Raw genomic sequence first — 40,917 nt, forward strand, 5'->3', positions numbered from 1 at the left:
TATGTGGGACTTCTGGTCGCTTTCGCCGGAAAGCCTGCATCAGGTAACGATCCTGATGTCGGATCGCGGCTTGCCGACGGATGTGCGCCACATCAATGGCTATGGATCGCATACCTATTCGTTCTGGAACGATGCAGGCGAGCGTTATTGGGTCAAGTTCCACTTCAAGACCTTGCAAGGCCACAAGCACTGGACCAATGACGAAGCTGAGCGTGTGATCGGCCGTACGCGCGAATCCACGCAGGAAGATCTGTTTACCTCCATCGACAAGGGCGAGTTCCCGAAGTGGAAGGTTCAGGTGCAGATCATGCCGGAACTGGATGCCGATAAGACGCCTTATAACCCGTTCGATCTCACCAAGGTGTGGCCACATGCTGACTATCCGCCAATTGATATTGGCGTGATGGAACTCAATCGCAATGCGGAAAACTACTTCACCGAGATCGAAAACGCTGCATTCTCGCCATCAAACATCGTACCCGGCGTCAGCTATTCGCCTGACAAGATGCTACAGGCACGGTTGTTCTCTTATGCCGATGCACACCGCCATCGCCTTGGTACACATTATGAGACCCTGCCGGTCAACCAGCCAAAATGCCCTGTGCATCACTACCATCGCGATGGTCAGATGAATGTTTTCGGCGGCATCGCAACCGGTAATCCGGACGCGTATTACGAGCCGAATTCATTCAATGGCCCCGTAGAGCAGCCATCAACCAAAGAACCGCCACTGCGTATTACTGGCGAGGCTGATCGTTATAATCACCGTATTGGGAATGATGATTACTCGCAGCCGCGTGCTCTGTTCAATCTGTTCGACGATGGTGAGAAGCAGCGCCTGTTCTCGAATATTGCGGCAGCAATGGGTGGCGTTCCGGGCTTTATCGTTGAACGCCAGTTGGGCCATTTCAAGCTGATCCATCCTGATTATGAAGCAGGTGTACGTGCGGCTTTGAAAAACGCGCATGGCTATGAAGCCAATACGATTGCTACGGAAGAAGAAGCAACCGCTGCGGCTGAGTAAACCTGCAGTTTTGTGCTCAATCGAAAGCCGGAGGGGAACCTTCGGCTTTTTGTTTTGAATTGTCGATTGCCTTTTCCCACCAAGGAAGGCTATGCCCGACACTTAAGATGTGAAGGAGCGATAATGCGGCTTGGCGGACGCCTTCAGGCGGCGATAGAGGTTTTGAACGATATTGAAGCGGGCAAGCGCCCGGCTTCCGATGCGCTTAAGGACTGGGGTGCATCGCACCGCTTTGCTGGTGCGGGCGATCGGGCCATTATCGGCAATATTGTTTATGATGCGCTTCGCCGTAAACTATCCATCGCCTGGCGCATGGATGCGGATGATGCACGTGCATTGGCTCATGGCGCGCTGGTCTCTGAAGGCGGTATGGATTTCGCTGCGATTGATGCTGCGCTTGAAGGTGATAAGTTTGCCCCCGAGCCTCTGGAGGCACCGCGTCGCGAGGCCTGGTCCAGTCGTGATCTTTCTGCGGCTCCTGCCTTTGTAAAAGCCGATGTGCCCGAATGGTGCGTTCCTTCGTTTGAAGCGCTGTTTGGCGAGCGCTGGGTTGAAGAGGCCGCGGCTCTTGCCACACGTCCACCAGTTGATCTCAGAGTCAATCTGCTGAAAGCCACGCCGCAGGCAACTTTGGCGGCACTGGAAAAAGCAGGCGTTGCCAAGGCTCCGCTCCTCGATCAGGCTTTGCGTATGCCGCCGATTGAAGCACTTGGCCGTCATCCCAATGTGCAGAACGATCAGGCGTTTCTTGATGGCTGGTTCGAGGTGCAGGATCTGGGATCACAGCTTGCAGCCCTGTATGCAGGTGCGAAACCAGGCGAACAAGTGCTGGATTATTGCGCCGGTGCAGGTGGCAAGACGCTGGCTCTCGCTGCAGCAATGAAGAATAGCGGACAGGTTCATGCCTATGATGCTGAACGTGCGCGTCTTTCGCCAATGCATGACAGATTGCAGAGAGCGGGCGTCCGCAACACACAGATTCATGGCAATCTCGATGCACTCGCTCCGCTTATCAAGCGTATGGACCTTGTGCTGACCGATGCACCGTGCACGGGCTCAGGCACATGGCGGCGCAGGCCGGACGCAAAATGGCGTCTCAATGATCAGCAGCTCGAACGTCGGGTGCAGGACCAGCAGGAAGTGTTGGAAGCTGCCAAACATTATGTGAAGCCGGGCGGTCGATTGGTTTATGTAACCTGTTCGCTTTTTGATGAAGAGAACACGCAGCAGGTTGAGCGTTTTCTTGCTCAGAACGGCGATTATTCGGAAGTCGCCCCGGCGGAACTCTGGAATAAGGCTGTTCCAGAAGCGGGGATGATTGCACCAGTGTATCCGGCTCGCGGTAGCGTATTTTCCCCATTGTCAACGGGTACAGATGGGTTTTATGTGAGTGTTTTACAAAAGCACAGCTGAGCTCGGGGAATTTTATGCCAGCGCACAGAGTAGCCGAGCCAGATTTTAAGGAACGCGTCGAGGAGAGTTTTGGCCGTCAGGCCGCTATGAAGTTGATCGGAGCCGAGCTCACGCGCTGTGAGCCAGGCATCGTTGAAGTTGAGATGCCGTTTCGCGATGAGTTGACGCAGCAGCACGGTATTCTTCATGCAGGTATAATTTCCGCGGCATTGGACTCTGCCTGCGGGTATGCAGCCCTCAGTCTTATGCCGACTGATGCTGCAGTGCTTACAATTGAGTTCAAGGTCAATCTGCTAGCCCCCGGTAGAGGTGACCGTTTTCTGTTCCGTGGTGAAGTTACCAAGCCCGGACGGACGATTATGGTCAGTGATGGACAAGCTTTCGCTGTGACGGACACGGAAGTGCGTCTTATTGCGACCATGACAGGCACAATGATGGTTGTTCAGGATCGTAAGGGGCTACAGGGATGATCAAAACCATTGCAGGAAAACGTCTTCTTTATGTCATGGCGACAGAAGCGGAATATGGTCCGTATCTGAGTTCGCTTTTTTTGCCGCTAATGATTGGCGTTGGTCCGGTCGAGGCTGCAATCAATCTGACGCGGGTTCTCACCGTCTTTGAACAGCAGGGCGAGTTGCCCGACCTGATCGTCTCGCTCGGTTCTGCCGGATCAGCGTCACTTCCACAAACTGACATCTATCAGGTTTCATCAGTCGCTTATCGCGATATGGATGCTTCACCGCTGGGTTTTGAAAAAGGCCGCACGCCATTTCTGGACTTGCCGAAGACTGTCGACTTGCCTTGTCTCGTGCCGGGTCTTCCGAGAGCGACCCTTTCAACGGGTGCGAATATCGTTTCCGGCACGGCCTATCAATCAATTGAAACCGACATGGTGGATATGGAGACATTCGCGTGTTTGCGTGCGTGTCAGGCATATGGCATCGCCCTGATTGGTCTGCGTGGCATTTCCGATGGGGTGCGTGAATTGCAGCATGTGGGCGACTGGACCGAGTATCTTCACGTGATCGACGAGAAGCTCGCAACTGCGGCCGAAGAGCTGGAAGCAGCTATTTTTGATGGCGCACTGACACTTCCTGACAATGATATGTCAGTATAGGCCAAGTTTCTCTGTTTCATTGTTGAAACGTGGCACTTCGTCCATTGCATTTTGGCTGCTTTTTATCTAGATGCTCCGCATGAGCACCACGGCACATCCTGACACTATCCTTATCGTCGACTTTGGCAGCCAAGTCACGCAGCTGATTGCACGCCGCGTACGCGAAGCCGGAGTTTATTCCGAAATCGTTCCGTTCCAGTCTGCGGAAGATGCCTATAAGCGCATCAACCCGAAGGCTGTGATCCTGTCGGGTAGTCCACACTCGACAACGGACATCGGCAGCCCGCGCGCGCCGCAGGCAATTTTCGAGGCGGGCATCCCTGTTCTCGGCATTTGCTATGGCGAGCAGACCATGTGCGCCCAGCTGGGCGGCAAGGTCGAAAGCGGTCACGACCGCGAGTTCGGTCGCGCCTTCCTTGAAGTTCAGGAAGACAGCGCGCTGTTTGCTGGCATATGGGCGAAGGGTACGCGTCATCAGGTCTGGATGAGCCATGGCGACCGCGTTACAGCGCTTCCAGAAGGCTTCAAGGTTATTGGCACATCGCCAAATGCACCTTATGCAGCGATTTCCGATGAAAAGCGCAAGTACTTCGCAGTGCAGTTCCACCCGGAAGTGGTGCACACGCCAGATGGCGCAAAGCTGCTTCAGAATTTCGTTCATAATATCGTCGGTATCAAGCCTGACTGGACCATGTCTGCCTATCGCGAACAGGCTGTCGATGCCATTCGCAAGCAGGTTGGTAAGGGCAAAGTCATCTGCGCGCTCTCGGGTGGCGTTGACTCTTCCGTTGCAGCGCTTCTGATCCATGAAGCAGTTGGCGATCAGCTTACCTGTATTCTCGTTGACCATGGTTTGATGCGCAAGAACGAGGCTGCCGATGTGGTGGCCATGTTCAAGGAACATTATAATCTGCCGCTGATCCTCGTGAACGCGCAGGACCGTTTCATTGGCGCTCTCGAAGGCGAAAGTGATCCGGAAAAGAAGCGTAAGACCATTGGCCGTTTGTTCATCGAAGTGTTCGAAGAAGAAGCCGCTAAACTTGGTGGTGCAGACTTCCTTGCACAGGGCACTTTGTATCCGGATGTTATCGAAAGCGTTTCGTTTACGGGCGGTCCTTCGGTCACGATCAAGTCGCACCACAATGTCGGTGGGTTGCCAGAGCGCATGAACATGCAGCTGGTCGAGCCGCTGCGTGAGCTCTTCAAGGATGAAGTGCGTGTGCTGGGCAAGGAGCTTGGTCTTCCTGACAGCTTTATTGGGCGTCATCCGTTCCCTGGTCCGGGTCTTGCGATCCGCTGCCCGGGCGGTATCACGCGTGAAAAGCTTGAAATCCTGCGTGAAGCCGATGCGGTCTATCTCGATGAGATCCGTAAGGCTGGTCTTTACGACGCTATCTGGCAGGCTTTTGCCGTTCTGCTTCCGGTTCAGACCGTTGGCGTTATGGGCGATGGTCGTACCTACGAATTCGTTTGTGCGCTGCGTGCAGTGACTTCGGTCGATGGTATGACGGCTGACTTCTATCATTACGACATGAACTTCCTTGGCAATGCTGCTACTCGCATCATTAATGAAGTGCGCGGCATCAACCGCGTGGTTTATGATGTGACCTCGAAGCCTCCGGGCACGATCGAGTGGGAATGATCGAAATCAATCGGTGGGCATAAATCGTGGTTACGGTCACGGCTGACGATTCTTGCCGATACTGATCTTCGCTGTTTCGGAAAATACCGTCATGAGAAAGAGACTCATGACGGTATTTTTTTGACCTCAAGTTTTTGAGAATGTGCGCCTTGGGTCGCTGCAGCAATATTCCATTTGCCGTAGGGCTTCGGCGCGAAAGCATGTAAGAACTTATTGCCGTGTCGTTGCTCATGGTTGCGCACAGTCTGCTGTCCTGCCTGCTGGTCATCCGTGTTCAACCGGATCGGATAGTGCCCTTTCAATTAAAGGAAGCGCAACCTCAGCGCATTGAAGTTATCGAAGCAGTTCATTGTCATCTGGTGCCTCGGTGAGCATCAATCGCAGCTTTAACACGAGCAACCCCTACAGAAATATTGCTGCTTGGTATGGAAGAATAACCCATGCGAAAGAAGCGACACGGCGCTTCATTCCGCGGGAAGAAGGGCGAGCCGGATTCGATGAGCACCCCTTCTTGCCGCAACTCTCGCACCAGACGATCCGCGTCCAGTCCATCGGGTCCTTCCATCCAGAACGAAGTTCCGCCGAATGATGACGATCCTGCCACGACAAGGCCTTGCTTCTTCAGGTTCTCGGCCATTAACACATGCCGTTTGTGATACTCGGTGCGCATACGATGCAGCACGGCGTCGTAATGGCCAAGGGCAAGGAAGTAGGCAGCAGTACGTTGGAGATGACCCGGAGGATGACGCAGCATCAGCGAGCGGAGCGCTCGCGCCTGACGAATGAAGGGTGCAGGTGCAACGAGGTAGCCAAGACGCAAGCCGGGAAACAGTGATTTAGAGAAACTGCCTATATAGAGCACCCGGCCTGCCGTATCGAAGGATTTGAGTGCCGGGGAAGGTGGTGCAAGAAAGCTGATCTCGAATTCGTAGTCGTCTTCAACGATAACGAAATCCTTTTCGGTAGCAGCGTGAAGTAGCTTCATACGGCGGTCGATCGGCATTGTTGCGCCTGTCGGCGAATGATGACTGGGTGTAACGAAAACAGCGTCTGTTCCAGTTGGCAGACTATCGGGCGGCAGGCCCTCGACATCGACATCAATGGTCGTAACGTTTGCACCGCTTAATAAAAGTGACGCACTGATGTCGGGATGACATGGATTTTCGCAGACTGCAGTGGTGCCGTTTCCAAGGATCAGCCGCGTGACAATCCAAAGTGCATTCTGTGCACCGACGGTCACGAGGATCTCATCCGGGTTGGCATGGATACCGCGTCGGGGCAGGGTGCGTGAGCAGATATAGTTGACAAGCTGCACATCGTCGGCGGCCGCGAAATCGCTTGCCATCGAAATAAAGTCCTCGCGCGCCAACGCGCGCCGATTGCAATCGCGCCAGGCGTTAAGATCGAAGAGTGTCGGATCCATCTGGCCATAAAGAAACGGATATGGATAGCGTCTCCAGTCCAGCGGTTTTTCCACCTGACGTACGACGCTGAAATCCAGTGCAATCTTTCGGGACCAGTCTACTTCCGAAGTTCCAGAGGGTGCTTGATCTGTTGCAAGTGCTCGGCCTGGTGGGTTGCTTGCGATGCGATAAGAGCTGCGGTCAACCGCTTCCATATATCCTTGAGAAACCAGTTCCTGATAGGCAAGTGTGACCGTTATGCGGGAAATGTTCAGATAGACAGCAAGACGACGTGTGGAGGGTAGTTGGGCACCGGGTTGAATGCGGCCCGCGAGTACAGCCGAGACAACTGTTTCCCGCAGCTGGGCCTGAAGACCCAAACCACTTTCGTGGTCAATGAAGAAGATCGTTTCAGAGACATGGGTTTGCACGGGCCATCCTTGGAGCTGTTCCGGTTAAGATTGAATCGTTGGAACCGCTCTATCTGTTTGTCTTACGCATTACCCGGCGCAAAACCATTTCGCGCTTTTGCTGGACATGCATCCATCTGGATCTATTCAACTTCCAAACTGGATATAACGCAAGTGGGGATACACAGCTTATCTCTATAGGCACAAGACCGGCAAAGCCGGCGGGGAACATCAAATGGAGGTGAATATGCTTTACAGGACCATCAGGAGTCTGGCGGCCACGGCGAGTATCGTCGCGGGCGTTTTAGCATCGAGTGCAGCATATGCTGAAACTCGATTGGTTGTCGGCTATCAACAGATTGTAGGCCCATTCGTTGCCGCAATTGCCGACGGTCGCTTCGACGCAGCAGCTAAAGAAGCGGGCTACGCCATAGATTGGCGTCAGTTCAGTTCTGCTGGCGACATTACAACAGCACTTGCATCCGGCGATGTTCCGATCGGTGTGATCGGTTCTACCGGCACAGCATCGGCGGCAACGCGCGGTGTCGAATTGCAGCTTTTCTGGGTTCTGGACAATATCGGGAAATCTGAAGCACTGGTTGCCCGCGATGGGTCAGGTATTGAGTCACCAGCTGATCTCAAAGGGAAAAAAGTGGCAGTGCCATTTGTTTCCACTTCGCATTTCCATCTTCTTGTGGGTTTGAATCAGGTGTGGAAGGTCGATCCGAAAGAAGTCGAAATTCTGAACTTGAAGCCACCACAGATTGTTGCCGCCTGGCAGCGCGGCGATATCGACGCGGCCTATGTCTGGCCACCAGCGCTTTCAGTGATCCAGAAGACGGGTAAAACAATCTCCGACTCCGAAATCATTGGCGCGGCGAGCGTACCTACCTTCGATGGTCTCGTGGTTGATAAGAAATGGGCCGAGCAGAATACCAAGTTCATGGAGGCCTTCACTAAAGTGCTCGCCCAGTCTTATGCCGATTACAATGCCAACAAAGCGGCTTGGACCGCGGACTCTGCACCTGTGCAGAGCATTGTAAAACTCATTGGCGGTGATGGAGCGAGTACTGTTGAGGCACTGGGTCTGCTTTCCTTCCCCAATGCTGATGAACAGGCGTCCGACACCTGGCTTGGTGGCGGAGCAGTGCGTGCGCTGAATGAAAGTGCAAAGTTCCTTGCAGAACAGAAGCAGATAAGCAAAGCGCTCGACGATTATACGCCCTTTGTGAATGCTGATTTTGCTAAAGCGGCCGCTAAATAGCGCTTCCGCTAATCTCGCACCGGCCGCCAGATCGGCCGGTGTCATCTTCATCCGCCTAGAGCAATTCAAGTGAGCATGTATGAATGCTTGCGTTAGGAATTGCGTGAAACTCTATACTGCCCGTGACAGCGGTGCAGGGAGGCATGTCGTATGGAAACACTTAGTGTCAGGAATATCAGTCTGACCTATCCGGGGCTTTACACGGATCAGGCGATTATAGCCCTCAAGGGGGTCGATCTTACGATTAACAGCGGCGACTTTGTCGTGGCGCTTGGAGCATCGGGTTGCGGAAAGACAACGCTTCTCAATCTCATGGCGGGCTTCATGGCGCCTTCCGAAGGGGACATTTCGCTCGGCAACCATCGTGTCAATGGACCGGGGGCTGAACGCGGGGTCGTGTTTCAGAAGCATGCGCTTCTGCCCTGGCTCAATGTTATGGAGAATACGGAATTCGGCCTGAAGCTGCGCGGTGTCGATAAGGCCACGCGTCGGGAAGTGGCCACCAAAAACCTCGCTCTCGTAGGATTGGAGGATTTCCATCGCCATATGATCTATCATCTTTCGGGTGGAATGCAGCAGCGCGTTGGTATCGCAAGGGCGCTTACCTGCGACCCCGCTATGCTATTGATGGATGAGCCGATGGCAGCGCTCGACGCGCTGACGCGCGAAACTATTCAGGAGCTGTTGCTCAAAGTTTGGCAGCTCACCAATAAGATGTTCTTCTTTATCACCCACAGTGTGGAGGAAGCGCTTTTCCTTGGCTCTCGACTGATCGTCATGTCACCGCGCCCGGGCCGTATTACGCACACATATGAACTCGACTTCAATCGTCGGTTTCTGGAGGAAGGCAACGCCCGCGCTATCAAGTCCAGCCCAGATTTTATCCGTATGCGAGAAGAGGTTTTGGGCATCATTTATGGTGACGAGCGAGCGTCCGCTGAACGGGAGGTGGCGCATGCTTGACCGTGTAACGCGCTCCCCAACCACAAAGCCCGTAAAGGCAGGTAAGATTTTCGGCGCGCCCGGTGATGGTGCCAGTGGCTTGATCAGTCTTGCGACCGCCAGCTTCCTTATCGCGCTCTGGTTCCTCGTTACCGAAACTGGCTGGATCAAGCCGCTCTTCCTGCCTTCGCCCGTTGCTGTATGGGAAAAGTTCATTCTGGCGATGACAGAAGGGGTCTCGAACTCGACGCTTTGGCAGCATACGCTGGCGAGTATAGGCCGCGTGTTTGGCGCCTTTGCTTTAGCGCTTGTCCTGGCAGTGCCGATCGGTGTTCTGATGGGCGTCAATCGGGTCGTCCGTGGTCTGTTTGATCCGATAATCGAGTTTTACCGCCCATTGCCGCCGCTTGCATATCTGCCACTTGTCATCATCTGGCTCGGCATTGGAGAGTTTCCCAAGGTATTCCTGATCTTTCTGGCGATCTTCGCCCCCATGGCAATTGCTGCAAGAGCCGGTGTGCGCTCGGTCTCGATAGAGCAGATACATGCGGCTTACGCGATGGGTGCCACCCGTTGGCAGGTCATCAGTCAGGTGATCATGAAAGCGGCTCTGCCGGAAATTTTCACCGGCATGCGCATCGGTATCGGTGTTGGCTGGACCACTCTGGTCGCGGCCGAAATGGTTGCAGCGAACCGCGGTCTTGGCTTCATGGTTCTTAATGCGGCTGAAAATCTCGAAAGCGATACCGTGATCATGGGTATCTTCATTATCGGCATCTTCGCTTTCGCCTTCGACCTTTTGATCCGCTACCTCGAAAAGGTGCTGATCCCCTGGAAGGGGCGTATCTAAGCCCCCCACTTCTTTCGATCTCGGCCATGGTGGCCTTTGCAGGATGGTTTTTACCGTCCCCGGCGGAGCCATGCCTTCTGACATGCCAAAGGACAGAACGATGACACTTACCGCAAACGATCTCAAAGCCTTGTTTGATGCATTCAATCGGCACGACATTGACGGGGTCATGCATTTTTTCGCCGAGGATTGCATCTTCAATGCCGTCGGGGGGCCGGAAATCTACGGTACTCGTTTCACGGGACTTCAAGCGATTTCAGATGCGTTCAGTGGTGTCTGGAAGGCGATGCCGGATGCTGAATGGGGCAATCACAGTCACTTCACTGATGGGGATCGCGGCGTTTCAGAATGGACATTCTCAGGCACTACAGCTGACGGCAGCCGTATTGAGGCGGAGGGCTGCGACCTATTCACATTCCAGGGCGGCAAGATCGTACGAAAGCAGGCCTTTCGCAAGAACCGCCCGGTTCTACAGCCTCGTCAATAATACCGGAACAAAGCCATGCAACAGCACGCCACTTTCATAAAGGCCGAGCGACAGCCCTTCGATCCGGCCTACGATCCTAACCACTCGCCCAGCCCTGGCATTGGTAAAGACTATGCGCCTACCTACTGGATCGGCACCGCAGGGCCGGCACCAGAGGACGATGGTCCAGTCACACACGATCTGGATGTCGATGTTGTTATCATTGGCTCGGGTTATACTGGTCTTTCCTGCGCCATACATCTGGCGCGAGAGCACGGTATCAAGGCCACGGTTCTGGAGGCAAACGGCGTCGCCTGGGGCTGTAGCACTCGCAATGGTGGTCAGGCGCAGATTTCCGCCGGACGTCTGAAGCGCTCGCAATGGATTGCCCGCTGGGGTGTCGATGTTGCGCGCAAGATGCATGCAGAGGTTGCCGAAGGCTTCGATCTCTTCCGGGCATTGATCCGGGAGCCGGAGATTGATTGTGAGCCGCAGGATGGCGGTCATCTTTACATTGCTCATCGTGACAAGATGCTGCCGTCGCTTGAAAGTGAAGTCCACCTGCTGAACAAGACGTTCGGCTATCGGGCTCGCATGGTGTCGCGTAACGAAATCCACAGCGATTTTGTTCGGGACGAAGAAGCACGCGGCGCATTGTATGAGCCAGACGGTATGGGCATCCATGCCGCGAAGCTGGCTTTCGGATATCTTCGCCTCGCACGACGGCTCGGGGCTAAAGTACATACTTCCAGTCCAGTGCTCGATTGCACGACCAAAGGGGGGATGCACTATCTTACAACCCCCGGCGGCACGGTTCGTGCACGCGCTGTTTGTATTGCAACTGCCGGTTATACATCGCCAGGAATGAATGCGCTGACCCGCCATCGGTTGATGCCGATACTGTCAAACTCAATTGTCACCCGCCCCTTGACGGACAGCGAACGGGAACTGCTCAACTTCAAGACACGCATTCCCCTTACGGACACGCGCACGCTACGCCATTACTTTCGGATGCTTCCGGATAACCGGGTGCAGATCGGCAGTCGCAGCGCCATCACAGGGCGCGACGCAACCAATCCGAAGCATCTCGATTTGCTGTTGAATGGCCTCTATCGCAAGTTTCCGACCCTTCGCGGTATCAAGGTCGACTACTCCTGGTGGGGCTGGGTGGATGTCAGCCACGATATGATGCCTCGAATCTTCCAGCCGGACCCTTCGCAGAAGCTGTTTTACGCCATGGGTTATGGTGGCAACGGCGTCATGTATTCAGCTCAGGCTGGCCGTCGAATGGCTCAGCTGGTCGCGGGCAAAGGGAGCAATCTACAGCTTCCGATTTTTACCTCTCCTCTGCCAAGCCATGGTCTGCTGACGCCGTTTCGACGGATAGGGCAATGGGGAATGTACCGCTGGTACGCGCTGCGCGACGAAATCCTCTAATCAATTGAAACCAATCCTTTCAGAAAGGAACTCTCCATGAAAATGACCACCGAGGAAGCCTTCGTCAAAGTTCTTCAGATGCATGGTTTAGAACATGCTTTTGGCATCATCGGCTCGGCTATGATGCCGGTATCAGATCTTTTTCCAAAGGCTGGCATTAAATTCTGGGACTGCGCTCACGAAACCAATGCCGGCATGATGGCAGATGGCTTCAGCCGCGCAACAGGCACGATGTCAATCGCCATTGGCCAGAATGGCCCTGGTGTTACTGGCTTTATTACTGCCATCAAGACGGCTTACTGGAACCATACCCCGCTCTTGATGGTGACACCACAGGCAGCCAACAAGACGATTGGACAGGGCGGTTTCCAGGAAGTTGATCAGATGGCCATGTTCAAAGAGATGGTCTGTTATCAGGAAGAGGTGCGTGATCCCTCGCGTATCCCTGAAGTGCTGAACCGGGTGATTGAAAAGGCCTTGCGGGGTTGCGCCCCGGCACAGATCAATATTCCTCGCGATTACTGGACACAGGTGATCGATGTAGACTTACCGGCAATCGTCCGTTTTGAACGTCCGATCGGTGGTCCGCAGGCCATCGAGGAAGCAGCAAAGCTGTTGTCGGAAGCAAAGTTTCCAGTCATCCTCAACGGTGCTGGTGTTGTTATTGGTGGTGCTATCGGGGAGTCAATGAAACTCGCCGAACAGCTCGACGCACCGGTCTGCTGCGGCTATCAGCACAACGATGCTTTTCCCGGTAGTCATCGTCTTGCGGTCGGACCACTCGGTTACAACGGCTCGAAAGCGGCGATGGAGCTGATCTCAAAGGCTGACGTAGTGTTGGCGCTTGGTACCCGCCTCAATCCCTTCTCGACCTTGCCGGGCTACGGCATAGATTATTGGCCGAAGAACGCTGCGATCATTCAGGTTGATATCAACGCTGATCGTATTGGGCTGACCAAAAAAGTATCGGTTGGCATCTGCGGTGATGCCAAACAGGTCGCGCGGCAGATTCTTGAGCAACTTGCTCCCTCGGCTGGCGATGCGGGCCGTGAAGAACGTAAAGCGACGATCCATCAAACCCGATCTGCGTGGCAGCAACAGCTCTCCTCAATGGACCACGAGGACGATGATGTCGGAACTGAATGGAACGAAGGTGCACGTAAACGCGAACCTGATCGCATGTCACCCCGTCAGGCCTGGCGCGCTATTCAGGCTGCTCTGCCAAAGGATGCAATCATATCGACCGACATTGGCAATAATTGTGCAATCGGCAACGCCTATCCAACTTTCGAAGTTGGCAGAAAGTATCTTGCGCCGGGCATGTTTGGTCCTTGCGGATACGGGTTTCCGTCGATTGTCGGCGCCAAGATCGGTTGCCCGGATGTTCCGGTAGTAGGCTTTGCGGGTGACGGTGCCTTCGGCATTTCGATGAATGAAATGGGCTCAATTGGCCGGGAAGGATGGCCTGCAATTACTATGGTGATCTTCCGCAACTACCAATGGGGTGCGGAAAAGCGCAATACGACACTATGGTATTCGAACAACTTCGTTGGCACCGAACTTAATCCCAATCTCAGCTATGCGAAAATCGCCGAGGGTTGTGGTCTGAAGGGAGTTGCCGTCTATACGACTACGGCACTCACCGAAGCGCTTTCCACTGCGATCTCAGAGCAGGAAAAGGGTGTGACGACGTTCATAGAAGTCATCCTCAATCAGGAGCTCGGTGAACCCTTCCGGCGTGACGCGATGAAAAAGCCCGTGCCGGTTGCTGGAATTGACCGTGCGGACATGCGCGTCCAAAAGCGAGCGTAATCCAGGCTGATTACCAAGCGCCTGCCCGGGCTACCCCGGGCGGGAGCGGCGGGGTGATCAGAATGACCTCGTGACCTTCGCTACCGTGGCATTACCGCATCTTTATCCTTGTCAGCATTCACTATCTGGGGCTCGCCTGATGAAACCGCTTGATCGTATCATCGAAACTGCCAAAGCATCGCCGCGCCGGATAGTGCTTGCCGAGGGAGAGGACCCGCGCATTATTGAGGGGGCGATCCGCGCCACGCGGGAGGGGGTTGCTGAGATCATTCTTGTTGGGAATCGCTCGACTATCGAGGTAAGCCTTGCTGCGGCAGGGGCGATACCCGAAGACTTCCAGATTGAGGACCCTATCTCGTCCGGATTAGCCCCGGGATTAGCTAAGGCCTATCATGTCCTTCGCGCGGGTAAGGGTGTTGATGAAGAAGCAGCCACTTTGGCACTGCGTTCCCCGCTTGTTTTTGCGGCCATGATGGTCCGCGAGGGAGAAGCAGACGGGACTGTGGGCGGAGCGGTGGCGACAACTGCAGACACAGTACGCGCCGCCCTGCAAACCATTGGTCGAGCGCCCGGCACGGGCCTTGTATCGAGCTTCTTCCTGATGATGTTGTGCGCGCCACACCATGCCAAGAAAGGCATCTTCGTCTTTGCCGATTGTGGCCTTGTGGTTGAACCCGATGCGAACAACCTTGCTGATATTGCCGTAAGCTCAGCGCGTTCTTTTGAAGCTCTCGCAGGCACGCCTCCGAAAGTAGCGATGCTCTCGTTTTCAACAGCCGGCAGCGCTGTGCATGAACGGGTATCCAAAGTGGTGGAGGCAACCCGGCTTGCCCATGCTGCGATGCCCGAACTAATCATCGATGGCGAATTGCAGTTCGATAGCGCGTTCGTTGAAGCTATCAGTGACGCCAAAGCACCTCAATCGGTGTTGCACGGCGGGGCCAACGTGTTTGTATTTCCCAATCTCGATGCAGCAAATATTGGCTACAAGATCGCCCAGCGCATCGGCGGCGCCACTGCTATAGGGCCTGTTTTGCAGGGACTTGCCAAACCTGCCAATGACCTTTCCCGTGGATGCAGTGCTGACGATGTATTTCACATGATTGCCATCACCGTGGTTCAGGCTGGTTTTATCAATTAGAAGTTTTTCAAGTTGAGCACCAGCCTTCACCTCTGGCGGAATGTGACGTCGAGAGCCAATCGAGTGCGGTATACGGTCGGATGAATGCATCCATGATCAATCAGATGATGTCACTTCAGCCACATATGTGCCTGAGCCATGTCGACGGATAACGATTCCAGCGAATACCAGCATACCTATTGCCTCACGTAAGGTACCCCTACTCACTTCAAAGGTTTCGCAAAGCTGGATCTCATTTGGAAGTTTTTGTCCGGACTCCCAGTAACCTCTTTGCACAGCTATGCGAATTTTCTCCGCTATTTGAATTGACAGAGGCTGCCGGTTGATTGGGCAAAGCCAAGGGGAAATGTCCGTATCTGAAAATGATGTTACAACAGCCATCATTGCAGATTTTCTGCTGTTGGCTTTTCGTAAACTTCACCACGGGCATATTTGCGAGCAAGGATAGCGCCGACCAATATTTGAATCTGATTATAAAGCATGATGGGCAGCACGATCATGCCAAAGCCCGGGTTGCCGGCAAATAAGACCTGGGCCAATGGCAATCCCGAAGCCAAGCTCTTTTTGGATCCACAAAACACCGCAGCAATTTCATCGCCCCGGGTGAATCCCAGCCGCCGGGAACAGATGATGGTGAATGTGAAGATGAGCAGCAGAAGAACTGTACACAGGATTACCGTTAGCACTAGTGAACGTGCAGGCATGATTTTCCACAGGCCAGCCGTAACTGACTGGGAAAAAGCACCGTAGATTATAACCACAATTACGGATTGATCATATTTCTCAAGCCAGTCTTTACGCCGGGCAATAAAGCGGCCCAACAAAGGATGTATGGCTTGTCCCAGCCCAAACGGAACAAGCAACTGAAGCACGACGTCTTTGATAGTGTGTGTAAGATCGGCTGCTCCCACTGCCGATGATTTAAGAAAGAACGTCATCAGCAATGGCGTCAGCAGGAGTCCGAAAACATTGGAGCCTGCCGAATTACAAACAGCTGCTGGGACACTTCCTTTAGCGATTGCCGTATAAGCGATTGAAGACGAAACGGCCGAAGGCAACACCGCCAGATAGAGGAAGCCGAGTTGAAGGTCTTCGGGAACAAGACTTGTCGGAAGAAAACTTATCGGCTGCACCGCGATCGGAAAGACCACAAATGTTGTGGCGAATATGAATAGGTGCAGCTGCCACTGCTTCAGGCCCGAAAGTACTGCCTGACGCGACAGCGCCGCACCATGAGCAAAGAACAGGAATGAAACGCCGATCAGGCCTAGCCTGTCCACGATTTCAGCGGCATGGCCGGTTGCAGGAAAAAATGTTGCGATAACCACCGCAGTGATCATCAAAAGAAGGAAAGGATCCAGTTTCATAAGGGGTGCCGTTTCGACGTTGGTTGCTCTCTGACTGTCAAACACGTACAAAGCCAATAATTGGTCCGGAAATTGGTCTGCTTTGGTGCTGTTATGAAATCTGAGGAAGCCACCTTATGCCTGCTTGATTATCTGCATGGCGCGCAGCTCAAACAACAGGATCGCCTGAAGCCGGAACGCGAACTTGCGGCCATCATCGGGTGCAGTCGTGAAACATTGCGGCATGCGCTTGATGCGCTCGAACGCGATGGAAAGATATGGCGGCATCAGGGCAAAGGCACTTTTTTCGGGCATCCGGGCGCAGAGGAACCCCGTTCGATGGACCGCATTATCGCGGCAGCATCACCAGAAGAGCTACTAAAAGCCCGTTTGGTGCTGGAACCTGCGCTAGCCGCTCAGGCCGCACTCTCCGCAACGCCCAGTGATATTGAATGGTTGACGAAACTGGCCGCTGCAACCGCCGCCGCAAACGATTGGCAACAATATGAGAAAGCCGACCGCGAGTTTCACATCGCTATCGCCCGCGCAACGCACAATTCCCTTTTGATAGGGCTTTTTCTCACGCTTTCAGCGGTTCGGGGTCGGGCGCGCTGGCAAAGACAACATGTCGATGTTTTTCGGAAAGGCAATAAAACCCGCTATGCGGTGACGCAGGGGAAAATGCACAGCGATATAGTGATGAATATTGAACGACGAGACGGAGAAGCCGCTCGTCTGGCAATGAAAAAACATCTGAAATCAATCTATGACTTGCTGGAATGACGCCCAACGGGCTGCATCACGTTGATCGTGCACCCTCCAGAAGGCTAGTCAATATCCAGACACGCACTGACAAAATCAAAGCCTGTGGCGACTATACAGATGAATTCTATCATGCCGGGTGCAGACATTCCGCGCGCTGCTATAAATGGCCAACCGCGAGGTCAAAGTTTGATACCCGTCACACGCGGGTCATTCCTGATCGGGGTAATCTCCCGTGCTTTGCTAAGAAGTCGAGCAACGCGCGGACCCGCGAAGGGAGCCATCCGCCCTGGCCGACATAGACCGCATGAAACACTTCCGTCTCGCCCGTATCCAGATGACAAAGCACCGGTATCAAACGTCCGGCAGCTATATCCTTTTGTACGGTGAAAGCAGCCATGCGGGCCATTCCAACACCAGCCAGAGCGAGACGACGCAGGCCTTCGCCGTCGCTCGTCTGCACACGGCCTGTATTGGGAACCATGATGGTTTCGCCTTTCTCACGGAGCGGCCAGCCATCTGTCGCTCTTGTGTAGCCAAAGCCGAGGCGATTGTGCCCTTCCAGATCGGCTATAGTGCGCGGTTCACCATATTTTTCCAGATAGGACGGCGCGGCGACGATGGTCAGTGCTGTTTCGCCCAGTTTGCGAGCGACTAGGCTTGAGTTCTTGAGCGGCCCTGCGCGGACTGCAACGTCAGTGCGCTCGGCCAGAAGATCGACCACGTCATCCGTTTGCACGATGTCGAGTGTGACGCCCGGATGGAGCGCCAGAAACTCCGGCAGCACCGGCGCGAGGATATGAGTGGCATAGGAGGCGCTCGTATTAATGCGCACACGGCCGACCGGCTGTTCGCCTATGCTTGCCGCACGCTCGGCGTCTTCCAGATCAGCGAGGATGCGGGACGCCCGTTCGTAGAAAGCGCAGCCTTCCGGCGTGATCTGAAGTTGCCGTGTCGAGCGATTGAGAAGCCGCGACCCTAACCGTGCTTCCAGACGTGAAATGAGCTTGCTGACTGCCGAAGGCGTCAGGCCGACGGCACGCGCTGCATGTGAGAAGCCACCGAGTTCGACCACACGCACGAACACTTCCATCTCACCGGATCGATTGATCTCTAGTCTCGTCATGATGAATTCAATTCACAACTGATGTTCTTATGAGCATTCTATTTCATCTGTTTTCCAACGTCTATCTTCGGGGAGAAGAAAGAACTTTGGGATTAAGATCATGCGTCCAGTGCTCTGCGACCGGACGACCAGTGCCGTTGACATTACCGAATTGTCTCGCGGCACACCTCATATTGAGGGTCTCAATCCGGCATTTTATTCATAGGGCCATCTCCATCTTGGAGATGAGGGCAATCGGACAATGGCCAATGCCATCGATCTCAATGCGCTTCCTGGTCGCCGATCCATCCTCAGACAACACAAGGAATATTCTCATGGAAATTCGCTATCTCGGCAAATCCGGCCTCAAAGTTCCGGTCCTCAGTTTTGGCGCGGGCACCTTCGGTGGTTCCGGCCCATTGTTCAGCAACTGGGGCAGTTCGGATGCTACAGAGGCGCGTCGCCTCGTCGACATATGTCTGGAAGCTGGCGTCAATCTGTTTGACACGGCGGGTGTCTATTCCGATGGCGCGTCGGAAGAGGTGCTGGGCGAAGCCATCAAGGGACGGCGCGATAGGGTGCTGATCTCGACCAAGGCCAGCCTGCCTGTGGGAGAGGGGCCGAATGATGCCGGTTCATCCCGTTTCCGGCTAATTCGAGCAGTTGACGACGCGCTGCGCCGGCTTCAGACCGATTATATCGACATGTTTCAGCTTCACGCGTTCGATGCTTTCACGCCCGTCGAGGAGGTGCTGTCGACCCTCGATGCGCTCGTGCGAGCGGGCAAAATCCGCTATGTTGGCGTCTCAAATTTCTCAGGCTGGCAGGTGATGAAATCCCTGGCCGTGGCTGATCGATATGGCTGGCCGCGCTACGTCGTTAATCAGGTGTATTATTCACTGGTCGGGCGTGATTACGAGTGGGATCTGATGCCGCTCGGAGCTGATCAAGGTCTTGGCGCGATGATATGGAGCCCACTCGGCTGGGGGCGGCTGACGGGCAGGATCCGTAGAGGCACGACGCTCCCGGAAGGTAGCCGCCTGCACAAGACTGCGGACTTTGGCCCTTCGGTGGAGGATGAACATCTCTATCGTGTGGTTGATGCGCTTGACGCGATAGCCGAGGAAACCGGTAAAACTGTTCCTCAAATTGCGTTGAACTGGCTATTGCAGCGGCCTACGGTTTCCTCAGTTATTATAGGTGCACGTAACGAGGAACAGCTTCGCCAGAATTTAGGCGCCGTCGGGTGGAACCTCACACCGGAGCATATTGCGAGACTGGATGTGGCTAGTGCTGTTGTTGCGCCTTATCCCCACGCTCCTTATCGTCGGCAGGAAGGCTTCGCACGGTTGAATCCCCCAATCGCGGGTTGAATGCAGGCGGCGCGATCAGTTGGTATCGTCATTTTGATTCAGGTGAAATCGGGATCGGGCCGAAAATGAATGAGCGCGAGCGTTACAAGTGCAACCAGCGGCGGCAAGATGAAGAGCTGAAGTCCGAACGCCATGTATAGCAAGGCCGACATCAGGCATCCAAGAATAAAGGCACCAACACTGGGCGCCATCTTCGTCAAGCGGCCGTAAATCTCGGCACGTTTTTCGGGAGCCGCGCCAGAGAGAAGATCGGCGACGTCGAGCATGATCTGTGTCGACGTGCCGGTCATCAAGGTCGTTGGTGGGGCTTTGGCGAGATGGACCCGGTGAATAGCGTTCTGTATCGCCATGGCCGCAACGAGCGTCATGCCAGCCACAATCGCTCTCCAGCTATCTGCATCTGCAAACGGACCCCAAACAATCATAAGTGAGGCGCCTAAGATAAGCACTACGACTTTGACGCCAACCATGGTTTTCAGAATAGGTAGCCCGAGGCGCGGCAATCGCAAGGATACAATGCGTGTGATGATTACGACCACACAGAAGACCGGTAACGCCAGCAGTTTGGCGAACGCGCCTGATGTGCCATGGGCTAGCGCAGCCCCGAAGGTCACGAAATTGCCGGTAACGTGAGCTGTAAAAAGCCCCTGCAGAGCCAGGAAGCCAGCCGTATCGACATAGCCGGCATTGAAGCTCAGAAGCGATGGAACCGTTCGTTTCACCTCATATCCCTTTCCATTCTCATTGTTAAAGGACCTCACGCCGATGCATTTTCAGGTTCAGCCAGTAGTGTCATTGGTGATCGGCGCGCCGCTGTCGTCGTAGCTTACGATCTGACTTATTCCATCGGCTGTGACCGTTGCGCCGATCCTTCGCTGTCCGTTGGCGTCGTTCAATACTAAGCCTGACGTGCTGCCATTGTTCAGGAAAAGATAGGCGGATGCAGCATCCGCTCCGTCAAGCTTCACATGTGCGCCTTTCCCATCAATCTCGAACCTGGCCGTTGGTCCAGTCGGGTCAGGATTGGCGAGTACAACGCTCGGAAGACCTTGGGAATCGAGTTGCAGGCGCATGCCGACATCGCCTTGCGTGTTCATAAATGCCACCGTCGGCAAGCCATCCTTTACGGACAGCAGGAGGCGCGGATGCCCATCGGCATCGACAATCCGCAACTCTGTTGTTGTGATGGGTTCGGAAGGTTGCATCTTCTGTAACTCACATGAGACGATGAAAATACGAGCGATCAGTATGCTTGACTAAAGTGCTCAGACCACGGTGTCGGGAAGCGGAATGAACTCCTTTTCATCGCCGGGAGGGAGATGGAATCGACCGTGTTCCCAGTCACCTTGTCTCCAGGCTTCTTTGGCGGCTTCAATTTTTTCGGGTGAGGAGGCAACGAAATTCCATGAGATATATCGTGGCCCGTTCAAGGTTTCCCCTCCCAGCGCCATGAGACGTGCACCCGTTTCGCCCGCAACAAGCGTGATGCGATCTCCGGGTCGGAAGACCATCATACGTCCGGCTTCGAAAATCTCTCCTGCGATAGAGATGCTGCCTTCAACGACATAAACGCCGCGATCTTCGTGGTTGTCCGGCAATGGCAGCTTCGCGCCGGCTGTCAAAACAACATCGGCGTAAAACATGTCGGTAAAGGTTTTGACCGGGGCTCGTTCTCCCCACGCATTGCCAAGAATGAGCCGTACCTGCGAACCCCCATCTTCAAAGAATGGCAGCGCTTCCTTCCCGTGGTGTTCGAAGACCGCGTCCTGTTCTTCGTTCTTTTCGGGCAGAGCCACCCAGGTCTGGACCCCGAACAGCGAACCGGGAGTTTGGCGCATGGCCTCGCTTGTACGCTCCGAATGAGTAACCCCGCCGCCGGCAATCATCCAGTTTACTTCGCCGGGATACACCATCTGATCTGCGCCGGTGCTGTCGCGATGGTGGAACTCCCCCTTATAAAGATAAGTTACGGTCGCCAAGCCAATATGAGGGTGTGGGCGAACGTCGATGCCGCCGCCGCTCAGGAATTCGGCTGGTCCCATCTGATCGAAGAAGATAAACGGGCCAACCATTTGGCGTGCTGGCGCAGGCAGTGCACGACGCACTTCAAAGCCGCCGAGATCCCGTGTCCTTGGAATGATAAGCGTTTCAATGGCGTCCAGACTGCCATGATCTTCAGGGCAGTCAGGCGATTGTGTTGGGTTCCAGCTCATGATTTTTGTCCTCGATCAATTTCGGGATTTCAATGTCTGATCGCGTGTCATGCTCGTAATTATTCTTTGCGTGCCATCGCATCGACGCTGACCGGTCCAGCGCCTGCGGACGACAAGTAAAGAAATATGAAGCAGAACAGGATCGCGGCTACACCGCCATTTTGCGTTGGATATAAGCCTTGCGGGGCGTGGCGCAGGAAATAGGCGAAAGCCATCAGACCCGACAGAATGAAGGCGGATATCCGTGTCTGAAAGCCGATCAGAACAGTAAAGCCAAGAATAAGCTCGAACACTCCTGCGATCCAGGGAAGCGATCCCACGGGCGGCCCGTCGCTTGCAGGGAAACCCAGTATCTTCTGGGTCCCGTAGCTAAAGAGAACCAGCGCCGAAACAGCTCTCAGCAAGCTGAGAAGATAGGGCTGATACGAGAGGAGAGAAAAGTTCATCGGACACCTTTCTGAGACGGAACTGGCTTCAGGAAATGCCTGACTACAGGTCCCTCATCTCCGACATGGAATGCGTGCAGCGTTTTCTGATCGATCTGGTCGGTATGCGTTACTCGCTTATGCTGACGCTGATGCTCCAGCCAGCTTTCGACGATAAACGCCTCGACGACTTTGCCCGGATCAGCGACATCTTCCCAGACGTCCCAACGGATCGCGCCATCGCGTTGCCTGACCGAGCTGAAGTGGCGCAGAGCGGCAATGAAATCAGCCTGACGGACGGGGTCGACGCGATATTCAATCTCGATCAGCACCGGACCCTGATCGCCTTTGGGTGGGGTAGCGAGAACCGGCTCGGTCCAATGGTTTGAGGGGGCAAGGTCAACAGCCGTATCCTTCGGCAATTGCCAGATTCGGGCGAGTAAAACTGTCGATGCCAGTCCGACGGCAGCTATGGACAATGCTGTGGCAACGTTGGCATTCGTGGCCAGAGTGCCCCACAGAATACTGCCTCCGGTCATAGCACCTTGGAAAACAAGCAAATAGACAGCGAGTGCACGTGCCTTGACCCAACCAGGTGCGGCCATCTGCGCGGCAACGTTCAGCGAGGTCAGCATTCCGATCCAGGCGAGACCTGCAACAAACATCACTGCCCCGGCAAACCAGGCATTGGGTACAAGCGCCAGCATCAGCGTGGCGAGAGCGAACAGGCATGTCGCCCAGATTGAGATTGTATTGGCGTCAATTGTTTTGCGCAGTCGCTTCAACAATACGGCACCGAGAACTGCGCCAACGCCCATCGCTCCGAGAAGCGCGCCGTAGCCAGCTGCATCCAGCCCCAGGCCACGTCGTCCAACCAGAGGCAGCATGGCCCAAAGCGCGCTGCCGAACAGAAAGAAGCTGAAGGCCCGGATCAGGACCAGCCGCATGGCAGGAGAGTGCCTGGCATAGCGGTATCCAGCTTTCAACGCGCCGAAAAAATGCTCAGGTGGCAGGCTGTTGACGTTGGGCTGGCGTTTCCAGACGAACAATACAGCGAGAACCGCAATGACAGACACTGCGTTCAATGCGTAAACGGCCGGCGTTCCGGCAATCGCGACGATCACCCCGCCGAGAGCCGGGCCGATTGCACGCGAAATATTGATGCCGAGGCTGTTCAATGCAATCGCATCAGGCAGAGCAGGACTATCCACCAGCTCCGGTACGATAGCTTGGAAAACGGGGGCACTCAGTGCAGCCGAGATACCCAGCACGAATGTTCCGGCAAGCAGAACCCAGGGTGTCGTCAAATCACTGAAGGTCAGTAAGGCAAGGGTGGCTGCAGCCGCCAAACCGAGAAGCTGCGAGGCCAGCAACATACGCCGACGATCGACAATATCTGCCAATGCTCCCGCGGGCAGCGCCAGAAGAAACATGGGAAGCGTCGTTGCCGCTTGAACCAGGGCAACAAGCAGCGGGCTCGGAGACAACGAAGTCATCAGCCATGCAGAGCCGACGTCGTTCATCCACGTGCCGATATTGGAGATGATGGTGGCAATCCACAGGGCCCGGAAAACCGGGTAGGTCAATGGGCTTTTTGTTGGCTGCGTTGCTGTCTCAGATGTCGTCATTTTGGCTCCTTACCAATGGAACATACGGTCCGGCTTTTGGTGCTGAACCTTGGAGCGGGTGCGATCGTCTCGCACCCGCTCAATATTAAGAAGGGTGGGCGTCAACTCAGACTGCCCAACAACCGCAACCCAATGCACCCCAGAACGTTCTGGCGTCGGATGCGGGAACATCTGCTCCCAGAGAAGCCGCATGATCATGGCCATGCACCGAGCAATTATTGGTGCAGCCGCAATTTATTGACAGCTTCTGGCGCGCTTCCTTTGTCTTGTAGTAACCGCCGAAGGTGGCAACAGGTGACCAGTTGGGCATCGGCGCGGGCAGTTCAGGTGCAAGCGGGGTGTACTCGCCATCGCCATGCACAATCCTACCACCGAGTACCGTCAGGACCGAGCGCAGATGCACGATATCGCTTTGCGGAACAGAGAAATAGTCGTCTGAAAGGACGGCAAGGTCGGCTAGCTGCCCCACCTTGATCTGTCCCTTTTTGCCTTGCTCGTTGGAGAACCACGTATTGGCCTCTGTCCACAGACGCAGCGCCGTTTCACGGTCGAGACGATTGGCTGCCGGATAAAGCGTAAGGCCGCCCACGGTCTTCGACGTTACCAGCCATGAAAGCGAAACCCATGGATTATAGCTGGCTACGCGTGTTGCATCCGTGCCGCCGCCGACAGGAATACCGGCAGCGAGCATTTTCTGGATTGGCGGTGTGCGTTCCGCAGCCTTAGCACCGTAGCGTTCGACAAAATATTCGCCCTGAAAGGCCATGCGATGCTGAACGGCGATACCGCCGCCAAGTGCTGCTATACGATCGATATTGCGGTCGCTGATCGTTTCTGCATGATCGAAAAACCAGTTGATGCCGGATATCGGCACGTCACGGTTGACCTTCTCAAAAACATCAAGGGCACGGCTGATCGTCTGGTCATAAGTGGCATGCAGACGCCATGGCCATTTGTTTTCGGCCAGCAAACGGACAACCGGCTCGAGATCCGTTTCCATATTGGCTGGCATTTCCGGGCGCTCGACACGGAAGTCCTCGAAGTCGGCGGCGGAATAAACAAGCATTTCGCCAGCACCATTATGACGATATTTATCGTCGCCCTGCCCGGGTGAAACTTGTTTCACCCAAGAGGAGAAATCTGCAAGCTCTTCTTTTGGCTTCTGCGTGAAGAGGTTGTAGCTGATGCGGACAGTAAGCTGATCTTCGGCATGCAGTTTTTCGACGATTTCGTAATCGTCGGGATAGTTCTGGAAGCCACCGCCTGCGTCGATCACGCTTGTGACGCCGAGCGCATTGATTTCTCGCATGAAATGACGCGTGGAATTGACCTGATATTCAGGTGGCAGTTTCGGTCCCTGAGCCAAGGTCGAGTAAAGGATTGTGGCATTGGGCTGGGCGAGCAGAAGACCGGTCGGGTTGCCTGCTGCATCGTGCACGATCTCACCTCCGGGAGGGTTCGGCGTATCTTTCGTATAGCCTACCACACGCAGTGCCGCGGCGTTGAGAAGTGCGCGGTCATACAGATGCAGGATGAAGACAGGCGTATCTGGTGCGATTGCGTTCAGCTCTTCAAGCGTAGGCAAACGCTTTTCGGCAAATTGATGCTCGGTGAAGCCACCAACGACACGCACCCATTGCGGGGCTGGCGTGCGATCCACTTGCTGCTTGAGCATTGTGAGTGCATCGGCAAGGCTGGGAACACCATCCCAGCGCAGTTCCATATTGTAGTTCAGGCCACCGCGAATGACATGTGTATGGCTGTCGATCAGGCCGGGGATGATACGCCGACCTTTGACGTCAACAATCGTTGCGTCGGGGGCTGCAGCGCGAACCTCGGCTTCGGTTCCCACTGTGAGAAACTTGCCGTCCCGAATAGCCACCGCTTCGGCGGAAGGGTTCTGGCGGTCCAGTGTCGTTACTTTTGCGTTGACAATGATAAGGTCTTTTTCCCGCATGGTAGCCTCCTGCGCAAAGCTGCGTGTTGAAGACAGAAGCGTTGAAGCCGCTAAACCGGCAAGCGCCTGACGACGGTTTGGACGGAACATCCCGAACTCCTCTCTATTGTTTCAGACCAACACTGCTGGTCGGCCTTTTCTGTAAATTAAACGCCTTTAGTCGTGTCTGTTCGGCTGGTCAGATCCAGCCACGCAACGAGGAGAAAGCCCCCCGCCAGCCCGAGATGCTCGAAGAAGGAATTGGCGGCCATAAATCGGTCCTGGCCTACGGGCATTTCCCAAAACCGCAACGCTAGGAAGGTGGCCAAAAGTGTAAACCCACCAAGCGCCAATGCCCCTAGCCAGCGCCATCGTCCCGTAAGGATCATCGCGGATGCCGCCAGTTCCAGTACGATTACCGCTGCTGAAAAAATCACAGGCGGCTTGAGCCCGAAATGCGTCATCTCTCCAATGGCACCCTGAAAGTCAGTCAGCTTGACCAGACCGCCCTGAATGTAGGCAGCGCACAGTCCCAGCAGTGCTATAAACTTCACCACGCCCGAAATCGGGCTGTTTGCATCAATTTTGAACGACATCGAACCCCTCCTGATGGCGCAAGGACTGGGTTCGGACGAAAGGATGCAGCTCTGCAATGTGCTGCTCCTTTGCCCAGAAGTCCTCAATGAAACTGTCCGTATGTGCAAAGGCCGCGCCGGTTCCCCGTAACGTGTCGGTCATGAATGCCTTCCTGGCGAATGACGAGGGAAGAAAGGCGGCCCGGATCAAAGCCCGGGCCGCCGCCATTGTTGAATTACTTGGCCGGATTTGGTCCGATGCGCTCGCCATGCGTGACGCGTTCGGCGGCTTTGTGAACCATGGTGTAGGCGTAATCGACGCCCATTCCATAAGCGCCGGAATGGTCGCGCACGATGCCCATCACTGCGTCATACGTGTCGCGGCGAGCCCAGTCGCGCTGCCACTCCAGCAATACCTGCTGCCAGGTTACAGGCACGACGCCGACCTGAAACATGCGGTCCATCGCATATTTGTGCGCATCGACTGATGTGCCGCCTGATGCATCGGCCACCATATAGATTTCGTAGTCAGTGTCGTGCAGGCACGACAGCGCGAAGGTTATGTTGCATACCTCGGTCCAAAGTCCCGAAACGATAATCTTCTTGCGACCCTTGGCGGCGTTTGCAGCCAGCGCGTCACGCACATTCTGATCGTCCCATGAGTTCATGGAAGTGCGTTCCAGGAGCTTGTTCTCAGGGAATACAGCCAGTAGCTCAGGGTAGGTGTGACCCGAAAAGCTTTCAGTCTCGACCGTTGTGATCGTGGTTGGCACCTGGAAGACCTTGGCTGCTTTGGCGAGCCCCACCACGTTATTCTTCAGGACCTGACGATCAATCGACTGGACGCCAAATGCCATCTGTGGCTGCTGGTCGATGAAGATGACCTGGCTGTTTTGAGGCGTCAGAACTTCAAGCTTGGTAGACATTAAAAACTCCTGAGGTTTGGGAGGGAGGGAAGATGCGCCTTAGACAGAATCACGGTCTTTGGGCGTGGGATCTGTGCTGTTGATGGCGAAGGATTTCTCATGCAGGCAGGATTGCACGACGTTCTTGTTGCCCTTCAGCCATTGCACACCGGCTTCGCCGGCGACCATGCCGAGAAGGCCGAGCAGTGCGATAATCGGCGGCGCGGGGGACTTGACTGCAAGCCCCGCATAGATTGCGCCGACGCCGACGCCGACAACAAGCGAAAGGAGATACGGGTGTAAAAGGTTCATTGGGACAACTCCCCAGCGGATTGCGGATGCAGTAGGAAGCCAAACAAGCCGTTCAATTCGTTTTGCGTGATCTGATGCCCACCGGGCTCGATCAGGCTCTCGACGGCAGCACCTTGATGGGTGAACCAGTCGATCAGGGCTAACGACTGTGGCAAGGGGCAGATTGGATCATTGCGACCCGCACTGATGAAGATTGGTAACCCTTTCAGCGCTGGTTGCGCGGCGGGCTTCCAAGGGATGAACGGATGAAGCAGCGCGGCGCGATCGAAAAGACCCGGACGCTGAAACAGCATTGAGGCGAGAATATTTGCGCCATTGGAAAAGCCGAACGCATAAAGTGGCCGGTTGGGATAGTCCGCGCGCACCAGCGCCACGAAATCAAGCATGTTGCGCGTGCGCAGCTCGAGATCGTCCATATCGTAGACACCTTCCGCCGTGCGACGGAAAAAGCGGTTCGCTCCAAATTCGGAGACATCACCTCTGGGTGCGACGATACCCGCGTTCGGTGCAAAAGTCTGGATAAGATCGACGAACAGATACTCATCTCCGCCCGTTCCATGAAGGGCCAGAAAGACCGGGGCTTGCGGAGCACCTTCGTGGCGGAAACTGTGATATGTCATGGCGAAACGATCCTGTGTTGCGAGAGCTCGACGGTTTATTTGCCGAGCGGTTCGAGATGCGCTTCGATCTTGTCTCGATAGTTCTCGTAACGAGCTGGTAATTTCAGGTTCTCGCCAAGATGGGCCGTATCCTCGTCGCGGTCGAAACCTGGCTCATTTGTGGCCACCTCGAACAGGACACCGCCAGGTGTGCGGAAGTAGATTGCCCAGAAATAATCCCGGTCTATCACCGGCGTGACCTGATAGCCCGTATCCATCAGCGCTTTGCGTACTTCAAGCTGGGTAGCGCGATCAGGCACTGCGAATGCTATATGATGGACTGAACCGGCTCCTTGCCAGGCCGAAGGGCCTTGCGGTAATGATTCAAGATCAATCGTATCGGCGCCATTGCCGTCAGGCATGATGAAACGAGTGACGTTGCCCTCGGTTTCCAACGCATCGTAACCCATGAAGCGTAGCAGTTCGGCTGTGGCTGCGGTGTCACGCAGACGCAGCCGTGCTCCGCTGAAACCACGGATTGCTGCTTGCTCCGAAACACCGGCATTCGTCCAAGGTGCGCGCGCATCATCGGCCGTTTCAATCAGCGAAAAGCCGTCACCGTCAGGCCCACGGAACCGCAGACGATCTGCGCCAAAGGTCTTGTCAGCTTCAAGTCCGTTAATGCCTTTGGCCGCAAAGCGGTCTTTCCAGAAAGCAAGTGCGCCTTTCGGCACTGAAAATTGCGTTTCGCCGACTTCACCCACACCCGGACGGCTGGCTCCAATGTTGGGGAAGGGGAAATAGGTCATAACTGTGCCCGGAGTGCCGACCTCATCGCCATAATAGAGATGATAGACACTCGGTTCGTCAAAGTTCACAGTCTTCTTGACCCGGCGCAAACCAAGCGTGTCGGTGAAGAAGGCATTATTCTGACGAGCGTCAGCAGCCATCGACGTAATATGATGGAGGCCTTTGATCTGTTTCAGCATAGATTTTCTGCCTTTTCACGCACAGATCCACGCTAGAGCCTCGTTGACGCAAACTAGCTATGGACCCATTTAAGTAAGTCAATATCAGTAGTTGACGTGACCATAATATAGTTGATGATTGCGTGTAATTGCATAAATAGTTGATAATGCATTACGCGAGGCGCAATAATCAAATGGACGAATTGAAAGCACTCCGCACGTTTCTCGTTGCTGCGGACAAACGAAACTTCGCACAAGCCGCCAAAGAGCTTGACGTCACGCCAGCATCCGTAACGCGGACTATTGCCGCGCTTGAGGCGGAATTGGGTGTGCAGCTTTTTATGCGCACAACACGGCAAGTGTCGCTGACAACTGATGGTGCGGTGTTCGCAGCCCGGATTGAGCCAGCTATGGAGGCCTTTGATGGAGCGCGGGCCGAATTACTCGCGTCACATAAGGCGGATGAAGGCCGGATCAGGATCAATGCCCCTATGTCGCTGGGTCAGCGGGTTCTTGCGCAAATTCTAAGCGGTTTTCGCGCCGTCTATCCAAAGGTCCATCTGGAGATTTCACTGACGGACAAATTGTTGGACATGGTTGATGAGGATTTCGACCTTGCGATCCGCGTTTCGGAACCCCCATCTGACAAGTTCACGATCTGGAGGAAAATCTGTGCGGTGAAGCGCGTGATGGTTGCCGCGCCAGGAACGTCTTATGCTGCGGTACAACATCCGGATGAGTTGATGGCGGATGACTGTTTTGGCTACAGTTCTGAAAGCCGCCGGGAACTTTGGCAATTGTCGAATGACGACGTGAACTTGACCGTTTCCGCAGGCCGTTCCGTCAGCTCCAACAATGGCGAGGTCCTTGCACGTATGGCTGCGGATGGGGGTGGCGTTGCGCTTCTGCCCAGCTTTATCGTCGCGGATTATCTGGCGGCGGGGCGCCTTGTCGCTATCTTGCCGGAATGGCAACCTCCGCAACTTTGGCTGACGCTCTATTACCCGCCTTACCAGAAACTTCCGCCGCGAATTGCTGCGTTTTCGGAGTTCTTTGAAGAGAATATCTCACCGCTGGTCACAGCGATCGAGTGAACTTATCACGTCTGTTGCGCCCGCCGCCGCTGAAGCAAGCAGAGGCGAGGGGGCGTAGTGGCCTGCTCCATGTCGATGGATACAGACATCCATCGACATGACTCCCGCGCAAAGAAGGTCATTGTGTTCCGCGAGGAACACAGTCCGCCATTTTCACAAAGCCTGCTCAGCAAGCGAAGTGCTCGTTTTGGTCTTTTTAGTCGTCACAAGACTGTAGACGACAGGTACCACAAACAGGGTTAGTAATGTTCCGAAGGACATGCCTCCGACAATGACCCAACCAATTGCCTGACGGCTTTGGGCCCCCGCACCTGTGGCGATGGCAAGAGGAACGGCACCCAGCACCATTGCACCTGTTGTCATCAGGATAGGGCGAAGGCGCATTACGGCGGCTTCCATGACAGATTCCGCAATGTCGTGGCCTTCATCGCGCATGTGGTTCGCAAATTCCACGATTAGAATACCGTGTTTTGTGATGAGCCCGACCAGTGTGACCAGCCCGATCTGACTGTAGACGTTCATACTGGCGCCCGCAAACCACAGGGCGAGCAAAGCACCTGCAATCGACAGTGGTACTGTCAGAAGAATGATAAATGGGCTGATGAAGCTTTCAAACTGTGCAGCCAAAACCAGATAGATGAAGAGGATAGCAAGCCCGAACACAAACAGAATGCTCGAATTCGAGTTTCTGAAATCGCGGGATTCACCTTCCAGATCGTATTGAGCATAAGAAGGGAAGCTCTCTCCGGCAGCCGTTTCCAGATAGGTCAGAGCTTCGCCGAGAGAATAGCCGGGAGCAAGTCCCGCGCTGACAGTGGCAGACCGCAATCTGTTGAAACGATAGAGGTTTGCAGGCTCGACACTTTCCTTCACAGTTACGAGGTTCGACAAAGGGATAAGTTGTCCTGAAGAGCCACGCATGTTTACCAGATTGATGGAATCTGGCGTGCTTCTATCCTGTGCGTCGAGTTGTACGAGAACGTCAGATTGTTCACCATCGCGATCGATACGTGTGACCTGACGGCTACCGAACATCGTTTCAAGCGTCTGGCCGACGTCGGAAACCTGCAAGCCCGCCTCCCGGATTTTTTCCCGGTTCATGTTGATTTCCATGCGCGGCTTGTTCAGATCGAGGTTGGATTCGACATTGGTCAGGCCGGGATTTTCCCGAATTTTGGCGACAAAATCGGTCACCAGCCGGTTGAGATCCTCAAAGCTGGACGATGATTGCACAACGAACTGGACAGGGTTGTTGGCACCGGCACCGCCGCCGCGGGCGGTCGTCAGTGATGGCATATTGAAGGCAAAGGCGCGTACACCCGGAATTGCACTTATCTGCGGGCCAATGGACTGAATGATTTCCTGCTGGCTGCGCTCGCGTTCGTCCCAGTCCTTGAGCAATCCGAAGGCCCCAAAATTGGTGACTTGCGGAAAACCATAAACCGAGAAATAAGTGCTTATCTCGGGAATATCCGCCATAATGTCTTGAGTGATCTTGCCGTAACGTTCTGTAAATTGAAGAGTAGAGCCTTCGGGAGCTGTACCGGCTATTCTAACGACGCCGCGATCCTCAATAGGTGCCAATTCGCTCGGCAGATTGACATACAGAAAGCCCGCAAGAACGGCCGTGGACGCTGCGCCCACAAGCACGATCCATCTGTTGCGCATGGCATGAACGAGCACGCGCCGGTAGCTTTCATTGAGCCGGTTAAGAAAAGTTTCCAATGCTCTTGAAATGCGATTTTGCTTTTCATTGTGACGCAATAGCTTAGCGCACATCATCGGTGTGAGCGTCAGTGCCACGAAGCCCGAGACAATCACCGCGCCTGCAAGGGTCAATGCAAACTCAATGAAGAGCTGCCCGGTTCTGCCCTCCGTGAAGGCTATGGGGATGTAAACGGCAGCAAGGGTCAGTGTCATCGCGATGACGGCGAATGCGATCTCGCCCGTTCCTGCGATGGCAGCATGAAGTGGTGTCTCTCCTTCTTCAATACGTCGATGCACATTCTCCAGAACGACGATGGCGTCGTCGACGACAAGGCCGATGGCCAGAACCAGAGCAAGCAAGGTTAGTGTATTGATGCTGAAACCGAAGGCGAACATGATCGCGAGTGTTGTGATCAGCGATACAGGTATCGTGACAATCGGGATAAGGCTGGCGCGGATGGAGCGGAGGAAAAAGAAAATTACCAGAATGACGAGGATGATTGCTTCGCCGATCGTGTGAAACACAGCTTCAATGGAACGATCAATGAAGATAGAGCTGTCATAGGTGATTTCGGCTTGCATGCCTTGTGGCAAACTCTCCTGAATGGTGGGGAGTACAGCGCGTACGTTGTTTGCCACATCCAGCGGATTGGCGGTTGCCTGCTTCACAACACCAATGGAAACCGCGGTTTGGCCCTGTTTGGTGGTGGCCTGTCTTTCGTCCGCAGCGCCGAGTTCGGTCCTTCCGATATCACGCAAGCGAACCGGATAGCCGTTCACGACATTGATAATGATGTCGGCGAACTCTTCCGGTGTTGAAAGTGCAGTGTTGGCAAGCAGCGTAAATTCCCGATCCTGACTTTCGATGCGACCGGCAGGCACTTCGACATTCTGGCTCGAGAGAGCGGTTTCCACATCCTGAACAGTAAGGCCGAAACCGGCAAGCTTGCGTGCATCGATCCATACACGCATTGCGTATTCACGTGCACCGAGGATGCGGGCTTCCGAGACGCCGGGCAGGTTCTGGATTCTGTCAACGACTGTGCGGTTAAGCGTATCCGTAATTTCAAGGCTTGTTTGGGCATCACTCGTGAACGCGACATACATGATGGGCTGCGCATCTGCTTCTACCTTGGCGACAATCGGTTCATCGATTTCGTCAGGTAAATTGCGTCGAGCGCGAGATACGCGATCTCGCACTTCCGCTGCCGCCACCTCCGGATCGGTGCCAAGCGTGAATCTAACGGTGATAGCACTGGTTTCCGCACGGCTGGTTGATGTGACAACATCAATGCCGGCGATGCCGGAAAGCTGAGTTTCCAGAACCTGTGTAACCTGGCTTTCAATGATTTCCGCATTTGCTCCAGCATAGGTTGTGGAGACGGATACTGTCGGTTCTTCGACATCTGGATATTCGCGTGTGGTCAGGCGCTCATAGGATACGATACCGAGCAACACGAGAATGAGACTAAGGACTGTAGCAAGCACCGGCCTGCGAACGCATATTTCCCATAAAGACATCAGAGCGAACCCTCCACTGTCTGTTCCTGGACTTTGCTACCGGCCTGCAATTTTTGCTGACCGGCGGTAACCACGCGGTCGTCGTTGTCCAGCCCATTGAGTATTTCGACTTTTCCATCCAGCCTTTGGCCAAGTGAAACCGGGACGATGTCGACGGTACTGTCGGCATTGATGCGGTAAACGTTCTGGCTTGTACCGCTTGGAACGATAGCGCTTTCCGGCACCAGCATTGTGTCTGCTTTGGTGCCCGCTGTGACTTCTACGCGTACGAAAAGACCCGGGCGAAGCTTCAGCTCCGGATTTTCGATCAAAGCGCGCAGGCGAATCGAACGGCCGACTTCGTCGATGGAAGGTTCAATAGCGTAGATGGAACCCGAGAAAGGCTGACCGGGGAGGGCGTCGGTTGTTATGGAGACTGTTTGCCCCACAGAGACGTCGACGAGAGCCACTTCCGGCAGTGTAAATTCCGCAACGAGCGGATCGATCTGATCGAGTTTTGCCAGATTGCTGGAACCGGCGGTCACATACGCGCCGACGCTGACAGAACGCAGGCCAATCACGCCATTAAACGGCGCCTTGATTGAGGCCTGATCAAGCTGTGCTTGTGCCAGAGCAAGTGCTGCTTCGGTGCTATGCAGATTGGCTTGAGCTTCATCGAGTGTTTGCGTCGCGCTGATGCCACGTTTTGAAAGGGATTCTGTTCGTTCAAATGTGGAACGCGCAAGTTCGTGTGCTGCGTTGGCGGACTGTACCGAGGCATTCAAAATCGAGGTGTCCAGCTGGAATAGAACTGCACCAGCTTCGACCCTGTGCCCTTCCTCAAAGAAGATCTTATCTACTCTGCCGGCGATTTCCGAGGCAAGCGTGACCGATTCCTTGGCGCGCAGTGTCCCCACAGCAGAGAGCAGCTTATCCAGGTTCCGTGTTTCCACGGCTGCCGCTTCGACAATAACTGCATTTGTTGGGGTGGGTGTGCTTGCTACGGCAGGTGCGTTAGCGGCTGTGTCATTTAATCCTCCCTGCCATAGAATGAAGACCGCGATTGCCGCTACCCCCAATGTAAGCGCCAGTATTCCTCGGGTTATGGGTTTCATATGGAAGCCTTTTATTGGGTCCGGGCTGAGAGGCCTGGGGGACTAATTTGGCCTCCACGATACTTGACTTTACAGTAAAGTAAAATTAAAAGGCTGTAATGTCGCAGCAAGAGCATGTCTCCCAACAGCAGGGACCAGTTTGGGGCAAAGACATGCATAAAAACAGTTAGATAGCGGTATTCCAATGGCTCTTTCTTCATTGGAGCAGTGCTAGCCGTAGCCTCAGGGGGGGGGACATGGACGGAAGAATGAGTGTAAGCACCGCGTCAATTTTGGATGCGACGCGGAAGATGCTGACTGAGCACGGTTCTAGTGTCAGTCTTGAGTTGGTGGCAGCTGAAGCGGGGCTCACACGCCAGACGCTTTATAATCGATATGGCAGCAAGCAGGTTCTGCTAAGGGCTGCCTTTGACGATATACGTGAGAAAATCCGTGCGCGGCTCGATATGGCGCCGTGGGATGCGGAGCCTGAAATCCTGCTGCCTGTCATCGCACGTGTCGTTGCGGACAATTTTCTTGAACTGGAAATGGCCAAACTCCAACGTGCCATGATTCAGACAGTTGAGGAGATGCCCGAAGTTGGGATGAGTTTGAAATCGGAGCAGACCGGTCAGGTTCTTGGAAAGCTGACCAGTTACCTTGAAAGGCGGACGTTGATCGGCGATTTGCATGTGACACATCCGGAACTGCAGGCCATGCTGTTTCTCGGCAGTATCAGTGGTTTTTTATTTCCGCGTCTTCTGCTTGGAACGGCAAGTTCTGATGCGGAACTCAATCAGAAATTAATGAACGAAGCAGTGAGCAGTTTTCTCCGTCTTTGGCGGGAGTTGACTTAAAAAGTAAACGAAAGAGGTTCAGTATGTTGAAGGGTTACATCCAGTCGGCTGTAGTTGTGGGTCTAATCGGGGCCATTTCGTTATCTCCTGCATCTCTTGTGCCAACAGCGGCATCTGAAACAACGCGCGATATTGCAAAAGAAGAAAGCAATCGCTCGGTGGTCCTGGAGTTCTATGATGGAGTGTTCAACAAACACGAAGTTGAGAAATACTCCGAGGTCATTGTCGATCAGTATATTCAGCACAACCCCAATGTGCCGGACGGCAAAGAGGCATTCGTTAGTTTTTTCACCCAACGTTTCAAGGATAATCCAGAAGCCACATCACGTATTGTCAGAAGTGCGACAGATGGGGATCTGGTGTTCATTCACGTGAATTCGAAGGAAAATGCCAACGATCCTGGCGTGGCCATTGTCGATATCTTCCGCGTGGATAACGGCAAAATAGTTGAGCATTGGGATGTTATTCAGAAAGTTCCAGACAGCGCCAGCAACAAGAATACGATGTTTTGATGCAGCGTTGCATCGGCCCCATTGCCAGATTTTGGTAGATCAGAGGGCTGCACATCACTCAGTTGCGATCAAGCTCGACACCAAGCGCCCTCTCAGAGTTTGATCGCCTTATGCTCTCACAAGCTGAACAGTTCGCCCCACCGTGTCGTGACGTTGTATGCGCCTGATTTTGCATCGAAATATTGATCGCGCTCATATGTCGTCAGGCCTATCCTCAATTGTTGCCAGGTATGTTCATCATGACCGCATTTTGTTCTTTACGTTCTTTTGTTGCCTTCGGAGCCTTTGCCGCATTGACCTTAGGGTCCGGTTTGGCAACCTTAACAAGTAATGCCGCAGCTCAAACCACTTCGACCGCTCAATCACATGAAGAGGGCTTGCGGGTTGAAGTATTCAATCCAGGGCCGAAGGCGATGTTCCCTGTGGCATCCGAGTTGATTGAAGGTAAGCAGGATGCGATCCTCGTCGATGCACAATTCTCGGCAGCTGATGCAAACAAACTCGTGGACTTGGTCAAGGCTTCCGGCAAACGACTGGTAACCATCTATATCAGCCATGGCGATCCAGACTTTTATTTCGGTCTGAATGTTCTGCAGGACGCCTTTCCAGACGCGCAGATCCTCGCTACGCCGCAGACCATTGCACGCATTCAAAGGACGTATGAAGAAAAGCTGAAGGTCTGGGGCCCGAAGCTGGGCGAAAACGCTCCCAAGCGTATCGTGCTGCCGCAACCTTTAGATGGAGATACGCTGACGCTGGAAGGTCAGTCCCTGAAGATTATGGGGCTGGATGGGCCGGAACCAGATCGCAGCTATGTTTGGATTCCGTCGATTAAGACCGTGTTGGGCGGTATACCCGTTCACGGGGGCAGACACTTATTCATGGCTGATGCACGCACTCCTCAGGCACAGGCCAATTGGCTGGCAACACTTGAGAATATACGCGCGTTAAAGCCTGAGGTCGTGGTGCCCGGACACTTTATGCCCGGTGCAGCACAAGACTTGCATTCAGTGGATTTCACCGAGAACTACATTCGCGTTTTTCAGGAAGAGGCGGCCAAGGTCAAGAATTCAGCGGAGTTAACCGCTGCTATGAAGCAGCGATTTCCTGATCTTGGCTCGGAGAGCGTTCTTGAGCTGAGTGCCAAGGTCGTGACGGGCGAGATGCAATGGTGAATGGCGTCGCAACATTAAGCTGATTTCAGGCGAACAGAGCGAGTTTGGATTGCCTGTCGAACAGGCTTTCAGCCTCGCTCTGGAAAGATTACTTGCTTTAGGAATGATCGCCAGGATCTCGCGCGCTTTCAGTTAGAATTGAACCGCTCCAGCTTGGTGATCATGCTCGTTTTTGGGTGTGTTGATCAGTTTTTGCCAGTAACAGAATTGCGATGAATGATAGCGCTGCTGCAGCCGCACCAAAATACATCACCCATGACAGGCCGGAGCGGTCAATAATAACGCCGCCCAGAAACGAGCCGAGTGCGATCGAGGTTTGAAAGTTTGTGACATATAAAGCGGTTCCGCCCTCATGAGCATTGGGAGCTGCTTTAATCATCCAAATTTGCAGGGCAATTGGAATGACGCCATATGCAAAGCCCCATACGCCTATAAGGATTGTAACGAGCGTTACGCTGCTACTTAAACCGGGCATGAATGCGATAGACAATTGAAGGAGAGCAATGCCTGATAACAACGTAGCTTTTACGTTTTTATCCGAGGCCGCACCTCCCGCAAAATTCCCGGCCATGCCAACCAGAGTATAAGCCAGCAGCATAGCGGAGATCGCGGTGCCACTGAAACCAGCTTGCTCGCTCAGGAATGCCGTAATGTAGGTGTATGTCGCGAACTGAGCGATAATGACGAGAAGCATCGCTACGACACCGACCAGTCCGTTCTGTGTCAGCAGGATTTGCGTGAAGTCTGACACTTTGACAGATAGGCTGACACGTAACGGCGGGAGCGTCAGGAACAGGAACACAATTGCGATTGCTGACAGAATAGCTGCCAGCCCGAATGTGTAGCGCCAGCCAAATATCTCTCCGATAAATGATCCAGCCGGGCCTCCCACAAGTAGGCCGATTGATATGGCAGTGAAGATCACCGACGTGGCGCGTCCGACCGATTGCCGAGGTACCAGACGGCTGGCAATACCCACACCAATGGCCCAGAAGCCGCCAAGCCCAATCCCAAACAAAAGGCGACCAATCAGAATCATTGTGAAGCTGGTGGCAAACATAGCCATAACATTTGCAATGATCAGCAAGGCCGTTAGGAACCAGAGAATCTTTCGTCGATCTGCTTTTCCAATTCCAAGCGTAACGAGAGGGCCAGCCAGTGCCGCCAGAATGCCCGGCACCGTCATCATCAGACCGGCTGTGCCTTCAGAGATACCAAGATCGTTGCTGATGTAGCGCAGAATGCCAACTGGTAAGAATTCTGTAGTACAGAAAACGGCACCGCAAAATGCGATAGCCCATACTGCCAGCCATCCATTTGGGGCCGATTTGGGCTCATAAAATTCAGTATCACTCATATAACCTCACGAATTCGTAACGGTGGGGAAGATGAGTGCAGATCTAATGTTCTGGAAACAGCATGCCAATTGCCGTGGTATTGACAGTTTGGTTCAAAGATATTGAACTAAGGCGCCAGAGCAATTGGTGTTACGACCAAAACTGCTGCCTTATGGAGATGTGCTGATGGATCGTTTGCGAGCGATGGAAATTTTCGTACGGGTTGTTGAGGCTGGCAGCATGACCAAAGCGGCAGAAACCTTATCGCTCCAAAAGTCTGCGGTCAGCATGGCGATCAAACAACTCGAAACCTATCTGGGGTCCCGACTCATTCAGCGATCCTCACGGCAGTTCAACCTGACCGAAGACGGACGCGCTTATTACGAGAGAGGTCGCGTCGTTTTAAATGAGATTAAAGCCATAGAGTATTCTCTGGGCAGCAATCTCGACAACCCTGCAGGGCGCATTCGCGTTGATATGCCCAATTCCATCGCCTCATCGGTGATCCTCCCCAAGCTATCGGAATTTACCAGTCGCTATCCGGCGATTCAGATAGCGCTTGGTATCAGCGATCGGCGCGTCGATCTGGTCCGGGAGGGCGTCGACTGTGTGATCAGAACGGGTCTTCTGGATGATTCGACGCTGGTGAGCCGGAGAATTGGTACCTTCTCCTGGATTGTGTGTGGCTCAAAGGCATATCTGGATGGTTATGGAAGGCCGACATTGCCCGATGATCTCGCCGGTCATCGAATTGTTGGCTATTTTCAGAATGGTTCTGAATTCCGTGACGTTTGGGCATTTAGCCAGCAGGGTGAGGAGTTATTGGTAACTTTGGACAATGCACTCAGTGTGAATGACACAGCAGCATATGTAGAATGTGCTCTTAATGGCCATGGGCTGATCCGCATCGCGGATTACCTCGCAATGCCATTAATTCAGGACGGTGTATTACAGGAAGTGCTCGCGGACTATCGCAGCGAATCTGTACCAGTTTTTGTTCTCTATCCATCATCGAGACACCTCGCATTGTGCGTTCGTGTCTTTGTCGACTGGGTAGCTGAGGTTTTTGCTGCGTCGCAGACCCAAACACGAGCGCATAGCTATTGACGATCAGAGCAACCTGTACCGTCGCTTCCCAAGGAAACTGGACGGTACAGTACCATTTTCAGATGAATGCGCTCAAATCACTGGCTGATTTCGGGCTCGACCAGCTTTTTCAGCTTCTCCAGCGAATCCTGCCAGCCAAGATAGCAAGCTTCAGCAGGAATGATGTCAGGGACGCCTTCCTGCGTGATGGTGATTTCGGTGCCGACTGATATGGCTTTCAGATCAATCGTCACCTTCATTTCGCCGAGCAGATTGGGATCGTCGAACTTATCTGTATAAATAAGTCGTTCTCCGGGGATGAGCTCGACATAGGTGCCACCAAAGGAATGCGATTCTCCTGTTGTGAAATTGCGGAACGACATTTTATGGCCACCACCGACCTTGGCGTTCATTTCGTGTACTGTGCACAAGAACCCGTATGGTGGTATCCAGCTTGCAATTGCATCCGGTTCAACGAATGCGCGGTAGACCTTCTCAGGTTTGGCGGCAATGACACGGTGTAGGCGAATGGTGCTAGGCATGGTTTCCTCCCTATAGCCCTGCTTGATCGGTCTGGATGACCGTCGTTTGGTTGAAAAGTAATTCCAGATATCGATAGAGATGGTCGATGCTTTCCACGGCGCGCTGTGGGTCGCCGCTCGCTTTGGCGAGAATAAAAGCACCTTGAATGACAGCCTGAGTATGTAGCGCGAGGCTTTCAGCCGTAAAGTCGCGAGGGGTGCCGTGTTGTTCCATGGCAGCCTGTATATCAGTCACCAAAGTATCGGCGTGCCCTGCAATGCTTTCCCAGCATGCTTTTTGAATGGCCGGGCTGGTGCTGTAAGCTTCCTGCGCCATTGTCCCGACAAGGCAGGTAAATTCTGGCAGCGCGCCCTGGATCAGTTCCTTTCTGAACGTGACATAGGCGAGAACACGATCCAGCGGATCGACAGATTCATGATAGGGCGCTACGGCGAAAAACGCAGCGGTGGTTTCAGACCAATAATCAGCAGCGGCAACAGCCAAATCTTCCTTGCTGGAAAAGTGATGAAAGAAGGCTCCCTTCGAAAGCCCAGCTTCCCTACAGATGTCGTCGACTGTAGTGGCGGCATAGCCTTTCATCCGGACGACGGTCAGCGCCGCATCCAGCATGTTCGGCTTTGTCGAAGGGTTCTGCTTTCTTGCCATTTCTAATCTCCCTCGATATAACATACCAACCGGTTGGTATTTAATCAAGGCGAAACTCGATCATGTGAGATTCCACTGGGGCTGGTTTTGATCTGTTTGGTTCAGACTGCTGTCGGGTATATATATGAGTGTTTGGTGGTGGATTGGTTTTGGGTTGTTTTGATTGATTGGACAGAATCGCGCTGGTCTGGATGATTAATGTTTGGTAAAATTGTTGGGTTTTCCCTGTGGAAAGAAACTTTGATATTTTTGCTATTTTAGCGTTGACAGTTTTGATGTGTGGGACGTATATAGCGACA

The 40,917-nt window shown here is 54.0% G+C and carries 41 protein-coding genes and 1 pseudogene (1 of these 42 cut by a window edge); 20 read left to right on the top strand and 22 right to left on the bottom strand.

From position 1 onward, the window contains the following. The 5 genes from katA to guaA all read left to right on the top strand — a co-directional run. On the top strand, positions 1 to 1,024 hold the 3' portion of the coding sequence (katA, locus tag CEV32_RS01505) for a catalase KatA (RefSeq protein WP_094573666.1). Its footprint begins 479 nt before the window's first position; 1,024 of the gene's 1,503 nt are visible here — the last part of the coding sequence; its start codon lies beyond the left edge, outside the window; the stop codon is at positions 1,022 to 1,024. A gap of 123 nt (positions 1,025 to 1,147) precedes the next feature. Then, a complete protein-coding gene (locus CEV32_RS01510) occupies positions 1,148 to 2,437 on the top strand; it encodes an RsmB/NOP family class I SAM-dependent RNA methyltransferase (RefSeq protein WP_094573667.1) in 1,290 nt (429 codons plus the stop codon). Positions 2,438 to 2,451: 14 nt separating this feature from the next. Beyond that, positions 2,452 to 2,907, top strand: coding sequence for a PaaI family thioesterase (locus CEV32_RS01515; protein ID WP_094573668.1), 456 nt, complete (start codon positions 2,452 to 2,454; stop codon positions 2,905 to 2,907). Then, positions 2,904 to 3,554: a 5'-methylthioadenosine/S-adenosylhomocysteine nucleosidase gene (locus CEV32_RS01520; protein ID WP_094573669.1), complete on the top strand. Its 651-nt coding sequence runs from the start codon at positions 2,904 to 2,906 to the stop codon at positions 3,552 to 3,554. The genes CEV32_RS01515 and CEV32_RS01520 overlap by 4 nt, the downstream gene beginning before the upstream one ends. Positions 3,555 to 3,633: 79 nt before the next feature. Beyond that, positions 3,634 to 5,196 (top strand): glutamine-hydrolyzing GMP synthase, encoded by a 1,563-nt coding sequence (guaA, locus tag CEV32_RS01525; protein ID WP_094573718.1) that lies wholly within the window; start codon positions 3,634 to 3,636, stop codon positions 5,194 to 5,196. 352 nt (positions 5,197 to 5,548) lie between these two features. Here guaA and pdxR read toward each other — a convergent pair whose 3' ends face one another. Beyond that, complete coding sequence (pdxR, locus tag CEV32_RS01530; protein WP_094573670.1) at positions 5,549 to 7,030, bottom strand: MocR-like pyridoxine biosynthesis transcription factor PdxR; 1,482 nt, start codon at positions 7,028 to 7,030, stop codon at positions 5,549 to 5,551. 226 nt (positions 7,031 to 7,256) lie between these two features. On the opposite strand from pdxR, the gene tauA reads away from it, so the two are divergent. The 7 genes from tauA (at position 7,257) to pta (ending at position 14,921) form a co-directional block, all read left to right on the top strand. Further along, positions 7,257 to 8,273 (top strand): taurine ABC transporter substrate-binding protein, encoded by a 1,017-nt coding sequence (gene tauA, locus CEV32_RS01535; RefSeq protein WP_094573719.1) that lies wholly within the window; start codon positions 7,257 to 7,259, stop codon positions 8,271 to 8,273. A gap of 150 nt (positions 8,274 to 8,423) precedes the next feature. After that, positions 8,424 to 9,236, top strand: coding sequence for a taurine ABC transporter ATP-binding protein (locus tag CEV32_RS01540; protein ID WP_094573671.1), 813 nt, complete (start codon positions 8,424 to 8,426; stop codon positions 9,234 to 9,236). Further along, a complete protein-coding gene (locus tag CEV32_RS01545) occupies positions 9,229 to 10,065 on the top strand; it encodes an ABC transporter permease subunit (RefSeq protein ID WP_094573672.1) in 837 nt (278 codons plus the stop codon). The genes CEV32_RS01540 and CEV32_RS01545 overlap by 8 nt, the downstream gene beginning before the upstream one ends. A 100-nt stretch (positions 10,066 to 10,165) precedes the next feature. After that, entirely contained in the window at positions 10,166 to 10,552 is a 387-nt protein-coding gene (locus CEV32_RS01550; protein ID WP_094573720.1) for a nuclear transport factor 2 family protein, read from the top strand. Positions 10,553 to 10,567: 15 nt separating this feature from the next. Then, a complete protein-coding gene (locus tag CEV32_RS01555; protein ID WP_094573673.1) occupies positions 10,568 to 11,968 on the top strand; it encodes an NAD(P)/FAD-dependent oxidoreductase in 1,401 nt (466 codons plus the stop codon). A gap of 36 nt (positions 11,969 to 12,004) precedes the next feature. After that, positions 12,005 to 13,780 carry a sulfoacetaldehyde acetyltransferase gene (xsc, locus tag CEV32_RS01560; RefSeq protein ID WP_094573674.1) on the top strand — a complete coding sequence of 592 codons (1,776 nt, stop codon included), beginning with the start codon at positions 12,005 to 12,007 and terminating at the stop codon, positions 13,778 to 13,780. A 139-nt stretch (positions 13,781 to 13,919) separates the two neighbouring features. After that, the gene (gene pta / locus CEV32_RS01565; RefSeq protein WP_094573675.1) at positions 13,920 to 14,921 is read left to right on the top strand and encodes a phosphate acetyltransferase; all 1,002 of its coding nucleotides are present in this window, start codon (positions 13,920 to 13,922) and stop codon (positions 14,919 to 14,921) included. A gap of 96 nt (positions 14,922 to 15,017) precedes the next feature. Here pta and CEV32_RS01570 read toward each other — a convergent pair whose 3' ends face one another. Then, the gene (locus CEV32_RS01570) at positions 15,018 to 15,305 is read right to left on the bottom strand and encodes a FadR/GntR family transcriptional regulator (RefSeq protein WP_094573676.1); all 288 of its coding nucleotides are present in this window, start codon (positions 15,303 to 15,305) and stop codon (positions 15,018 to 15,020) included. Beyond that, positions 15,302 to 16,288: a bile acid:sodium symporter family protein gene (locus CEV32_RS01575; protein ID WP_094573677.1), complete on the bottom strand. Its 987-nt coding sequence runs from the start codon at positions 16,286 to 16,288 to the stop codon at positions 15,302 to 15,304. Before CEV32_RS01575 ends, CEV32_RS01570 begins: the two co-directional genes overlap by 4 nt. A 93-nt stretch (positions 16,289 to 16,381) precedes the next feature. Between CEV32_RS01575 and CEV32_RS24050 the strand changes: the two are divergent. Further along, positions 16,382 to 16,513, top strand: a pseudogene (locus CEV32_RS24050) (hypothetical protein); the annotation flags it as partial. 93 nt (positions 16,514 to 16,606) lie between these two features. After that, positions 16,607 to 17,050: a FadR/GntR family transcriptional regulator gene (locus CEV32_RS01580; RefSeq protein ID WP_235818683.1), complete on the top strand. Its 444-nt coding sequence runs from the start codon at positions 16,607 to 16,609 to the stop codon at positions 17,048 to 17,050. Between the two features lie 178 nt (positions 17,051 to 17,228). Here the strand turns inward: CEV32_RS01580 and CEV32_RS01585 are convergent, their stop codons facing one another. Next, positions 17,229 to 18,155 carry a LysR family transcriptional regulator gene (locus tag CEV32_RS01585; RefSeq protein WP_094573679.1) on the bottom strand — a complete coding sequence of 309 codons (927 nt, stop codon included), beginning with the start codon at positions 18,153 to 18,155 and terminating at the stop codon, positions 17,229 to 17,231. A gap of 314 nt (positions 18,156 to 18,469) precedes the next feature. Between CEV32_RS01585 and CEV32_RS01590 the strand changes: the two genes are divergently transcribed. Then, positions 18,470 to 19,507: an aldo/keto reductase gene (locus CEV32_RS01590; RefSeq protein WP_094573680.1), complete on the top strand. Its 1,038-nt coding sequence runs from the start codon at positions 18,470 to 18,472 to the stop codon at positions 19,505 to 19,507. Positions 19,508 to 19,545: 38 nt separating this feature from the next. Here the strand turns inward: CEV32_RS01590 and CEV32_RS01595 are convergent, their stop codons facing one another. The 12 genes from CEV32_RS01595 to CEV32_RS01650 all read right to left on the bottom strand — a co-directional run bounded on the left by CEV32_RS01595 (position 19,546) and on the right by CEV32_RS01650 (position 29,089). Next, a complete protein-coding gene (locus tag CEV32_RS01595) occupies positions 19,546 to 20,229 on the bottom strand; it encodes a YoaK family protein (protein WP_094573681.1) in 684 nt (227 codons plus the stop codon). A 57-nt stretch (positions 20,230 to 20,286) separates the two neighbouring features. Continuing rightward, the gene (locus CEV32_RS01600) at positions 20,287 to 20,712 is read right to left on the bottom strand and encodes a hypothetical protein (protein ID WP_094573682.1); all 426 of its coding nucleotides are present in this window, start codon (positions 20,710 to 20,712) and stop codon (positions 20,287 to 20,289) included. Between the two features lie 60 nt (positions 20,713 to 20,772). Then, positions 20,773 to 21,720 (bottom strand): pirin family protein, encoded by a 948-nt coding sequence (locus CEV32_RS01605; RefSeq protein ID WP_094573683.1) that lies wholly within the window; start codon positions 21,718 to 21,720, stop codon positions 20,773 to 20,775. Positions 21,721 to 21,779: 59 nt separating this feature from the next. Then, positions 21,780 to 22,166, bottom strand: coding sequence for a DoxX family protein (locus tag CEV32_RS01610; protein WP_094573684.1), 387 nt, complete (start codon positions 22,164 to 22,166; stop codon positions 21,780 to 21,782). Then, complete coding sequence (locus CEV32_RS01615) at positions 22,163 to 23,773, bottom strand: MFS transporter (protein ID WP_094573685.1); 1,611 nt, start codon at positions 23,771 to 23,773, stop codon at positions 22,163 to 22,165. Before CEV32_RS01615 ends, CEV32_RS01610 begins: the two co-directional genes overlap by 4 nt. A 106-nt stretch (positions 23,774 to 23,879) precedes the next feature. After that, positions 23,880 to 25,820, bottom strand: coding sequence for an amidohydrolase (locus tag CEV32_RS01620; RefSeq protein WP_094573686.1), 1,941 nt, complete (start codon positions 25,818 to 25,820; stop codon positions 23,880 to 23,882). Positions 25,821 to 25,876: 56 nt separating this feature from the next. Beyond that, positions 25,877 to 26,305, bottom strand: coding sequence for a DoxX family protein (locus CEV32_RS01625; RefSeq protein WP_094573687.1), 429 nt, complete (start codon positions 26,303 to 26,305; stop codon positions 25,877 to 25,879). Beyond that, entirely contained in the window at positions 26,289 to 26,447 is a 159-nt protein-coding gene (locus tag CEV32_RS23570; protein WP_167382716.1) for a hypothetical protein, read from the bottom strand. Before CEV32_RS23570 ends, CEV32_RS01625 begins: the two co-directional genes overlap by 17 nt. A 73-nt stretch (positions 26,448 to 26,520) precedes the next feature. Beyond that, positions 26,521 to 27,210: a hydrolase gene (locus CEV32_RS01635; protein ID WP_094573689.1), complete on the bottom strand. Its 690-nt coding sequence runs from the start codon at positions 27,208 to 27,210 to the stop codon at positions 26,521 to 26,523. Positions 27,211 to 27,249: 39 nt separating this feature from the next. Continuing rightward, positions 27,250 to 27,501 carry a DUF1427 family protein gene (locus CEV32_RS01640; RefSeq protein WP_094573690.1) on the bottom strand — a complete coding sequence of 84 codons (252 nt, stop codon included), beginning with the start codon at positions 27,499 to 27,501 and terminating at the stop codon, positions 27,250 to 27,252. After that, entirely contained in the window at positions 27,498 to 28,121 is a 624-nt protein-coding gene (locus tag CEV32_RS01645) for an alpha/beta hydrolase (protein WP_094573691.1), read from the bottom strand. The genes CEV32_RS01640 and CEV32_RS01645 overlap by 4 nt, the downstream gene beginning before the upstream one ends. A gap of 35 nt (positions 28,122 to 28,156) precedes the next feature. Then, entirely contained in the window at positions 28,157 to 29,089 is a 933-nt protein-coding gene (locus CEV32_RS01650) for a ring-cleaving dioxygenase (protein ID WP_094573692.1), read from the bottom strand. A 173-nt stretch (positions 29,090 to 29,262) separates the two neighbouring features. On the opposite strand from CEV32_RS01650, the gene CEV32_RS01655 reads away from it, so the two are divergent. Then, a complete protein-coding gene (locus CEV32_RS01655; RefSeq protein ID WP_094573693.1) occupies positions 29,263 to 30,162 on the top strand; it encodes a LysR family transcriptional regulator in 900 nt (299 codons plus the stop codon). A 153-nt stretch (positions 30,163 to 30,315) separates the two neighbouring features. Here CEV32_RS01655 and CEV32_RS01660 read toward each other — a convergent pair whose 3' ends face one another. Together CEV32_RS01660 and CEV32_RS01665 are read right to left on the bottom strand one after the other, a co-directional pair. Then, positions 30,316 to 33,390, bottom strand: a complete 3,075-nt coding sequence (locus tag CEV32_RS01660) for an efflux RND transporter permease subunit (protein WP_094573694.1) — start codon at positions 33,388 to 33,390, stop codon at positions 30,316 to 30,318. Beyond that, positions 33,390 to 34,484, bottom strand: coding sequence for an efflux RND transporter periplasmic adaptor subunit (locus CEV32_RS01665; protein ID WP_094573695.1), 1,095 nt, complete (start codon positions 34,482 to 34,484; stop codon positions 33,390 to 33,392). The genes CEV32_RS01660 and CEV32_RS01665 overlap by 1 nt, the downstream gene beginning before the upstream one ends. 248 nt (positions 34,485 to 34,732) lie before the next feature. On the opposite strand from CEV32_RS01665, the gene CEV32_RS01670 reads away from it, so the two are divergent. From CEV32_RS01670 to CEV32_RS01680, 3 genes are all read left to right on the top strand, one after another. Then, positions 34,733 to 35,320, top strand: a complete 588-nt coding sequence (locus CEV32_RS01670) for a TetR/AcrR family transcriptional regulator (RefSeq protein WP_167382717.1) — start codon at positions 34,733 to 34,735, stop codon at positions 35,318 to 35,320. Between the two features lie 23 nt (positions 35,321 to 35,343). Continuing rightward, positions 35,344 to 35,832, top strand: a complete 489-nt coding sequence (locus CEV32_RS01675) for a nuclear transport factor 2 family protein (protein WP_094573697.1) — start codon at positions 35,344 to 35,346, stop codon at positions 35,830 to 35,832. 230 nt (positions 35,833 to 36,062) lie between these two features. Further along, positions 36,063 to 37,007, top strand: a complete 945-nt coding sequence (locus CEV32_RS01680; RefSeq protein WP_208620776.1) for an MBL fold metallo-hydrolase — start codon at positions 36,063 to 36,065, stop codon at positions 37,005 to 37,007. Between the two features lie 160 nt (positions 37,008 to 37,167). Here the strand turns inward: CEV32_RS01680 and CEV32_RS01685 are convergent, their stop codons facing one another. Further along, entirely contained in the window at positions 37,168 to 38,364 is a 1,197-nt protein-coding gene (locus CEV32_RS01685) for an MFS transporter (protein ID WP_094573698.1), read from the bottom strand. Positions 38,365 to 38,530: 166 nt separating this feature from the next. Here CEV32_RS01685 and CEV32_RS01690 point away from each other — a divergent pair, with 166 nt between their 5' ends. Continuing rightward, entirely contained in the window at positions 38,531 to 39,451 is a 921-nt protein-coding gene (locus CEV32_RS01690) for a LysR family transcriptional regulator (RefSeq protein ID WP_094573699.1), read from the top strand. Between the two features lie 77 nt (positions 39,452 to 39,528). On the opposite strand, the gene CEV32_RS01695 is transcribed toward CEV32_RS01690, so the two are convergent. The 3 genes from CEV32_RS01695 to CEV32_RS23790 form a co-directional block, all read right to left on the bottom strand. Further along, a complete protein-coding gene (locus CEV32_RS01695) occupies positions 39,529 to 39,972 on the bottom strand; it encodes an SRPBCC family protein (protein WP_094573700.1) in 444 nt (147 codons plus the stop codon). A gap of 10 nt (positions 39,973 to 39,982) precedes the next feature. Beyond that, a complete protein-coding gene (locus CEV32_RS01700; RefSeq protein WP_094573701.1) occupies positions 39,983 to 40,618 on the bottom strand; it encodes a TetR/AcrR family transcriptional regulator in 636 nt (211 codons plus the stop codon). A gap of 40 nt (positions 40,619 to 40,658) precedes the next feature. Continuing rightward, the coding region (locus tag CEV32_RS23790; RefSeq protein ID WP_208620777.1) for a hypothetical protein at positions 40,659 to 40,917 on the bottom strand (259 nt) is incomplete at its 5' end.

This window comes from Brucella rhizosphaerae (assembly GCF_002252475.1).
GTDB classification, from domain to species: Bacteria; Pseudomonadota; Alphaproteobacteria; order Rhizobiales; family Rhizobiaceae; genus Brucella; species Brucella rhizosphaerae.

What these genes read in the sequence shown, in the direction of transcription:
- CEV32_RS01510 (WP_094573667.1), top strand. Translation starts at nt 1,148, where the DNA reads ATGCGGCTTGGCGGACGCCTTCAGGCGGCGATAGAGGTTTTGAACGAT.
- CEV32_RS01515 (WP_094573668.1), top strand. Translation starts at nt 2,452, where the DNA reads ATGCCAGCGCACAGAGTAGCCGAGCCAGATTTTAAGGAACGCGTCGAG.
- CEV32_RS01520 (WP_094573669.1), top strand. Translation starts at nt 2,904, where the DNA reads ATGATCAAAACCATTGCAGGAAAACGTCTTCTTTATGTCATGGCGACA.
- guaA (WP_094573718.1), top strand. Translation starts at nt 3,634, where the DNA reads ATGAGCACCACGGCACATCCTGACACTATCCTTATCGTCGACTTTGGC.
- tauA (WP_094573719.1), top strand. Translation starts at nt 7,257, where the DNA reads ATGCTTTACAGGACCATCAGGAGTCTGGCGGCCACGGCGAGTATCGTC.
- CEV32_RS01540 (WP_094573671.1), top strand. Translation starts at nt 8,424, where the DNA reads ATGGAAACACTTAGTGTCAGGAATATCAGTCTGACCTATCCGGGGCTT.
- CEV32_RS01545 (WP_094573672.1), top strand. Translation starts at nt 9,229, where the DNA reads ATGCTTGACCGTGTAACGCGCTCCCCAACCACAAAGCCCGTAAAGGCA.
- CEV32_RS01550 (WP_094573720.1), top strand. Translation starts at nt 10,166, where the DNA reads ATGACACTTACCGCAAACGATCTCAAAGCCTTGTTTGATGCATTCAAT.
- CEV32_RS01555 (WP_094573673.1), top strand. Translation starts at nt 10,568, where the DNA reads ATGCAACAGCACGCCACTTTCATAAAGGCCGAGCGACAGCCCTTCGAT.
- xsc (WP_094573674.1), top strand. Translation starts at nt 12,005, where the DNA reads ATGAAAATGACCACCGAGGAAGCCTTCGTCAAAGTTCTTCAGATGCAT.
- pta (WP_094573675.1), top strand. Translation starts at nt 13,920, where the DNA reads ATGAAACCGCTTGATCGTATCATCGAAACTGCCAAAGCATCGCCGCGC.
- CEV32_RS01570 (WP_094573676.1), bottom strand. Translation starts at nt 15,305, where the DNA reads ATGATGGCTGTTGTAACATCATTTTCAGATACGGACATTTCCCCTTGG.
- CEV32_RS01575 (WP_094573677.1), bottom strand. Translation starts at nt 16,288, where the DNA reads ATGAAACTGGATCCTTTCCTTCTTTTGATGATCACTGCGGTGGTTATC.
- CEV32_RS01580 (WP_235818683.1), top strand. Translation starts at nt 16,607, where the DNA reads ATGGACCGCATTATCGCGGCAGCATCACCAGAAGAGCTACTAAAAGCC.
- CEV32_RS01585 (WP_094573679.1), bottom strand. Translation starts at nt 18,155, where the DNA reads ATGACGAGACTAGAGATCAATCGATCCGGTGAGATGGAAGTGTTCGTG.
- CEV32_RS01590 (WP_094573680.1), top strand. Translation starts at nt 18,470, where the DNA reads ATGGAAATTCGCTATCTCGGCAAATCCGGCCTCAAAGTTCCGGTCCTC.
- CEV32_RS01600 (WP_094573682.1), bottom strand. Translation starts at nt 20,712, where the DNA reads ATGCAACCTTCCGAACCCATCACAACAACAGAGTTGCGGATTGTCGAT.
- CEV32_RS01605 (WP_094573683.1), bottom strand. Translation starts at nt 21,720, where the DNA reads ATGAGCTGGAACCCAACACAATCGCCTGACTGCCCTGAAGATCATGGC.
- CEV32_RS01610 (WP_094573684.1), bottom strand. Translation starts at nt 22,166, where the DNA reads ATGAACTTTTCTCTCCTCTCGTATCAGCCCTATCTTCTCAGCTTGCTG.
- CEV32_RS01615 (WP_094573685.1), bottom strand. Translation starts at nt 23,773, where the DNA reads ATGACGACATCTGAGACAGCAACGCAGCCAACAAAAAGCCCATTGACC.
- CEV32_RS01620 (WP_094573686.1), bottom strand. Translation starts at nt 25,820, where the DNA reads ATGTTCCGTCCAAACCGTCGTCAGGCGCTTGCCGGTTTAGCGGCTTCA.
- CEV32_RS01625 (WP_094573687.1), bottom strand. Translation starts at nt 26,305, where the DNA reads ATGTCGTTCAAAATTGATGCAAACAGCCCGATTTCGGGCGTGGTGAAG.
- CEV32_RS23570 (WP_167382716.1), bottom strand. Translation starts at nt 26,447, where the DNA reads ATGACCGACACGTTACGGGGAACCGGCGCGGCCTTTGCACATACGGAC.
- CEV32_RS01635 (WP_094573689.1), bottom strand. Translation starts at nt 27,210, where the DNA reads ATGTCTACCAAGCTTGAAGTTCTGACGCCTCAAAACAGCCAGGTCATC.
- CEV32_RS01640 (WP_094573690.1), bottom strand. Translation starts at nt 27,501, where the DNA reads ATGAACCTTTTACACCCGTATCTCCTTTCGCTTGTTGTCGGCGTCGGC.
- CEV32_RS01645 (WP_094573691.1), bottom strand. Translation starts at nt 28,121, where the DNA reads ATGACATATCACAGTTTCCGCCACGAAGGTGCTCCGCAAGCCCCGGTC.
- CEV32_RS01650 (WP_094573692.1), bottom strand. Translation starts at nt 29,089, where the DNA reads ATGCTGAAACAGATCAAAGGCCTCCATCATATTACGTCGATGGCTGCT.
- CEV32_RS01655 (WP_094573693.1), top strand. Translation starts at nt 29,263, where the DNA reads ATGGACGAATTGAAAGCACTCCGCACGTTTCTCGTTGCTGCGGACAAA.
- CEV32_RS01660 (WP_094573694.1), bottom strand. Translation starts at nt 33,390, where the DNA reads ATGTCTTTATGGGAAATATGCGTTCGCAGGCCGGTGCTTGCTACAGTC.
- CEV32_RS01665 (WP_094573695.1), bottom strand. Translation starts at nt 34,484, where the DNA reads ATGAAACCCATAACCCGAGGAATACTGGCGCTTACATTGGGGGTAGCG.
- CEV32_RS01670 (WP_167382717.1), top strand. Translation starts at nt 34,733, where the DNA reads ATGAGTGTAAGCACCGCGTCAATTTTGGATGCGACGCGGAAGATGCTG.
- CEV32_RS01675 (WP_094573697.1), top strand. Translation starts at nt 35,344, where the DNA reads ATGTTGAAGGGTTACATCCAGTCGGCTGTAGTTGTGGGTCTAATCGGG.
- CEV32_RS01680 (WP_208620776.1), top strand. Translation starts at nt 36,063, where the DNA reads ATGTTCATCATGACCGCATTTTGTTCTTTACGTTCTTTTGTTGCCTTC.
- CEV32_RS01685 (WP_094573698.1), bottom strand. Translation starts at nt 38,364, where the DNA reads ATGAGTGATACTGAATTTTATGAGCCCAAATCGGCCCCAAATGGATGG.
- CEV32_RS01690 (WP_094573699.1), top strand. Translation starts at nt 38,531, where the DNA reads ATGGATCGTTTGCGAGCGATGGAAATTTTCGTACGGGTTGTTGAGGCT.
- CEV32_RS01695 (WP_094573700.1), bottom strand. Translation starts at nt 39,972, where the DNA reads ATGCCTAGCACCATTCGCCTACACCGTGTCATTGCCGCCAAACCTGAG.
- CEV32_RS01700 (WP_094573701.1), bottom strand. Translation starts at nt 40,618, where the DNA reads ATGGCAAGAAAGCAGAACCCTTCGACAAAGCCGAACATGCTGGATGCG.